Origin of the sequence: Sphingomonas sp. BK036 (assembly GCF_004216825.1) — a bacterium.
Taxonomy (GTDB): Bacteria; Pseudomonadota; Alphaproteobacteria; order Sphingomonadales; family Sphingomonadaceae; genus Sphingomonas.
Window position 1 is genome coordinate 57,672 of record NZ_SGXR01000008.1, and the last position, 57,100, is coordinate 114,771.

Here is a 57,100-nt window from a genome sequence, read left to right on the forward strand (position 1 = left end):
ATCGCCGACGACCAGCGCCTTTTGCGCATGCGCTATGGCCAGTTCATGGGCGAGGAAGTCGGCGGTGGCGCGACCAACGCGATGCCGACCAGCGACGCGGAAGAAGGCGCCGCGCCGCCGGCAGACGAGCATGCGGGCGAACCGCCCACTGCGCCGCCGCGATTCGGGCAGGAGAGCGCGATCGTCGAGACGTACGGGCATACCCACGACGAAGCCGAGGCCGCGACGTTGCTCGATCCCGGCACGCGCGCGACGTTGCGACAGGCGCTCGACAATATGCGCCAGTCCGAGACCGCACTCCGGCTGGGCGACCCCGGGCGCGCGCTGCCGTTCGCGTACAAGGCGCTGCGGTTCATCAAACAGGTCCAGCAAGCGACGCGCATCTTCCTGGCGCGGACCGGATCGCAACTGCCCCCGGTCGATCTTGCACGCAGGCTGACGGGTGACCGTTCCGACATGGCCGCGAGCACGCTCGGCGCGACCGTTGCAGACCCGGTCGATGCGACGCCTGGTGCGATCTGGGCGGCACCCGATACGCGCAGCGACGCGGGCGGGCTGGACGCACTGGCGCGCTGGCTCCGCGCGAACGAGGCGCGCGTGCCCGATCCGCTCGCGCTGTCCGCCGCGATCGATACGGTCCGCCGCGATCCGACATGCGCCGCCTGCCGTGCGAAGCTGCGCGGTACGCTCTGGAGCGCGTTGCCACGGCCGACACCCGGGCTGACCCGACGGCCGGCGGGAGACGCGGTCGGCCGCCGGTATCTGGACGCGCTGCGATGACCGTCGCGCAAAGCGTTGCCGCAATCCTGGCGCTTGCGGTCGTGCTCGGCTGGGTGCGACTATTGTTGTGGCAGCGGCGTGCCCCGGCATCGTTGCGCGCACGGGGCTGGCGCCTCACCGCGTTGCTGGCGTTGCAACCGATCGCCGGCCTGTTGCTCTACTATACGCTGTTCCCGCCCGCGAGCGCCGGAAAGGCGACGGGCACGCTCGTCATTGCGACGGCCGGGGCGCCCCGTTTCGTCACGACTGGAGTGGGCGAGCGGTTGATCTCTCTACCCGAAGCGTCGGGCGTGGTCGGCGCCGAGCACCTGCCTGATCTCGGCACGGCGGTCCGGCGCTATCCCGATGCCGGCGCGCTGCGGATCATCGGTTCGGGTCTGGAACCGCGCGATCGGCAGGCGACCGCGGGACTGGCGGTGCGCCTCGAAGCGCCACGCGCGCCACACGGCCTGATCGCGCTGCAACCGCCCGGACCGATCGCGGCAGGCGCGCGGTTCGCGGTGACGGCGGGCGCCGGGGGGCTCGCGGGCGGATCGGCGGAACTGGTCGATCCAGCGTCGCGGATCGTCGATACGCAACCGATCGGACCGACCGGCGAGTTTGCGCTTTCCGGCACCGTCCGGGCCGCGGGAACGGCGCTATTCACCTTGCGTCTGCGCGACGGATCGCGCGCTTTGGTCGAGCAGGCATCGGTACCGGTCTGGGTCCCGGCCTCGTCACCCGCTCGCGTGCTGATCCTTGCCGGGGCACCGGGGCCCGAAGTCAAATATCTGCGCCGTTGGGCGACCGATGCGGGGTTGGCGCCGCAGGTCCGCGTCGACGTGGGCGGCGGCGCGTCGCTCGCCGATACGCCGCCTGCCCTCACCATGGCCGCGCTTGCAAAGGTCGACGCGGTGATCCTCGACGATCGCGCCTGGGACGGGCTCGGCACGGGCGGGCGGCAGGCGCTCGCGGCGGCGGTACGGGGCGGCATGGGCCTCGTCGTGCGGATCACCGCGCCGGTGCCACGCGGCTGGCAGGTCCTTGGTCTCAGCGCCCGCGGCACGGCCGACGTCGCGCCGGTGACGTTGCGCGCCGACGCGCCCAGCGACGATGCGCTCGCCGCGCGGCGCGGTCCGGGCACGCGCGACGCCCCCGCGTCGATCGCCGGCGCGCGCGACACCGTGCCGGAACTCACGCGGCAGGCGGTGACCATCGCCGGGGGCATGCCTGTCCTTCGCGACATTCGCGGCACCGTCCTTGCGGCATCGCGGGGCAGCGGACGCGGCAAGGTCGCGTTGGTCAGCCTGCAGGACAGCTTCGCGCTCGTCACCAGCGGGCATGGCGACGTCCATGCCCAGCTCTGGAGCGAACTCGTGTCCGCCGTCGCGCGTCGCCAGGCGGGTCCGGTTGTGCGGATAAAGGCTCCGGCATTCGCAGGCCAGCGCATGACGATCTGCGGCGCTGGGTCCATCAGCGTTACCGATGCCGGAGGACGCGAAGGTCGCGCGCTCGTCGATCCCGCGACCGGGGCTGCCGATTGTGCCGGCTATTGGCCCGATGTTGCCGGCTGGCACCGTGTGTCAGGCCCTGCAGCCCGCCCCTTCTACGTCTATCCGGCCGACGCGCTGCCCGGCCTTCGTGCGGTGGATCGTCGCGACGGGACGCTCCGTTTGGTAGGACCCGGCGACCGTACGGGCGTGGGGACGGTCGAAGACCGTCGCGGACCATCCTGGCCGTGGTTCATCGGCTGGCTGCTGGTCGCCGGGCTGCTCTGGTGGCTCGAGCGCGCGCGGATCGGCCGGGGTGGCGTGCCGGTATTCGAGAGACAGACGGAGATTGTGAGCCGGGACCCATACTAGGCTCGCCTCGCTTCAAGACCGGGTGTCGCCGCGCGCTGGAATGACGTTGAGCGCTAGGAAGGCGATCCCCGCGCCTGCCATGACCACGCCCGCCCACAGGATCGGGCCGAAGATCCATCCGCGCGAAAGTATCGCGGGGACGACGCTCCCGACCAGCGCGAGCCACCCGCCGTTGCGCAGCAGCCTGCGCCGCGCCGCCTGCGGGCAGTGCCCGAAGCGGCGTCGATGATGCGCATCGGTGGCGAGCCCGAGCAGTCCGAACGCGGTGGTGGTCAGGAGAAGTGACAAGACGCTCATTCGGCGGGCTCCAGCATGGCGGCCGCGGCGGTGCGGGCGCTGCGTACGCGCCTAGCCGCGGGGCGATGGCGCGCGACGCGGCGGGCGAGCAGGAGGAAGGCGATGCCGAATAGCGCCATCGTCGCGTCGATGCCCGCGATCATCAGGTCTCCGATCGCCAGCATGGCGAACAGCCCGCGATCGGTCGCGGCAACGTCGTACACCGGCACTGCGACGAGCAGCACGCCGGTCGCCGCGAACAGCAAAGGCCAGACCCGCGCTGGCCGGGCGACGAATGCCATCGCTGCGGCCAGCGCCCACGCGATGAACAACATATGCACCTCCCAATCGGCGCGTGCATGCAGCGTGACCGGAAGCAGGCGGTTCGCGCAGAAGAAGCATGCGATCCCCAGCGGAAAGCCACCGATCACCGCGACGTTGAGCCGCTCGACCATGCGGAATCCGATATGCGGTCGAGTCGGATCAGGCAGGCGTTCGCGACGCTTGACGGTCCACAGCACGAGGCCGCTTGCGACCATCAGCGTGCCCGCGATCCCGCAGAGGAAATATAGCCAGCGGCCGCCGTTCCCCGCGAACCGTCCGGCGTGGAGCCCGACCATCGCACCCGCGGTCTCGGCAGCGGCGCCCGGTGGCGGTGAACGCCAGACGAGGCGGCCCGTAACGCCGTCATAGGTCAGTTGCGGCGTCCGGGACGAGAGCATCGAATTGGCGCTCTGGCTGACCGTCACGCGTGCGGCGGCGTCGCCGGGATTGCTGACCTCGATAAAGCTGGCGGGCGCGCCGAGCCGGTGTTGCGCGTCGGTCGCTATCCGTCGCAGGTTGATCAGCGGCGCGGGACGTCCGGTCCGCTCGACGGCTGCGGCGGTCGGGAAGAGCGCGGCGAACACCGTCTTCTGATCGGTGTAGTTCGCGACGACCGCCCAGGGCATCAGCAGCGTCATCAACGTGACCAGCCCCGTATAAGTGATCATCAGGTGGAACGGCAGCGCCAGCACCGCGGTCGCGTTATGGCCATCGAGCCATGATCGCTGGCCCCTGGCGCGGCGGAGCGTGAAGAAATCCTTGAAGATCTTCTTGTGCGTGACGACCCCGCTGATGATCGCGACCAGCATCATCATCGTCGCGAACCCGACCAGCCAGCGCGCCCAGATCACCGGCATGTAGTGAAGATCGAAATGGAACCGGTAGAAGAACTCCCCGCCCCGCGTCTCGCGCGCCTGCGCGACCTGCCCGTCGGCGCCGATCAGTGCCTGCGTATCGCGACGCCCTCGACGGCGTCCACGTCCGCGCTCTTCGCCAGGCTTGGGCTGCGGCACCCAGAACAGCTGCGCGCCCGGTGATCGTTCGGTCGCCACCGGGATGATCCAGCTCTTGGCGTCGGGCGCCTTCCTGGCGAGGTACGCCTGTGCGCCAGCGAGCACACGCATCGGCTGTTCGACGCGCGCGATCTCGGGCCGCATCCAGCGATTGAGCCCCTCGCGCCAGAACGCGATCGTGCCCGCGACGAAGACAAGGAACAGGATCCAGCCGAGCAGCAGTCCTGACCAGGTGTGCAGAAATGCCTGCGACTGCCGGAAGCCCTTGCTCATAACCGCCCCGTCGCGTCGATCGAGATCCATGCGATCGCAGCCGCGAGTCCGGCGGCCACGGCGAGCGTCCAGACCGCCCGCCAGCCGCTGCGCGCGGCGAAGGCCCAGATCGCCGCGATCGCGCACAGCGCAAGCGCGATCAGCGAAGCGGTGACGCTTGCCTCGGCGCGGTCGCCGGACAGCAGCCGCGCGATCGCCATCGCCCACAGGCTCGCCGTCGCATAGCCGAGCGGCACCGCAGCGACGACGCGCAGCGCTATGTCGCCGCGACGCGCCCAGCGTGCGCGGGCATGCATATCGCCCGCGGTCATTCGAAGCTGTACCGGAGCGTCGCGAACGCGGTGCGCGGGCTGCCGTAAAAGTTTCCGCGACCGGTCGCGGCGATTCGGGCATAATAGCTCTTGTCGAGCACGTTGGCGACGTTGACCGAGACATCGACCCGCTCGCTGAACCTGTACCCGGCGCGCAGGTCGAGCACCGCATAGCTCGGCTGGCGGACGATCGTTGAGCGCGTGCGCAGCGTCCCGTCGGCGTTGATCACCGCCGCGTTGCCGCCGAAGGTCGAGCTGAACCACGTCACGCTGCCGCCGAGGCTCGCGCCCGCCAGCGGTCCGTCGACCGGTGCATAGTTGGTGAATGCCTTGATCATGTGCTTCGGCACGATCGGTACCAGCGGCAACCCTTCGAACGCCGCGGTCTGGTCCTCCAGATATTTGGTCCTGGTGTAGGTGTAGCCGCCATTGATCCGCCACCCGGGGAGTATCTCGCCGCTCGCCTCCGCCTCGATCCCGCGGGAGCGGACCTTGCCGGTCTGGAGCACGACGGTCTGGATGTCGGGATCGTTGAACAGGCGGTTGGTCTGCGTGATCTGATACGCCGCCGCCGACAGCAGCAGCCGGTCATTCATCAGCGAGAGCTTGGTCCCCGTCTCATATTGCGCGCCGATCAGCGGCTCGATCTGCTGCCCATCAGGACGAGCCCGTCCGACGGGTGCCGCCTGTGGCGTGAAGCTGTCCGCGTAGCTTGCATAGAGATTCAGCCGCGACGTCACGTCCCAGACGATCCCGGCATAGGGGGTGAAACGGTTGTCGACGCCATAGCGCGTCGACGGCGGTAGAGCGCTGCTCGGCGTCAGGAGCGTGGTCGTCGTGGTATCCCACCATGTCACGCGACCGCCGCCGATCAGCGTCAGGCCTGCGACCGGGCTCAGCCGCATTTGTCCGTAAAGGCCATATTGTTCGACGTCGGTCGCAGTGCCGCCATAGATTTGCAGGACGCAATTGGCGGGGGCGGGCGTGATCGCGGTGCTGGTGGCGGGACAGGTCGCGCCACTGCCCTGTACGGGATAATAAGGCGACGCGCCGTACGGGTTCAGCGGCGGCTCGAACGGCGACACCGGATTGTAGACGTCGATCCGCGCATAGTTGGACAGCCTCGTGGCGTAGGACGTGCCCGAACTCGCCTGATAATCGGTGCCGAGGATCAGCGTCTGGTCGCGCCCGAACAGCGGGAAGCTGCCGATGCCGTTGAAATCGAACGCGCGCGTCTGCTGCTTGCTGTCGCCGCGATACGCGATGTGGTTCGTCGCGCCGTTGGTCGCGGTGACCGGCTGGTTGCCGATATAGCTGTAGATGTCGACGCGATCGACGTCGGTGAACAGCCCGGTCGCGCGCAACGTCCACCGGTCGCTCATCTTGTGTGCCAGTTCGGCAAATCCGGTCCAGGTCTCGGCGTGGAACCGGTTCCAATCGGCGCCGAGATAGGTCGACCGCATCACGTCGAGCAACCGCCCGTCGCTTCCGTCCGCGCCGCCGATAATACCCGGCAGGCCAGTCTGCACCGCCGGGCGGAAGCGATCGTAATAGCCGCCGACGGTCAGCGTGGTGCGCGCGCCGATCTCGAGCGAACCGACCGCGAACCCGCCGATGCGGTTGCGGTGGGCGGTGTCGAAAAACTGGTCTTGGTCTTGCGCCATCGCGCCGACGCGCAAACCCGCGCGCGGGCCGATCGGTGTCGAAACGTCGAGCTCGAACCGCGCATTGTCATAGCTGCCATATCCGGCGCTCGCCTGCATCCTGAACGCATCGAGCGGTCGCTTCCGCATCATGTTGATGCTGCCCGCCGGGTTGCCCGATCCGCTGAACAGCCCCGCCGGGCCGCGCAACACCTCGAGCCGGTCGTAGAAAAACAGGTCCGGGACGGCGGACGGGAAATTGAACGCGAACGTCGGTACGCCGTCGATCAGATAGTTGGTGATCGCGAACCCGCGCGAGAAGAACGACGGATCCTCGCTGCCGACGCCGTTGACGGTGATCCCGTTGGTCGCGGTCAGCGCGTCCTCGAGCGTGAACAGGTTCTGCGCCTCGATCTGCTCGCGGTCGATGACGGTGATGGTGTTCGGCGTGTCTTTGAGCGGCGTCACGGTCTTGCCGACCTCGCGACCATAGCTCTTGCCGATCACCATGATCTCGTCGGACTTCTGCGTCTCGTCCGATCCAACGGCGCCCGGTTCTTCGCCGTTCGCCGGAAGCGGCGCTCCGGCCAGCGCTACACTCGCCAGCAAAATACTCGAAAAACTCATACCGAACCCCCGTTGTCGGGTGTCCTGTATGTCACTCGCTTTTGCGAGTCACTATCAATCTAACGCTTTTGTCATCTTCGCGGACTATTGGGCGAAGCGCTTTCCGGCAGTCAGAGGGCCCTCCACCTTGTACCGTTACGGGGCTCCCGTCAGCGTGATGCGGTTGCCGAGATGCCGGAACGCGCGATCTCGACAGGTCAGCAGGATTACCTGCATCCGCGTCGCGGCATCGGTCAGGATCTCGGTCATCAGGTCGAGGCGGGTGTCGTCCGAATAGACGAGCGGGTCGTCGAGGATCAGCGATACCGGCATGCCCTGCTCGAGCAGCATGTCGGCAAAGGCGAGCCGGGTCAGGACCGCGAGCTGCTCCTGGGTGCCCTTGGAAAGGTCACCGCAATTTTCGCCGGGACCGCCGCGGGCGATCGACGTCAGCCCCAGGTCATCGCCGAAATTCGGATCGGCACCGGGCAGGAGTCGCTCGATGTAGCGGCGCGCGCGCCGCGCCACCGGCCCGACGAAGGTCCGCGAGGTCTCCACACGCGCGCCTTCCAGCGTGTCGCGCAGCAGCTTCAGCGTGTCCGCCTCCTGCGTGACGCGCGCGAGGTTGGCGGCGGCGGCGTCCGCTTCTTCGCGTGCGACGGCGGCGCGGTCCGCCAGCCCCTTGCCGCCTTCCGCCTCGATCCGCGCCTCGAGCCCGGCGATCGCCTTCTCCAGATCGATGCGCTGCGTCCGGGCGACTTCGGTACGTTTGTCCAATATTCCGATCTGCCGTTCGATCGCCGCGACATCATGTGCGGTCGCGGCCCGTTCGGCATCCTGCAAACGGACCAACGCCTCGGCTTCCCGCTGCCGTGCCGCCGACAGCGCCTCGTCCAGCCGCGCGACCTCGGGCTTGGCTTCCAGCGCCGCGAGCTGCGCTACGGCGTTGGCGGCATCGCGCTCGGCACCGGCTGCCTGCACCATCAGCGGCGCATTGCGGGCTTCCAGTTCGCGCAACTGTGCCGCCGCTGTCTCATCGGTTCCTTCCGCCCTCGCGAGCGCGGAATCCGTGTCCGCCGCCGTCACGGTCAAGGCGGCGAGGTCTGGTTCTTCCTGACCCGCCTCCCCTTCCATGCGTTCCGGCAGGCCTGCGACGAAGGATTTCAGCGCCGACGCCCCCGCGGCGATCCCGAGCGACGGCACGGCTGGCGTGACCGCGACGATCTGCGCCTCGATCGTGCGAGCGTTGGCGGCGGCATCGCGCGCCGCCTCGTTGCGCGCGCGGGCGTCCGCGACACTCGCCACGCCGTGGTCAGCCAGCGCCGCGGCAAGATCATCGCGGGCGTTGGCGAGCGCCGTCTCGGCGCTTTGGAGCCCGGCTGGCGGACGGATGATCACCTCGGCATCGCCAAGCCGGATACGCGTCTGGCGCGAGAGCGTCCGGTCGCCTGGTGTGGCCGGGATGCCGTCGATCTCGATGCCGCTGACGTCGCCCGCGAACTCGACCCGGGTCGCCCCGGCCTCGACCGCCGCGCGCGCCTTGTCGACGGCGCGTTCGCGGTCTTCCAGTGCCTTGATGACGCCGGCGGCGATCACAGTCGCACCAAGCGCGCGCGCTGCGGCGAGTTCGGCCTCGAGCGGCAGCAACTCGGCATTCCGCTGGCGTGCGTGGGCGATCTCGGCCTGCCGTGTTCGGGCGGCAACCAGCCTGGTGGCAGCATCGAGTGCGGCATGCGCCCTACGACGATCGTCGCGGGCCATCGCAAGCCGATCCCGCGCCGCGCCAGAGCGCTCCCGCGTGCCGGCCAACTCCTCTTCCAGACCCGATCGCGTGTCCCGCGCACTAGCAAGCGCTGCGGCTGTGTCGCTGACCGCCTTCCTAGCCTCCGCGAGACGCACGGTGAGATCCTGCAGCGACTTGACCTGATCGGCGAGGCGACCTTGCTCGGCCCGCCTCGTATCGCGCAATTGTGCTGCAGACCGTGCCACGTCGATCTGCCCGACCAGTGCCTTTCGCCGCTCTGCGTCCGTCGTATCGGCGAGATCGCGGTCCAGCAGCTTCAGCCGCGCGCGCGCAGTCTCCAGATCAACGAACCCCTGTTCGAGCGCGGCTAGACGCGCGGCCGCTTCGCTCGCAACCCGCTCCGCCGCCTCCTGCTCGGTCCGCGCTGCCGATTGCCGACCGCTCGGCCGACCGGTGTTGGTCCAATAGTCGGCGAACTGGCTGTCGATCCGGGGCCGGACACGCTGATAGGCGGCACCGCCCATGATCGTGCCGACCTCGGCCTCGAGCGTCGCACGGACGCTGTCGCGGACGATCTCGCCGGGCGGCGTGACGTCGAGCGCCTGCGCCTGCCCGACCCAGAGCAAGCCAAGCGCGCCGTGCGCGGCTGCGTCGCCTGCCTGGCTGGTGTCGCGACGCGCGCCGAGCAACGCCTGTAGCTGGGCTTCGGCATCTTCGCCCTGCGCACGGCCATTGGGTCCGCGGACCTCGACCGAGGCACTTTTCAGGAAGCGCTTGCTGACGTGCCAGTCCTTGCCCTGCGCCTCGAAATCGATCTCGATCTGCGGCGCGACGGCTTCGCCATGTGGGGCATAGCTGCGCGCCAGCCGGTTGGCCGTGTTGTGACGGATGAAGAACGCCGCGCGCATCGCTTCGAGCAGCGTCGACTTGCCCGTCTCGTTGGGCTCGATGATGACGTTCAGGCCGTCGGTCAGCCCGTCGAGTACGAACGGATCGCGGAACTTGCGGAAGTTGGTCAGCGCGACGCGCCGGATCTTGAGGCTCATGCTGCGTCCTGTCCGCGCTGATATTCGACGAACAGGCGTTCGAGCGCCCGCTTGGCGGTGACGGCGTCGCTGCCGCCGGCCTCGATGATCGTCATCAGCTTCGCCGCGGCGGTGCCGATCATGCCCTCCACGCGAAGATCGACCAGATCCCGCTCGCTCGGACGACCGACCAGGTCGTCCGCCATAACCGCGAGATGGCGCAGGCGATGACGCAGGTCATTCTCGAGCTTGCCGAGGATCGCGATCCGGTCGGACAGGCTGACGATCCCGGCAAGCGACAGCTGGAGCAGCGTCGCCGACGGCTCGATCGGTCCGAGCAGCCGGTCGCACGCCGCGGCAAAGCCGTCCGCATCCGGGATCGTCCAGTCGCGCATCAGCCACTGGAACCGCCCCGTCCGGATCGGTGACACGACCGGCTCGACGCCCGGCTCGAGCGTCACGAGCAGCGCATACCCCGGCTCGTCGCGCTGGAACCGATCGGTTTCGGGCGTGCCCGAATACCAGGTTCGGGCGTCGACGCGTAGCGCGCCATGCCAGTCGCCGAGCGCCAGATAGTCCAGGTGAGACCGCTGGGCGCGATCGGGCGCGATCTGGTTCTGCGCTTCGCCACGTGACGAGAAATCCCGGATCGACCCATGCGCCAAGCCGATGCGGAGCGTCGCGCCCGGCGTCTCCGTCGTGTCGAACACGGCGGTCGGGTCGTCCAGATTATGCCGGTGCGTCAACGGGGCCGGGAGGAGCCAGTGGCCGGGTTCGAGCTCGCACGGCACGGCCTCGGTAATGACGCGGATGTTCGCCGCCCCCTTGGCGCGGACGCGGTCCCACAGGCCGCTGTTGCGCGCGAAGTCGTGATTGCCGGGGAGCAGCCACCAGGTGCACGCATAACGCTGCATCCGCGACACCGCCTGCACGATGACGCGATCTTCCGGTCCCTCGGTATCGAACACGTCGCCTGCGACGAGCACATGCGCAGCGCCATGCTCGACCGCGGCCTTACCGATCGCGGCGATCGCATCGAACCGCGCCTCGCCGAGTGCTGCACGGACATCGCCGTCGAAGCGGCCATAGGGTTTGCCGAGTTGCCAGTCGGCGGTGTGGATCAGGCGGAGCATGCAGGCTTTCTAGTCATGGAGGGGCGCGGTGGGACGTATCCCCCTGCCCTACTCTGTACCGGTCCGCCAAGTTAACCCGCGATGTGGATGTCCGGCTGTAGCCGGTAGTCCGGAGCGACCGCGGGCCTAAGACCGCCCACGGTTGCCCCGGACACCGACATCAGAACCGCAGTCGCAACCCCGCGGTCAGGCTCTCCTGGTGATCGTCACGGCCGGTCTGCGAGCCGACCGAGCTGAACAGGTCGAGTCCGCTCGGCAGGCGATAGGCGATGCCCGCCGCCGCCGTGCCGACCAGCCGCGCCCGCTGCGCGCCGAGCGCTTCGAGGCCCAGGCCGCCGCCAGCATAGCCGGCGACCGCGTCGGTCCGAGTCCCCTCGATCTGGTACCGCGCGCCGAGCGACACGAACGGACGGAAGGGGTTCGTCGACACTTCGGGCCGTGCAAACGACAGGCCGGCATCGGCGAAGCCCGCGACATGGCGGTCGCGTGCGACGGTCAGCGCGAACGGACTGCCGCCCGTTTCCGCCACGCCGTCGCGCGTGGTGCGGACATAGGTAACACCCGCGCGAGGGCGAAGCGTCCAGTCCGACGCCATGTCGAGTTCGTAGCTGACCGAGACGTCGCTGACCCAGCTGTGGAGGTCATAGCGCCCGTTGGCGGACGCCGCCCCCGGCAAGGCGCGGTCGGTCCGGGCCTTGCCACCATCGTAGAGGACCGATGCGGTCACGCCGAACCCACTCGGGGTGAGATAGCGGCCATGGACGCCCGCGACGACACCGTCGAGCTTGGTCTGCGCGCCCAGTGCGTCGATCTGCTGGCGATCGTTGAGATAGCCCGCAAACCCGCCGACGCTCAGCGTGCGTTGCCGACACCGACGCCGCCCAGGAAGCCGTAGCTGCGGCTCTGCGCCATCGCGGTACCCGTGGCCGACTGGCGGTGAAAGTGGCCGGGCGGCAGCCCGGCCGGCTGATTCACATCGGTGGCGTCAGGCCGTCCTTGCCGATCGCAACCGACTTTGCCGCGCTCGCGCCCGGCGGTGTGACCGCGAACACCTTCTGGCCCTTTGCCAGGACCGTTTTCTGCGTCGGGTCGAACCGGACGATCGGCACCCCGGCCGGTACCGCGACCTTCACGCTGCCGCCCTTGTAAGACACCGAGAGCACCCGATCAGTCGTCGATGCCGCGCCGTCGGACGTAGCACCACCGGTCACCGTACCGTTGGTCATCGCGCTCTGGGGCTCGACCGTGCCGTTGGTCATCGCACTCTGCGCATCGACGGTGCCGTTGGTCATCGCGCTCGATCCCGCCGAATCGCCACCATTGGCCGCGACGACGCCGGGAACATCCCACGCATAATGCCCCTCACCCGTACCGCGCATCGATTCCGGGAAGATCACCACTTCGACGGCGCGGAGCGCGGTCTTGGGGCCGGTCGTCGCGGTGCCGATAAAGTCGCCATCCTTCAGCGACGAGAGGCTGGATGGCACCACCCAGGCATAGCCGGTCTTGGCGTCGAGCGGCACCGTGACGGTCTTGCCGTCATAGGTCTGCACCGTGAGTGCATCGGCGGTCACCGCCTGCACGGTGCCGCGCACGCGACCGGTCGAGGCGGCGGCGGTCGCAGCGGTGTCGTTGCCGGTCGCGTCGTTGCCAGTTCCCGTGCCGGAGCATCCGGCGACCAGCGTCAGTACGGCGCCCATCAGGGCCAGGCTTTTGATCCGGTGCATGCAATATCCTCGCAGTAAGCATCGCCGACAATTCGGCGCCGTCGGTGACGGGATCATGTTCGCCGCCTTCCAGCGACTTACGTGATCCGATCATCGGCGGCCGGGGAACGCTCCACGTGCGATTATGGGCGCAGGAGATGGGACCGCTCGGCACTTCACCGACGGCGGTGGCGATTGCGGCGCATATCCGCACGACCAACCTGCCAGCTGTGCAGACTATGTTATACGCCGCTTAACATCGGTCAAAACAAAACCAGACTCGGTGTCGCGTTTTACAGACATAATCGCATCATGCCGCATTGCACCCTGTGATGACCGATGCGCGCGCCGCTTCGGCCACCATGGTCGTCGGCAAATCCTGTCCACTTTTTGAGTTTGTCGAGCTGCGCCTCTTCGTCGCGATACAGGGAATTCAGACACCTAGCTGGCCCATCCCACGGTGTTACTGTCCGATATCAGCATCGTCGCGCGCCCATCCAGTACCGAAATAGATACCAGCAACAGGACTTTATGAACCACGGGGATGGCCTGACATACGCCTGAAATCAAATCGCGATCTGCAAGCCATCAAGAGCCCGGCCAAGCCATTTGCACGACGCGGTAACCGACCCAAGTAACATTGGGCAGTTGGGGAGGAAGATCATGTCCAAGTTCAGTCTGCTTCTATCGACATCGCTGCTGGCATGCTTTGCCGCCGCCGCGCCCGCCTTCGACGCAGCATTGATTCAGTAGCGGAAGCTGACGATCATCCCGAACGTCCGTGGATCGCTGAGCGCCGCGCGGTCGGTGCTCACCTGCAGCGGGCCGCCGGCGGTCATGCTTGGCGTGACCGGTCATGCTTGGCGTGACGCTGCCGATCGCCCAGCCGTCCGGCAGGAACCGGTTGTCGGTGAGATTGCGGACATAGCCGGTGATCGAGAATTGCGGGGTGATGATCAGCGTCGCGTTGAAGTCGGCGAGCGCCTGCGAATTGACATGGCCGTACGGACCGGCGCCAAGATCTGCCCATTCCTGCGTTAGCCGCGACCGGTCGTGTGCGGTGAAGAAGCGGACCACGCCGCGCAGCGCCAGCCTCGCGTCGCCGCCGAGCGGAATCCGGTGGTCATAGGCGACGTTGCCCTGGAGCGGCGGCACGCCTGATACCTTCTGCGTCGAGAAATAGGTCTTGTAGATGCCGAAATCCCCATAGCGCGCATTGGTGTAAGACGCGTTCAGGCTGAACGTGCCGTTCGCCCAGGGACGCGCCTGCACCTCGAGCTCCGCGCCATAGGATCGCAGCGGCACGGTAATCGTGCGGAATGTCGGATTGCCAGGGTTTTCGGGCGTAAGGTTGATCTGCGCGGTCTGGTAACCGGCCGAACGACGAAAAACGCCGGGACTGGAAGCTATTCCAGTCCCGGCGCTGTGTTCGCTCAGACGGGCGTCGGAAGCGCCCTCTACCTTGGCCTATTTAGCGCCGATCACCGTCGTGCGCTGGAGGATGCGCCACTCGCCGTTGCGCTTTTCGAGGACGTCCTCGTAATGGCCGGGCAGCCCGACGATCGTCGTCTTCGTCTTCAGATCGGGATAGACGCTCACGAAATAGCCATATTGCGTCGCGCGCGTCGGGCTCTGGAACTCGAAGTGATGGCTCAGCGACAGATGCCAGGGCGGGTTGCCATTGCCGATCGCGTTGGGCAGCGGCCCTCCACCCGGCGGGGCCGGCGGTGGCATGGCCGCAGCGCGATACGGCATCGTGAAGCTCTTGCCCGGTTCGGGCTGCGCGGTGATCGTGGCCTCGGGCCAGAACGCGCGATCGAACTGCGCCATGTCGTGGCGTTCGAGACCGAGCGTATAATTGTCCACGGCAGCGTTCATGCCGACCCAGTCGTCGACGGTCGGCTTGAAACCGCTTGCGCTGGCGCCTGCCGCCGCTGGCCCCGGCCCCGGCCCCGGCCCCGGTCCTTGGGCCTGCACCGCGCCGGACGCGAGTACCAGGCACGCCCCAACCATCCCCGTCAAATATCGCATGATATCTTCCCCCTAAACCGGTCGTGACGTCACTTTGGGTCTTTCGCCTGCAGCTTCTTGAGCACGTCGGCGGGATCCTGCATGATCGATTCGTTGCTCGCCGGATCGAATTCGAGCGGATCCGCGCCCGAGCCACAAACCCATTCGGCGGGTATGCCCGCATCGCCGCGGTTACGCTTGAAGATCTGCGTGTTGGCGACATAGGGCTTGGTCCAGACCGTGTCGTCGTAGATCGTGAGCGTGATCTCCATCGTGTCGGGGTCGAGCAGCTTCATCCGCTCGACCATTCGCAGATTGGGTCCGTGCGGGCCAAAGATCGACTCGATCGGCAGGACGAAGTTGCTCGTGCCCTTGCCCGGAAAGTTGGTGTACTGGAACAGGATGTCGTCGGCGAAGGCGATGCTCTCGACGACGAATTCGTTGCCCTCGAAATGGCCGATCGAGTCGCCCAGATAGCTCGGGTTCGGGCGCGCGGCGTGCTTGCCGTTGACCTTGATGAACCGGGTCATGCTGCTGTTTTCGATATAGATCGCGATCATGCCGGGCTCGAAGAAGAACTTGAGCGGCGAACCGAGACGCTGGATCGTCGGCATCCCCGGCGTCTTGCAGCCTGCGCCGGCGAACGGAATGTCGGTGATCGGCTTGAACGCATCGGCATAGGCCTTCGCCTTCGGCGTCAGCGGCGTCTGCGGCTCACGATCCAGGAACGAGGTGACGCTCTGCCAGTTGCCGGCAAAGAAATCGGGCAGCTTGGTGACGTCCGACCATTTGGATCCGAGCGCCGTCGACGCGGGCTGCATCGTGTTCGGCGAAGGAGCCTGCATCGGGATCGCGGTCGGACGCTCCAGCGAGCCCGGGGGCCCCGGCGGCGGACCGGCCTGCGCGATGCCGGCCGAGGGCTGCGCCATCATGGCCGAGCCCATGATCGCCGCCAGCACTGTCTTGCGATTTTTCATGATCATCCCCCCGATCAATTACCAGGTGCGAAGCCGGGGGGCGGTGCGCCGAACCCAGCGCCCAGCACCTTGCCGTTGGCCAGCTTGACATCGCTGATCAGGCCGACCGGCCGGCCGTTGCGGCTCGGGCTGGCGGTGACGGTCACCTTGTCGCCGGTCTTCATGTCGCTCGAATTCCAGCCGCTGCGCGCGAGCATGCCCGCACTGCCGGCCTCGAACCCCCAGATTTCCTGCGCGCCGCCGGGCTTGGTGGTGCGGATGTAGAGCCAGGAATGCGGGTTCGACCACACCCACTTTTCGACGGTACCGCTGACGGTGATCTTCCTGGTCATGTCGAACGGCGCCGCCGAATGATGCGCGGCCACGGGAATTGCTACGGCGACCAGCAACGATGCCGCCACTGCTGCCGAAATACGGGTTGAACTCAGCACTTTCACCGCAGTCACCTTTCGAAGTTCCAATAGCCGAGGCTACAGCACAGTCTCGCCGGCACCACAGAGCCAAAGCGTTGCCTCGGCTTAGACCGCAGGACTCCGCCGAGTTAGGTGCTACAATTGGCCCCGCGAGCTCGGCCGGAGGACGGATCGAAGCGTCGGCAATCTTTGCACCTAACTCGGCGCGCCGACGCACGCGACAGCGCACGATCATGAAGCTGGCAACACGCAAGGATGGTTCGCCCGACGGCAGGCTGCACGTCGTATCGCGCGACCTGACGCACACCGTCGCAGCAACTGCGATCACCCCCACGATGCAGACCGCGATCGAGCAGTGGGATCTGGTCGCGGGTGCGCTGGAGGACCTGTACGACGCGCTCAACGCCGGCAACGCGCGCGGTGCGGTGGCGCTCGACACGCGCCGGCTCGCCGCGCCGCTACCGCGAGCCTGGCAATGGCTCGACGCGTCCGCTTTTCACTCGCATGGCGACCTGCTCGAATAGGTGTTCGGGCTCGATCCGCCGCCCGAGAAGCGCACCGTGCCCTTGATGTACCAGGGCGCGGGCGACGACCTGCTCGGCGCGTGCGACGACGTTCCCCTGCCGTCGGAAGAGGACGGGATGGATTTCGAGGCCGAGCTGGTCGCGATCCTCGACCGGGTACCGATGGGCACGACCGTTGCGCAGGCCGACCGCCATATCCGCCTGCTGACGATGGCGAACGACACCAGCCTGCGATCGCTCGCGGCGAAGGATTTGAAGACCGGCTTCGGCTTTCTGCAATCGAAGGGCGCGACGACGTTCGGACCGGTGGCGGTGACGCCCGACGAGCTGGGGGACGCATGGCGCGACGGCCGGGTCCACCTGCCGCTCCACATACACTGGAACGACGCGGCGTTCGGCCGTCCGGACTGCGGCGCCATGGGCTTCTCGTTCGGCGAGCTGATCAGCCACGCCGCGCGGACGCGCAATCTGGCGGCGGGCACGCTGATCGGCACGGGCACGATTTCGAACGAGAATTTCCGCGAGGTGGGATCGGCCTGCATTGCCGAGCGTCGCGCGATCGAACTCGTCGACGAAGGCGCGCCGAGAACGCCGTATCTGAAATTCGGCGACCGCGTGCGCATCGAGATGTTAGATACCGACGGACGGTCGATCTTCGGCGCGATCGAGCAACGCTATGTGCGCGCCGACATCGGCTAGCCGGTCACTGGTGGTTGTGCCGGCCATTGTCCTCGACGCCTACCGCCGTCCCGCCGAGTATTTACACCTAACTCGCACCCGCTGCCCAACCTAATCCGACATGATGCATCTGGCAGGATTCCGCTCGATCGCGCCCCAAGGCTCGCGATCGCGCGCGACGTCCAGCCTCGTCGAGGGAAATCACGCCTATGATCACCACCGAACGCCAGGCCGGCACCTTGCAGGGCATCTTGCTGCTCCTGCCGATCACGATGGCGGTCATGGGCCTTATCGTGCTGGTGCCGATCCTGCCCGCGATGATGGCGCATTTCCGTGACGTCCCCGGCGTCGACTATCTGATCCCGCTGATGCTGACCCTGCCGGCGTTGTGCGTGGCGGTGCTCTCGCCCGTCGCCGGCGTCGTCGTCGACTTTTTCGGGCGGCGCAAGACCTGCATCGGCGCGCTGGTGATCTACTCGATCGTCGGCATCCTGCCGATCTTCCTCGAAAGCCTGACCGCGATCATCGTCAGCCGCGTGGTGCTCGGCGCGATGGAGGCGCTCGTCGTGATCTCCAGCACGACGCTGATCGGCGACTATTTCCACGGCCGTGACCGTGAGAAATGGCTCGCCAACCAGACCGCGGTCGCCTCGCTGTCGTCGATCTTCCTTGCACTGCTGGGCGGCGCACTGGGCAGCTTTGGCTGGCGCGGTGCCTTCGCCGCGTACGGCGTCAGCATCGTCTTTGCGATCGCGCTCCTCCTCTGGACCTGGGAACCGCGCAAGAGCGACGAGCCGCTCGAGGAGTTCGCCGCACCCGGCGCCCGCTTCCCGTGGAGCACCATCCTGCCGATCTCGCTGGTTGCCATCTTCGGCGGCACGATGTTCTTCACGATGCAGATCCAGGTCAGCAGCATGCTGAGCGAGTATTACGGGATCAGCTCGACGAGCGCGCTCGGCCTGTACAGCGGATTGGCCGGACTGTCGGTCGCAGGCGGTACGCTGCTCTACCGGCGTTTCACCGCGCGCTTCATCACGCCGACCCAGCTGCTGATCGCGTTCGGGCTGCTCGGCGTCTCGTACGTGCTGATGAACTATTCGCCGACGCCGCAGCTGTTCACGACGTGGCTGGTCATGAACCAGATCGGCTCGGGCATGCTGCTGCCCGCGCTGGTCGTCTCGGCGATGGGCCGACTGCCGTTCGAGGTTCGCGGTCGCGGCACGGGGATGTTCATGAGCGGATGGTGGCTCGGCCAGCCGCTGAGCAGCCAGGCGGTCGCATTCATGCGCGGCCATAATGGCGGCAACCTGCCGGCCACGTTGCAAATCCTCGGTATCCTGTGCCTCGTCGCCGCCGCGATCGCGCTCGCCAGCCGCGTCCGCGGATCGACGCCACCGGAGACATTGGCGGCCGGCTGAGCCCGAACCCGCGACTGCTCACCCTAGGGCGATCCGCCAGGATTGAAGTATCCCGGGCGGGGGCCCTTTGATCTCGGCGATCGGTTCCTGCGCATCAAGCATGTACAGCGGGCAGCTGCGGATGGTCTGGACCTCGCCGGCCTTCAGTCAAAGGCGGCCCGATCGGGCCGCGTCGCCCAGGCGGGCACCGGCACCGATGCCGCCGCACCAAGCAACAGTGCACGGCGATCACGGCCTGCGCTCACGATCGCAGCGTCATCCCTGCCCTGTCACGCTTTATCACGACTTCGGTCGGCCTTGTGTGCGCCAGTGCCTCGAGCCGCGCCAATGCCACCTGCGGCCTACGCACGATCGCGCCGACCTGAGCGCCGCGCTCGGTAAAGGCGAAGGCACTGGCCGCCTGATGCCAGCGCAGCGCGTTACTTGCCTAGTTTTTCGAACACCGGGTTGGGCGGTCCCCATTGGCCGCCAAGAAGCTGATCAAGACCCGCGATGCCGCCGCCATCGGCGGTGCGCAGCTGGTCACCGTCGGTCCAATGCTCGATCTCGTGACCCCATGGATCATTCCAGTAGTCGAAGATCTGGCTTCCCAGAATGTGCCGGCCGACGCCCCAATGCTGATGCCAGCCTGCCTGGATCAGGAAATCATGCCCCGCCATCAGATCATCGACATCGGCCACCTCGAACGCCGAGTGCATGAACTCGGGCGGGCCTTTGGGCGGCTGGAACAGGAAGATGGTGTGGTGATCGCACGGTTCATCGCCCCGATCCGCGCGCATGAAGGCACCGATCGCGACACCCGGCTCGGGCTGAATCTCGTCCGAGGTGACGAAGCCGAAGCGCTCCTTGTACCATTGCTCGGACCGCCGAAAATTGGATACGCCGAACACGCAGTGACCAAGCCGCTGGACGTGCGACGCCCCCTGACGGACGCGGCGAAAGCTGCCGATGCGGGGATGTTCGCCACCGTGATTCCACGGCATCGGATAGGGCAGCGTCCGTTCGACCTGCGGCAGCGTCTCCTGCTCGGCGACCGCCTCGATCAGGAAACCGTCCGGGTCGGTGAGCCGCACCACGAGCCCAGCGCCGGGTGCATCGAGCGGCTCGACCAAGGCGCCGTCGTGCGCCGCCAGCGCCTCGAGATCGGCGCGGTCGCGAACCCAGATCCCCAGTGCCTTGAAACCGGGTTCACCGAGCTCGGTCGCATGGACGAACGGCGCCCGGCCGGTGCCGCGCATGAACAAGCGATCGGGCGCCTGATCGGACACCGAGTCGACCATGCCGAAGTCCAGCAAGAAATTCTGCATCTTGGCGAGGTCGGGCGCGCTGAATCGCACATACGCCACATCGACTGCTTTCGCGATGCTCATCGGTATCCACTCCGCGTTGTTGCCGCACGTTTTCGCACGCGCAGGTTTCGGGGTCGGGGCGATCGCGGCGGGGGAAAACCGACCGCCACCCACCCTGCTCATTATGACCTTTATAGTCATTATTGAACTATATGGTCAATTTAAACCTGGCAATTTCAGCAGTCTTTCCGCCGCATCCGCGCACCGTGCGGATCGGTCAGGCGAGCGGGTAGGAATAGCCGATCCAGCGGCCGAGGAAGACGATCACCAGCCAGAGCGTGAGCGAGCTGAACCCCGCGATCTTCGCGGCGCGCGGTGTCGGCAGCCGGTCGTCCCAGTCGCCGATCCGGCGATACGCGGTCAGGTGGAAGATCGCCATGTTGATCCCCGCGACCAGGATCGTGAGCAGCTTGAAGCGGAACGGCATGCTTTCATAATAGCCGGTCGCGTTCGACAGAAAGAGCAACGTCCCCGAGATCAGCGCGAGCACGAACGCGACCCAAGTGAAGGGCAGCATGTCGACGATCAGCTGGCGCGCGCCGCGGCGGTGCGAGGCCACGCCGATCAGCCGCAGGTCGACGATCGCGATCGTGCCGACGACCGCCGTAATCATCAGGACGTGGACGCTCTCGATCCACGGAAACAGCGTCGCGCTCTCGCGAACGGTGGTCCCGATCGTGGAATCGTACAGCGTCTGCATGAGCGCGTTGGGCGGCACGGTGTCCGGCATCATGGCATGGTCTCCGGAAGAATGAGGGGTGTCACTGGTAGTAGGCGATCCAGCGACCGCAGAAGACGACCGCCACCCAGATCGCGAGCGACGCCCAGGCCAGCGGCCTGATCAACGCGGCGGCGCGCGCATGCTCGATCCGGTAGTCGGGATGCAGGATCGGATAGCGGAACAGCAGGGTCAGCACGAAGCCGGTGAGCACCAGCGCCATCTTCGCCCAGAACACCGGGTTCATCAGCACGCGGTAGGGCTCGCCGAGCCCGAGGACGAACCCACTCGCCAGCAGCAACGCTAGCGACGACCACATCCACGGCAGATGCCGCTTCACCACCGCGCGCGGCGCCTCGTCGGTCGCCAGCACGCCCGCCAGCCGCAGGTCCATCACCATCGCCGCGCCGACGACGCCTGCGATCGCGATGATGTGGATGCTCTGCACCCCGGGGATGATCCAGCTGGTCTCGCGGATCCCCGTGCTGAGCGGGGTGCCGTAAAGGTGGTTGGCGAACTTCGCGACTGACATGATCTGCTATCCTAAGATGTGCGCGTATCCCGGACGCCGCGAGCCTCGCATGATGGAGGCTCGTGTCGACGACGCTCCTGTCGGAGAAGCTGCTGCCGGCGCGGCGCTTTACGGGCTGGGCGGCGCGCCGGCACCCGGCGTCGGCATGATCGGCGTGCCGACATCCCAATGCTCGACCAGCTTGGCGTTCTTCACCCGGAACATGTTGAAGATATAGGCTTGTTTGAGCCGCCCCGTGGCGGGATCGGGAAGCTCGCGCGCGGTCAGCATCATGACCCGGTCGCCCTCTGCCATCACCGAGATCGTCCGGGGCGCTGGCATCGCCTTCATCGCCGGCATGGCCTGGAACATCCGGATCAGCTTGTCGCGCGGGGTCCCCGGTCCTGGCAAATTGGCCAACTGTTCGGCATGCTGGACATAGTCGGGGCTGAGATATTTCTCGGCGATCGCCTGGATCTGCGTGCTCGTGGTGCCCGATGCGTCGGCGGTATTGAGCGCCTGGTAGAAATCGAGCACGACCTGCTTGTTCGCGGCCTCCGCCGGTACGTCGTGCGCAAAGGCTGGCGATGCGGCCGCCAGCAACGCGGCATACGCAATGCCGGCCGGTTTGAGCGTGGCAATGATCTTCGGCATGATGTCTCCTGAGTTGCGCACCACGATCAGTCTCGCGGTTCGGGAACGAGGCCGGCATCGGCGCTGACGTTCGGATCGCCGAGCTGCTCCTCGCAATTATACTCGGCGAACACCGCCTGGTGCGGCGACCAGCCGAAGGTCCGCACGATCGTCCACGGCGCCGTATAATAGGTCGGGTCGACGATCGTCGTGACGACTTCGAGGAACGGCATCTGACCGCCGTCGCTCACCTTGCGCATCCGCTGGATCAACTTGCCGTCCGCCGACAACGGCGTCCCGTCGACGTCGAGCCAGATCGCCTGTTTAAAGTCGGACGTCTCGACGACGAGCGTGCCGCCGTCCCAATGCCCGATCGAGCGGCCCATATATTGCTTCTGCGTCGGCAGCTTCACGCCCTGCGGATCGAGCGAGATATACCAGCGGCCGTGATATTCCTCGAACAGGACCTCGACATGATCCTTGTTCTGGATGATCGAGAACGGGAAATTCAGATCGCGCTGCCATTGCGGCCCCGGTGGGCGGCAGACCGCCGACGCGTTGATGAACGGCTTGCCGACCTTGAGCGAATTCACGCGGCGCGCCAGAACCTTGGCGCCTGCCATCGTGTAGGGCGCGGGTGCGCCGTACATGTCGCGTTGCGACCGAAACTGGAGCGGCTGGTTGTTGACCCACGTCCCCTGCAGGTCGCGCGGATCCGCCGTGGGCATGACCGCATCGGCGGGCAATGGCGGCCGAGGCGGTATCAGGCCGGGCCCCGGTGGTGGCAGATCGGCGACGATCTTCTGCGCATCGGTCAGCACCCGTTCGGTAAGCGCACCCGGCGGAGGACCACCCGAGGCGCCCGGCGGCAACTGTATCTGGCCACCCGCGGGCGGCGGTCCCGGCGGGCCCTGCTGAGCCTGGACCGATGCGGGGGTCACGGCCAGCATGAGCGCGGCGATCGGCGTGACGGAAAACGGGAAGCGGGTCGTCATGCGGAGAGGCTCCAGATCAGGGTGCGGCCGCGTCATTTGGAAAACGCAGGCTGCTTCGCGGCAAGCCGATCGAGGCAGACGTCCTCGGCGAAGACTGCGTCGGGTTGCCGTTTGTAGGTCACGACCGCGCTCCACGGCTGGGTGAAGAACGCCGGATCCTCGATCGTGATACGATCTTCGAGCGTGTCGGCGTCGACGAGGCGGTAGCGTTCGGTGACTTTCAGGTCATAGCCGTGCGGCACCAGGTCATCGATCAGCGTACGATCCGATCCGCCCTGCATGACCGAGACCAAAGTATCGCCTTCCCAATGCCCTTTGGACTTGCCGGTCATCGTCGGCACGAGCCCCTGCCCCATCAGATCCGGCTGGGGCGGAACCCCGACATTGATCTGGCGGAGCGCGCGGTTCCATTCGTAATCGAAGGTCACGACACCCTGCCGGTTCCAGATCTTGAACCGCATCGGCGTCAGGGCGAGCCGCGGCACGCCTGGGTTCGAGCAGCGCGAGAGCGTGATGTCGTAGTCGTCGAACTTGCGTTGCGCCCTGAGCGTCTTGTTCGCCTCATAGGCCTTGCGCCCCTCCGCGGTGAACGGCACCGCGCCGGCAATCGGCTTGAGCACCGTCGTCGGCGTCGCGATCTTCCACACGCCCTCCAGGTTCGCGCCCATCGGCGGCGCCGACTGAGCGCAGGCCATGCCAGCGACACCTAGCACCGTGCCCGCCAGCGCAATGCGCACAATCCGTCGGGTCATTTTGTGACTAATCGCCATGTCGCACCCTTTAATTGCCGCCGGCACGGGCCGCTTCGGTGTCCGAAAAGCTCTTGCCGCTCGCCAGTTTCACGCTCGCCATCGCGCCGCCCGGCTGGCCGCTGATATTGGGGTGAAACGTGACCTTTACCTTGTCGCCGCGCTTGAAATCGCGCGGCGTCAGTCCCTGCTTGGAGAACATCAGCGGACTGCCGCTGATGATCGACATCTGCTTTTCCTTGCCCTTCTCCAGGTAGATCACGACCATCGAGGAGTGCGGCGCACCCCAACGAAATTCCTTGAGCGTCCCTTCCGCCGACACGGTCTGGTTCATGTCATAGGCTGCGAAGGAATGATGTGCGATCGCGGGCCCAGCCACGAAGCCGACGCTCGCAGCCAGCACGGGCCAGCAAAACCGGGATGCCTTCAACGCATTCATGATGATACTCCAGGCGTGCAGGGTCGGCGCCGGGGCGTTGGCACGCGCCGCGAAGGCCGGACCCGCACCCGGTGCAGGATCGCGGCGTCACGGCCTGCATCGACACGGATCAGCGCATTCACGGTCAGTCGCCCCTCTCCAATCCCCGCCAGTTATCGTACGGGTTCGGATCACAACGCTATGGGACCGCGCCTTTGCAAGTTAGCTGCATCATCTCCGTCGCGACGGCTACGCGACCTTTCGATAGCTGTCGGCGGGGTGCTGCATGACCTCCATCTTGAGACGCGCGAGCGCGGTGACCGCGCCGACGTCGCCGAGCTCGATCGCCTGGAGGATGCGACGGTTGATCGCGGTGACGTCGCGCAGCTCCATCGGCGGCAACGGATCGGCCGACGCGAAGATGCTCGCGACGCCGAGCGACCGGACCACGATCGCGAGCAGCGGATTGCCGCTGAGTTCGAGCAGGTGGTTTTCCAGCGCCAGTGCCTCGAACGGATCGGGCATCGGCGACGACGGAAAGCAGGTGATCGGTACCGCGCCCCCAGCCTGGACGCGTCGCGCGGCCAGGACGGACGCCTCGCCGACCAGAAACGCGATCGCCTCCTTCTCGTCCGACGCCGACATCGCACTCGCCATCAGGAATGGCGCCAGCAGGCGGATGACGCCGGTGGGTGCCGCGGGCGGTGCCAGTTCGGCCCCCTTGCGGCCTTGCCGGCAGCGGACGATCCCGAAATCCTGCAGGATACGCCTGGCCTGGCGCACGACGGCATCGGTGTAGCCCAGACGCTCCGCCGTCTCCCACTCGGCTTCTTGTGCCCCCGCGCGGGCGGTCAATTCACGGGTCATCCGCGCGGCCAGCGCCATGGCCGACTTGCGCCCGGACAGCGAGAAAGCGCGCTCTGCGACCTCGAGCGTGACGACGGGCGCATCGCGGCGCACCGGGCCGGCGAGTGCGTCGAGCCGCGCGAAGGCGTTGGTCAGATCACCCTGCCGGATCATGGCGTCGAGCGCGTCATCGCGCGCGGGGGCGGAGTCTCGTTGCGACGTCCGCACGAGCATCTCGGCCAATTTCGCCAGCAGCGCCATCGTCGTATTGCCGGTCTGTTCGGCGAGGTCGGCGGCGAAGCCCCAGCCCCCGGGCGTCGTGACGGGTTGCGGCAATGTCGGGTGCCGCTGAACCGCGGCGTCCACGATCATCCGCCAGACGAGCAGCCGAAACTCCTCGATCAGCGCGAACGTTTCGCCGGTGAGCGCAAGGTACATCAGCACAGCACCGACGACGTCCTCAAGCGCGGGGGCCGCGACGAACAGGCCGCCGCCGGGCCCGCGACGGACGTCGAGCAACCCGCGCGCCTCCAGGATGGTGATCGCCTCACGGAATGCCGGCCGCCCCAGCCCGAGACTCGTGCGGACGTCGGGCAACGCACCGAGCGAGCGGCCAACCGGCCAGCCCTGCCCCAACAGGCACATCTCCATTCCATGGACGGCTTCATGCGCCAGACTTGCGGGCATCTGCGCGCCGAGCATGCAGGCGCTGATCCGCTGCAGTTCATCCGTGCCCGCGCCAAAGACGCGTTCGGCCGTCATCGCCGCCAGATGCGATCCACGATCGGGGCGATATTGTGCGATGTTGGTCATTGCTTCAGGAATTCCGCATTGAGGATGACGGTAACCGTGCCGACCATTCGCGCCATCGGCTGCTGCGTGAACTGCCTTGTGTCGATGACCATCTTGTCTGTGAAGCCGATCACCGCCAGCGTGATCGCCGATGGCTTTGCGGGGTTCCAGAGCAGCGTGCCGTCGCGCACACCGAACCGCAGCACGTTGTACGAGATACCGCGATGACGCACCCGCGCGACCGCCGACGCATGTTCGAGGTCGACGTGATACGTTCCCGCGGGCGCGGCCGACGGGTCCTTGCTGGCGGGCGCCATGGGTCCGGGTTGCGGCCGACCGGCGGGTGGCCGGTCCTGCGCCTGGGCGAACCCGGCAAGGCACAGCGGCACCGCAGCGACGCCGATCCACGATCTCATAGCTCTTCGCATCATCACTCTCCATCATCCGTCCACGCGCGGGTCCGGTCTAACGCTGGCCCTGCGCTCGCCAGGGTGGCGAACGAGGGCGGTGGCAGCTAGCCGGACCTATCCGTTTGGACGGGACCTTCGGACGAGGCCCAAGGTATGGGACTCACTCCTCTCGTGTGAACCATTCAGTCATATTTGCACACTTCGGTCAAGTGGCGGCAGATGCGTATCGGCCTTTCCGGCGCCATAACTGCACGCGGCGCGCGTGGACGCAATCCCGCGATCGACGGGTCCGATTTTGGCACAGCAAACGGCCGCGATAGGGCCGTGCAGGGGTCGTTGATTGGACCCGGCGGAAGGATCGCCGCATGGCGCGGCCGACCTAAATAGAAACGGCCGCCGGTTCTTCGCCGACGACCGTTGGTTCCTGCCTGACGGGGTGCCGCCTGCGACGCACGATCGCGTCGCCGGGTTCGTCAGGCCGGTTCGATCACCCGGTGGCTGTTCATCGCGACGCCAACACCCGGCCCCGTGAAGTGCACCATCTCGGCGTCGGTATATTCGAGGATATCTAGGTCGGCGATGCCGTTGACGATGTGGAACGACAGCGGCAGCTGTTCGAACGTCGCGCGGTGCCAGTTGAGCGAGCCCTTGCCCGTCCAGCGGCGGAACGCGAACTCGTCGAAGTTGATGTTGGCGACCGCGCCGCCGCTTCCCGCCAGCGCCGCCGAGGTCGTGACATACGCGACGTCCGCGCCCTCACGCCCGCCGGGGCTCGTGCGCGGCATGTACTTGTAATACATCTGCGCGCCGCCATTCGAGCCGGGCAGCTGCTTCGTCGGATTCTGCTCCTCGACCAGATCAGTCAGCGCGATGTCGAAGAATGTGTGATCGTACCAGCCGGCGTCGCAGGTCGCGCGGCCGGCGGATTCATCGAAGGCGATCTCGCTGAAATTTGCGAACATCTTGGGGAAGCCGAGCTCCTCGCGCCCGGTCATGATCGCGTCCGGCTGGCCCTCCCAGATGATCGGGCAGAGCGCGCCATCGAGCCGCTCGGTCTTGCCCTGATAGGTGACCGGGAAATCGATCGACAGGATGCCGTAGCCGCGTCCCGCCAGCCAATAGAGATTCTTGAACCAAGCGCAGCTCACCGAGACGATCGGATCGCCGCGCAGGCTGAATCCGGCCGGGAGCAGCTTCTCGAGCTTAGCCGGATCGGTCCGGTAGCCGATCTTCATCCAGTGCGCGGTCATGTCGCCCGCCTCCTCGGCGGTCCACATCCGCCCTTCGGCATGTTGCCGGGGGCCTGGCGCCGGGCCGAACATGATCGGCATGCGGTAGCGGGAGGCGGCATTGGGAATGAATGTCATGGGACAGGTTCCATTGCGGTTGAAGAGGCGGAAGGTGAATGTTGAGAGGCGCTGCGCTCAGGGTGCGCTCAGGCGGCGATGTTGCGGTGCGCCAGCTCGGTCCAGGCGCCGAGCAATGCCGCGGCCTTGCCGGTACCGAAGACGTGGCGGTCGGGCCGGATCAGCACCGCGTCCGCGCCCACCTTTGTCAGCCAGGCGTCGATCGGTTCGGCAAACTTGCGAAGTTCCGGCGAATCCAGGCTGAACATGCGTACACCCGCACCGGCCGGATCGATGGCCGACCGCGCGATGAGCACGGCATCGAGACCGAAGAGCGAGTCGAGCCGCTCACCGTCCTCGCTCACCGGTTGCGGGAACAGCGCGCCAGCAAAGGCGGTTTCGGTCAGATGACCGCCTGTCAGATCGGGATACAGGACCGACACGTCCTGCGCGCCGGACGATTTCCGCGCGAGCATGTCGCGGTTGCGCTCCGCGGCCGCCGTCTCGTCGAGCAGGCAGACGATCTGGCCCATCGCGATCGCCGTGCCGATGATCGCGCGGACGTGCGGCTCGCGTTCCTGCTGATAGCTGTCGAGCACGGCGTCGTCCGCGTCGCCGCAGACGATGGCGGCGATCTTCCAGGCGAGATTGGCGGAGTCGCGGATCCCCGAGCACATGCCCTGACCGGCAAAGGGCGGCATCTGGTGCGCGGCATCGCCGGCGAGCAAGACCCGCCCGTCGCGCCACCGCTTGGCGACCAGCGCGTGAAACCGATAGACGGCCTTGCGCTCGATCTCGATGCGATCGGCGCAACCCCATGGCGCCAGCAGTTCGCGGATGCGCGACTCGTCGAGCATGTCCTCCGCGGTTTCGCCGGGCTTGATCATGAACTCCCAGCGGAAGCGCTTGCCGCTCATCGCCATGTGCGTCACCGGACGCTTTGGATCGCAGATCTGCTGGCAGACGATCGGCAGGTCGCCCGGTTCGTCGATGATCGTGTCGAGCACCAGCCACGGCTCGTCGAAATTATAATCGTCCAGCGTGATACCGAGCGCCTCGCGCACCGGGCTCCACGATCCGTCGCATCCGACGAGGTAGCGCGCACGGATCTCGCGCGACGTCCCGTTGTCGGTGACGCTGACGGTCACGCCGTCCGGGTCCTGCACCAGCCGCTCGAACGCGACGCCGGTCTGAACGCGGACGCCGAGCTCGTACAGCCGGTTGCGCAACACCGCTTCGACCGCCGGCTGGTGAAGCGCATAGGTTTCGGCCCAGCCGAACGGCCCGACCTTGGCATTCTCGAAGTCGAGCAAGACCTGCCCGCACGCCGTATGGAACTGATACCGCTCGGGTGCACGGCATAGCGGGGCGATCCGTTCGGCGACGCCGATCATCTGAAAGATTCGCATAATTTCGTGATCGAATACGGCCGCGCGCGGGAGCGGGAATGGAGTCGGCGAGCGTTCGACGACGACCACCGACACACCCTGGCTCTGCGCGAGCGCCGCGAGGACCGCGCCGACCGGGCCCAGGCCGACGACAAGAAGATCACAATCGAAATCACTGGTCATGACGATCGACGTTTCCCTGACAAGGGCGGCACGGGGACCTCCGCTGCCGCCGGCACGTCCGAAAGGCACATGATCGCTACCGGTCGGCGGCCCCGACTGACGGGCGCCACGAACCTGGCACAGCTTTCAGAATCCCTCTCCGGACTTTGTTGAACCATACAGTCATATTTGGACGACATGGTCAACTGGAAACGCATGATTCGAGACGCGGGCGGCGGCTACTCCAGCGTAGTCCGCGCCGCGGCCTTGGTCGCAGCGGCGGCGCTCTCGCTGTCGACGCCGAGCGCCTTGAGCACGCCGCCCATCAGCGGGATGATCCGCGCGATGAGGCGCTTGACCGATTTCTGGCGGTCGATCGAATCCTGCAACATCACGAGCATCGCCCCGACCATCAGCAGCGTCGCGGAGTCGGCCGGGATGCCCTTGAAGTGGCCCGACTCCAGCCCCTCGCTGATGATCTCGCGCGCCTTCACGTTGAGCGGCGCATTATTCTCGAGCAACGCCGTCGACAGCTTGAGCAGCGCCGCCACGCTTTCGGGATGATCGATCGCGAACCGCAGGATGACGAACGCGCCGCGCGCCAGCCGCTCGGGCGGCGGGGTCTGGTCGTCGACCGAAGTGTCGAGCAATTCGGCGACATGGCCGCGGACCATCTTGAACAGTTCGTCGGCCAACGCCTCCTTGCTGTCGAAATGATTGTACAGGCTGCCCTTGGCGACCTCCGCCGCCTTGGCGATGTCGTCGATGCTGACGCTGTCGATCGACCGGGTCGCGAACAGACGCTGTGCCGCCTCGAGCAGCGCGACGCGGGTGCGGTTTACCCGGCGCCCCGCGGTTTCGCCCGGTTTGCGGGCTGTATCGAGCTGGCCCAACAACGACGGCGCCTGCTTCGTACCGTCCGTGAGTCGAGGGCGAGCGGCCATGGCGAGTTCCTATCGATATGGTACAGCACGGTCGCGCCGGTACGGTTGCAAATACGCGGTCAGAATTGACCAAGGCGTCCAATTACAGACCTTGTCCGGACTCGTCAAAATGTGACGCGCACGCCACCGCGCAGCGTCCGCGGTTCGACCACGCGACTGAGCCGCCCCTCGACCGGCGCGGCGTCGAAGCTCGGGATGTAGGATTGGTACAGATAGGCGATGTCCTTGTCGTGGCTGTCGAGAATGTTCAGGACCTCGGCATAGACCTGGAACTTGCCGAACGTGCGCGCGGCGCGGACGTTGACGACGTTGCTGCCCTTGTCACGCTGCGAATTGTCCTCGATCAGGGGATACGGGCCGAGATGTCGCAGGCGGACGCTCGCCTCCCACGGCCCCCGGATGAACGAAACGCCCGCTGCGGCCGCATTCTCGAACGCGTTCGGAATATAGTCGCCAGTGTCGTAGCGCGCGTGGCTGGCCGTGTAGTTGCTGTCGATCGCGAGCCACGGGAAGGGTCGCCAGAACGCGACGATCTCATAGCCGTGGCGCTTGCTCGCCGCGCTCGGCTCGACCGCGTTCGAATCGCCGACGAACCGCAACTCGCTTCCGAGATCCAGCCACCAATAGGTCGTCGTCAGCGTGACCTTGCTGAACTGGAACCGAGCGCCGAGTTCCTTGCCGGTGCCCGAGACCAGCACCGGGACGGGCGTGGTCGTCACCGCACCGCGCACGTCGTTCGAATGGAAGCCCCTGCCCCAGGCCGCATAGAGTTCGACATGATCGCCGATCCGGTACGCCGCCTGCGCCTTGGGCGACAGGATCGCGTCCGATCCCGACCCCTGCCCCAGCGCCGCCGCTTCGGCGTCGAGCGCACGCACCGAATAATGATAATAATCGCCGCGCAGGCCGCCGATCAGCCGCAGCCCCTCGACCGGTCGCCAGGTCGCCGAGCCATAAACCGCAGCCGAGGCTTCATCGACGGTGTAGAGGCCGAGCGAGTTCACGAACTGGCGCGCGATCGTGTGCTGCACGCCGACCCGGTCGATCGTGTCGTAGCGGTTTTCGGTGCCGATCGTGACGTCGATCGCAGGCGAGATCGTCCAGTCCTTCTCGCCGGTCAGCCCGTAGACCCTGCGCTTGTCGACCTGATGGATCTGCGCGCTCGTGCCCGTCGCGTCGAAATATTCGGGGTTCGAATACATGTCCCAGGCATAATATTGGCCGTAGGCGTTGATGCGCCAGCCGGGGCCCGAAAGCTTGGCGTTGGCGACATAGCGCGTGGTCTCGCCGGTGGCGGTCGGATCGGGCGAGCAGAATTCGTTCGCACAGCTCGCCAATCCGATAATGCGTTCGGGGATCTGCTCGGTCGGCTTCCACGTGCCGCGATAGCCGTGGAACGTGAGTTCGAGCTCGGCAGATCCCAGCGGTTTCGCATATTTCAGGAAGCCCGCATAATGGCGCAGATGCTCGGGTTGCTGCCATGGCCCGTCATAGACGCGGATCTCGCCGACCGCGGTCAGATCGCCGCCCGCGACGTTCCTGATCGTTCCCCCCGCGGCGATCCGACGATGGCCGTACGACCCCGCCTCGACCGATGCCCAGGGCCGGGCATAGCGATCGATCGTCGTCATGTAGGCAGCGCCCGCCATCGCGAAGTCGCCGCCATCCGCGCGATACGGGCCTTTGCGGAAATCCTCGCGCGCGATGATCTCGGGGATCAGCCCGTTGAGATCGAGATAGCCCTGCCCGTGGCCGTGCGTGCGGAAGTTCATCTGCACGCCGTCGATATAGGTCGTGAAGTCCGACCCGTGATCGAGGTTGAACCCGCGCAGGAAATACTGGTTGGCCTTGCCGCTGCCCGAATGCTGCGCGGCGACCATGCCGGGCACCGCCTCGAGCAGTTCGGCGACGCGCAGCAACGGCCGCACGAGCAGGTCCGACCCGCTGATCGTGCCCTCGCTGGCCGATTGCGCGGTCCCGATCTTGAGCTCGCCGCGACCGAAGACCACGATGTCGCCAGCCTTGGCCTCGTCCGCCGACGGGGTCGCAGGACTGCTTTGCGCGAGCGCGGGCGGCGCCGCGATCTGGAGCAGGACACAAGGGGCGACGGTCGCAAGCGCGCGGCGGATCGATGGTTTCAAGAAAAATACCTCAAAGGACGGGAGCGGACCCCTGACGCCGTCGTTCGGACGGCAGTGGATAGGCTCGCTGTGGACGCGTGCTTTCTGAGGTCATTCCGAGACGGAACGCTCGCGCGTTACGGTTCGAACCGATGTTCTGTAACGCCGTTTAGCCCCGTTCTGCAGGCGACGAGCGCGACGCCCGAAACGCGAGATGCGCAACCGGCGGGGGCCGGCTGCGCATCGGGTCTGTTCGGTACAGGTCGGGATCGGTCAGGCGAGCGGGTAGGAATAGCCGATCCAGCGACCGAGGAAGACGATGACCAGCCAAAGCGTGAGCGAGCTGAACCCGGCGATCTTCGCGGCGCGCGGCGTCGGCAGCCGATCATCCCAGTCGCCGATCCTACGGTACGCGGTCATGTGGAAGATCGCCATGTTGATCCCCGCGATCAGGATCGTCAGCAGCTTGAAGCGGAACGGCATGCTTTCATAATAGCCGGTCGCGTTGGACAGGAAGAGCAACATCCCCGAGATCAGCGCCATCACGAACGCGACCCAGGTAAAGGGCAGCATGTCGACGATCAGCTGGCGCGCGCCGCGGCGGTGCGAGGCCACGCCGATCAGTCGCAGGTCGACGATCGCGATCGTGCCGACGACCGCCGCGATCATCAGGACGTGGACGCTCTCGATCCACGGAAACAGCGTCGCGCTTTCACGGATCGTGGTCCCGATCGTGGAATCGTACAGCGTCTGCATGAGCGCGTTGGGCGGCACGGTGTCCGGCATCATGGCATGGTCTCCGGAAGAATGGGGGGTGTCACTGGTAGTAGGCGATCCAGCGACCGCAGAAGACGACCGCCACCCAGATCGCAAGCGACGCCCAGGCCAGCGGCTTTACCAATGCGGCGGCGCGCGCATGCTCGATGCGGTAATCGGGGTGCAGGATCGGATAGCGGAACAGCAGGGTCAGCACGAAGCCGCTGAGCACCAGCGCCATCTTCGCCCAGAACACCGGGTTCATCAGCACGCGGTAGGGCTCGCCGAGCCCAAGGACGAACCCACTCGCCAGCAGCAGCGCGAGCGACGACCGCATCCAGGGCAGATGCCGCTTCACCACGACGCGCGGCGCCTCGTCGGTCGCCAGCACGCCGGCCAGCCGCAGGTCCATCACGATCGCCGCGCCGACGACGCCTGCGATCGCGATGATGTGGATGCTCTGGACCCCGGGGATGATCCAGCTGGTCTCGCGGATCGCCGTGCTGACCGGGGTGCCGTAGAGGTGGTTGGCGAACTTCGCGACTGACATGATCTGGTGTCCTAAGTCTGGCCGGCCTGAGTCTGGCAGGCCCGAGTCTGGCAAGGTGGTCCGCTCGGGTGTCTGTGAATGTGGCAGGACGAGCCCTGCCCCTTGGCCAATGACCCGCGTTTGTGCGGAGCGCGCGTAGAGAACCGTTCCTCTACGATCGCGCTACCGTTACACAGGCCGTTGCAGGGGGTCAGATCGGGTAATGGCCCGGCTGCGTCTCGATCGTGATCCAGCGCAGTTCGGTGAACGAGTCGATCCCGGCCTTGCCACCGAACCGGCCATAGCCCGAGGCCTTGGTGCCGCCGAACGGCATCTGCGCCTCGTCGTGCACGGTCGGGCCGTTGATGTGGCAGATGCCCGACTGGATCTGCCTGGCGACGCGCAGACCGCGCGCGGTGTCGCGCGTGAACACCGCGGACGACAGGCCGTACGCCGTATCGTTCGCCAGTTCGATCGCATGCGCCTCGTCACGCGCGCGGATGATCCCGACGACGGGGCCGAAGCTCTCGTCCCTGAACAGCTTCATGTCGGGCGTCACCTTGTCGATCACATGCGCGGGCATCAGGACGCCGGTCGCAGCGCCGCCGACCAGCGTTTCGGCGCCTTGGGCCAGCGCGTCGTCGATCAACGCCGTCACCGTATCGACGGTCTTCTGGTCGACGACCGCGCCCAGCGGAGTCTTGCCATCGCGCGGATCGCCGCAGGGCATCGCGGCGACCTTGTCGCGGAACTTGGCGGCAAATGCGTCCGCCACCGCCTCGACGACGATGATCCGCTCGGTCGACATGCAGATCTGGCCCGAATTCATGAACGCGCCGAACGCCGCCGCCTTCACCGCTTCGTCGAGATCGGCGTCGTCGAGCACGATCAGCGGCGCCTTGCCGCCCAGTTCGAGCAGCACCGGCTTCAGATGCTCCGCCGCGCGCTTCGCGATGATCTTGCCGACATGAGTCGAGCCGGTGAAGTTGATCCGCCGCACCGCGGGATGATCGACCAGCGCGCCGACGATCTCTGCCGCATCCTCGGGCGCGTTGGTGACGATCTGGACCGCGCCGTCGGGGAGGCCCGCCGCCTGGAACGCCTCGACGATCAGCGCGTGCGTGCGCGGGCATTGCTCGCTCGCCTTGAGCACCGCGGTATTGCCGCACGCGAGCGGCATTGCGATCGCGCGGACGCCGAGGATAATGGGCGCATTCCATGGCGCGATCCCGAGCATCACGCCGACCGGCTCGCGCATCGCCATCGCGATGCAGCCGGGCTTGTCCGATGGGATGACCTCGCCGGTGATCTGCGTCGTCATCGCGGCGGCCTCGCGCACGATCCCGGCGGCCAGCGCCAGATTGAACCCGGCCCAGCCCTGCGTCGCGCCGATCTCGCCCATCATCGCCGCGGCGAACTGCGGCGCGCGCGCTTCCAGTTCAGCCGCCGCTTTCATCAGCACGGCACGGCGCGCATTAGGGCCCAGGCCCGACCAGATTGGGAACGCCGCGTGCGCCGCATCGCAGGCCGCATTGGCATCGGCGACGGTCGCCGCATGGACCGTCGTCGCGACCTCGCCCGTGACCGGATTACGTCGCTCGAAGGTGCGCGTGCTCTGCTGCTCGGTGCTCAAACCCGACATCTCGCTCTCCAGAAATTACTATCGTTGTAACGGGCCAGCGCGCGCCGCCGATGTTCCGGCTGGCGCGCGCCCTATCTCAACGTTCGTTGACGAACCGGTTCTCGATCGCGCCGAGCCCGTCGACCGAAACGCGCACGACGTCGCCGTCCTTCATGAAGCGGTTGCCCGCGATACCGACGCCGGCCGGCGTACCGGTCGCGATCAGGTCTCCGGGCTCCAGCGTCATGACCTGGCTGAGATACGCGATCTGGTCATAGATGTCGTAGATCATCTCGCTGGTCGACGCATGCTGGCGTTGCTCGCCATTGAGTTCCAGCACGATCGTCAGCGCGTGCGGATCGGCGATCTCGTCGTCGGTGGTGATCCACGGGCCGATCGGGCCATGCGTGTCGAACGACTTGCCGAGCGTGAAGGTCGGCGAGCGGAACTGCCAGTCGCGCGCGGTCACGTCGTTGCACACGACATAGCCCGCGATCATCGACCGCGCCTCCTCGCGCGATACATGGCGGCAGCGCTTGCCGATGACGACGCCCATCTCGGCCTCGTAATCGACCATGTCGGGGCCCACCTTCGGCACGTCGACATCGGCGAACGGGCCGTTGATGCACGTGACCTGCTTGTTGAACCAGATCTGCGTCTTGGGCGCGGTCACGCCCGCGGCCTCGGCCTCGTCGACATGCGACTGGTAGTTCATGCCGATCGCGAGATATTTGCGCGGATCGGCGATCGGCGCTTCGAGCACGACATCGGCCAGCGCGAAGGACGGCGCATCGAGCGCCCCGATCGCCGGGCGCAGCGATTCGAGCTGTTCGAGCAGCAGCCGCATCGAGTGGCCGGCGTCGGGCGCCGCCGTGCTGATGTCGATGATCCGGTCATCGACCACCTTGCCCAGACGGGTGCGGCCTTCAACGGTAAACCTGGTAAGCTTCATCGGATCGATCCTCTCAGACTAATGTCGCGGCAGAGCGCGCAGCGGGTGTCGGCGGCCGTTCGAGCGCCCCCAAGACGACATCGGCTCGGCCACCCCACCTTGCTTTTTTTCTTGACTAAGTCGTCCAACGATGACTGTCTAGTTCAAATAGAGCATTGCTGTCGCGCGCCAGGTCCTACGCCCGAGCGGCGGTCGGATTGGCCCGGTGCAGCGATACCGAACCAACAGGATGGAGGAGAGGATATGGCAACCGGATCGGTCGAGGCGGGGTGGCTGCCGGGCAGGCCCAGTACCGAAAGTGCGCGCTACACGCGCGTCGCGATGTGGCTGCACTGGGCGATCGCGGTCCTGATCCTCTGGAACCTGGTCAGCGGGCTGCTGGTCTGGGATCTCGCCGCCGGTTTCTTCAAGACGCACAGGGCGTTTTACGGTTTCGGCCTGACCTCGCATCTGTCGGCCGGGCTGACCGTGCTCGCGCTGACGGTCGTGCGGATCGGCTGGCGCCTGCTCCACGAGCCCCCGCCCTACCCCGACACCATGACGCCGTGGGAGCGGCACGCCGCGCATGTCGCGCATTTTCTGCTCTACGCGGGCATGATGCTGATGCCGCTGACCGGCTGGTCGATCCTGTCGGCGCATCCCCCCGCCGGGTCCGCCGGTGTGAAAGTCGCCCGGCCACCCATGGCTGCGTCGCCGATGGCCGGACCCGCCAATGGCGCGCCGGGTGCGCCTCCTGCCGGCGCCCCCAAGGGGCCCCCGGGAATCTGGTGGGTGATCCCGCTGCCGGCGATCACGCCGATCGCGAACATCGGCATCGAGCCCGGCGGCGTCGAACCGCAACACGTGCTGCACGACGAGTTTGCCGAGTGGCACAAGATCGGGGGCTATCTGATGATCCTGCTGCTGATCCTCCACATCGGCGGCGCGCTGAAGCACCAGTTCCTCGACAAGGAGCCCGAATTGCAGCGCATGGGCTTCCGGGATCGCAGGCATCGTCCGGAGTGACCGACTGAGAAAGGGCTGCCGGACCATGTTCGGCAGCCCTTTTTCTCCAGATTAGTTGAGGAGGATGGCCCGCGCGACCGGGCGGATCCTGCCGTTAGTCAGACGGGCGCGCGATCGGGACGGTTCGACCGCACGTGTTTCGGTCGCCGAAGGCGCCTCCAACCGAGCCAGATGCCGCTCACCGACGTCACCAGCCCCAGCAGGGACAGCGCCCACAGCGCGATGTCCCAGACCGGGCGATGCAGCGTCAGTATCGTCAGATCCCATTTGTGCAGCAGGTCGAACAGCCAGCGATAGGCGCGTCCGCGCGCGTCGATCGCGCCGAGCACGCGGCCGCTCGAAGGATCAAGATGCACCCAGGTCCGCGCCGCATCGTCGAACCGGATGCGCACCACGGGCAGTTGGGGCAGACCGTCGAGCGCATACCAATAGGCATCGGGCGCGGTCAGCCTCTCGGCGGCGAGGATACGCGCCCCCGGCACCAAGGCTGCCGGCGCGATTACGGGCGTGAACGGGGCGAGCGTTCGGGCGTCGACGATCCGCGTCCCGGCGGGCCAGCGGATCTCGAGCATCGGCCGCCCGCGCACCCAGGCGAGCTCGACCTGTTTGGCGCCACGGGCAATCCGCGCGAGACGCGCCATGTCCGGCGGCTTCGCCCAGCGCGCACCCTCATACCGCGCCTCGGCCTGTACCGAGACGCCACCGCCGCCGAACAGCCGGAACGGATCGACCGACAGCCAGCCGCTGAAGATCCAGGTGAGCAGGAACAGGCCACCGATCAGCCCGGCCCAGTGATGCCACAGCATCCACCCGCGATAGGGCGTCATCCGCCCGTCGCGGTAGCGTCTGCGGCCGAAGCGCGTGCGCAGGATGCCGATCCAGAACCCGGTCAGCCCCGCGACGATGCACGGCCCCGACACCCACATCACCACCTGCCGCCAGACCGCATTGTCCTGCCGCACGACCGTGAAATACAGCCAGTGCGGGACCGATCCGAGCCAGTTCCAGAAGCGTTCGGTACGAACGGTATCGAGGACCACCGCGCCGGTGCTGCCGGAGATATACAGGACGCGCGCATCGGGCCCCGCCAGCGTCGCCTTCCATAGCGGGCGGTGGCGGTCGAACGCGCCCGATACGGTCCACTGGTCGCGCTCGATCCGCTGCACGCCCGTCACCGCATCGCGGCCGAACCGCCCGGCGATCGCGCGCGCCTGGCCCTCGGTCGGCGGCGTCTGCACGGTGCCGTCGAGCGCCGAGATGCTGCGGTCCCGGCCATCGTCGCCGGTCACCCGCCAGACGGGAAGCGCATCGCGCATCTCGAGCAGCAGGACGCGCGGTGGCGCATCGACCCCGGCGGTGCGCAACAACTTGCCGGGGACCGTGCGGACCAGCGCCCAGTCGATCGTCGGCAGGCCCGCGAGCCGCTCACGCGCGGTGAGCGCCGGAAACGGGACATAGATCATCACCAGCCCCGACAGGAACCACATCGCGAACAGGACGCAGCTGCCGATGCCGAGCCAGCGATGGCCGATATAGAGCCAACGCTTCAGCCAATGGCCGATCGCCGGGCGCCGGGCGCTAGAAGCGGGCGCGGAGCGAGACATCGATCGAGCGCGGCCGGCCGAGGATCCATTGCTGGTCGTTATAGGTCGTCAGCGCGTAATCCTTGTCGAACAGGTTGTAGACGTGGAGATCGAGCGCAAGCTCGGGCCTGAGCGCATAGCTGAGGCTGCCATCGACGACCGCATAGGCCGGCACGCGGAACAGGTTGGCATCATCCGAGTAGCGCGCGCCGACATAGCGCAGCCCCGCCCGCGCGCCGATCTTCTGGCCGGTCCAGTTGAGCCAGAGGTTCGCCGCCGTCTGTGGCACGTCGGTGGGCACGTTGCCGGTGTACGTGTTCGCGCCGCTGACGAAATCGTCGTAGCGCGCCTTCAGGACGGTGCCGTTGGCATCGATCAGGAACCCGGCGGGCAGCGCGACGCGGACGGTCGCCTCGATGCCCTTGGACGAGCGTTGGCCGATCTGCTCGACCGGGCTGGTCGGCGTTCGCTGCGCGACCAGATTATGCTTCACAATCCGGTAGGCGGACAATGTCGCCGACACGCGGCCCTCCAGAAAGCTGCCCTTGATGCCGCCCTCGATCTGCTCGCCGGTCGCGTTGGTGAAGTAATATTGGCTGGCCGCGGTCGAATAGGTGGTGAGCGTCCCCAGCGGATCGACGCCGGTTACATATTGCGCATAGAGCGAGGTGTTGGGGGTCGGCTGATACACCGTGCCGACGCGCCAGGTCGTGTTGTCCAGTTTGCGTGACGCGTTCGCCCCGCCGTTGAGCGCCGGCACCTCGCCGGTGATCGCGTCGCCGGTATAGACGAAGGTGTAGCGCGAGACCGTATCGCTCTCCGCCCGGACGCCGCCGACGATCGACAGCTTCTCGCCGATCTTCAGCCGGTCCTCGGCGAACAGGCTCCACTCGACCGTCCGCGTGCGATAGCGCGGCGCGATGCCCTGCGTGTCGTAGAAGGTGCCGGGATCGAACCGGTAGGGATCGACGAAGTCCTCCTGCAGCGCCGATCCGAAATCATGCGAATAGGTCAGCTTGACGAGGTTCACGTCGAACCCGACGACGAGATCGTTCGCCACCCCGCCGCCCAATGGCGTGGCGAGCTTGATCGTCCCCTGATCGCCCCACTGCCTCTGGTCGTGGACGATGCCCGTATTGTCGGTGCGATAGATCGTGCCGGGCGTGCCCGACGTGCTGTTATACCCGCTGGGGCAATTGCCGCTCGCGTCGATCCAGCAATAGTTTTCGAGGTTCCGCCAGCGCCGCTTGCTCGTCATGGTATAGCCGACGTTGCTGACCGTGACCGTGTCGCTCGGCGACCAGTCGAGCGTGAGCGACAGGCGATTGTCCTTCGACCACATCTCCGCGTCGGCCACGTTGTAGTTGCGTTCGCGGATCGCCGTGTCGAGCTTGCCGTCGATCAGCGGCGTGCCGAAATATTTAGACGGGTGGACGCCGCCATAATCGTCGCGGAGCGTCAGCGAGAAAGTATCGCTCGGCGCGAACCGCAGCGCGCCCGACAGCGCGAGGCTGTGCGATCCGCCGCGGTCGACATAGCCGTCCGACCGTCGGTAACTCGCATCCACCCGGTAGGAGAGGACCGGGTCGATCGGTCCGCCGATCCCCGCCGCGATATGCGCGCTGTTCTGCGAGCCATAGCCGAGCTCGGCGTCGATCCGCGTCCGATCGCCGCTCGGCCGCTTCGAGATCACGTTGACTGCGCCGCCGAGCGAGCCCTGCCCGTACAGGACCGAAGCGGGGCCGTTGAGCACTTCGATCCGGTCTATCGTCCAGGGATCGGTCGGGAAGGTGATCGTACCGGCGGCCGGAAACAGGCGGATCCCGTCGACGAGCTGGAGCACCGAGCCCTGTCCCGAGAAGCCGCGTGCGGCGAGCGCGGTGCCGCCATTGCCGGGGCTGGCCACGCTGGTGATCCCGGGCGCACGGGTGACGGCGTCGACGACGCTCATGTCGCCGCGTGCGCGCACATCGTCGCCGTCGAGCACCGCGACGCTGGCGGGCGTCTCCAACACGGTCAGGCCGAGCCGGCTGCCGGTCGCCGTCTTGGTCTCCAGCGACACGGTCCGACCGACCACGAGAATGTCCTCGCGGTTGGTATCGGCCGGGGCGTCGCCCCCCTGGTCCGGGGCGGACGAAGCCGGTGCGATCGCGACCTGCTGCGGTGGCGTATCGACGTGGGCGTGCGCCGCGCTAGCCAGTCCCGCTACGATCGCGAGGCTCGAGCCGGCATATCGCAAGATCCGTATCGATCGCGTCAAGTCGATCCCCCTTCATGGTCCGTGGCGGGGGTCCTGAGACGAAATCGGCCGCCGGCGCCAGTACCGTACGGTCACCTTGCCGGATCGAACGTGCGGTCGAATACCGTTGCGCGTTTGAATACAACGACATGGCTAGTTGGCCGGATGCGACGAATTGCGGGCGCCGGACGAGCGTTCGGGTTGCCAGATGCTCTCGGCGCGGATCGGCCGCGCCAGCACGAGCGAGCTGCCGAGGTTGAGATTGCCCAGCGTCCGCACCTCGAACAGCGCCTCGAACGCGCCGCCGCCGCTGTTCGCGTCGATCGCTTCGAGCTGCTGCTGGTCCGCGGCGATCTCCGCCATCTGGACGACGGCCGCATCGCGCGTGCCGGCGATGATCAGGATGCGGTTGCCGCTCGGCCCCACCATGCTCGCGATATAGCCATAGTCGCGTTGCGGCACCTTGCCGTCCGCCACCACGCCCCAGTCCGATTTGAACCGCCGGCCGGTCGCCTTGTCGATCAGCTCGTCGAAATTGTCGCCGATCTTGAAGCCCGATGCGCGGAACAGCGGATCCTGCAACGCGCCGAGCCCGCTCAGGAAACCGAGATAGACGATATTGGCGGCCTTGAAGATCTCGGGCTTCACCTCCGACATGGTCTCGACGCCGGGACGTTCGCCGCTGCCCTTGTTGGCGGCGTTCAATATCGGCAGCAGGCTGCGCAGGCCATGCCCGACGCTGACCGGCAGATAATGCAGGTTCACGTCGACATAGCTGCCGACCTTGTCCGGGTTGAGCATCAGATAGCGGTCGAGCTCCTCGCGCGAGTTGATCGCGAAGTCGCGCATCAGCCGCGACACGACGATCCCGTCGGCCGCATCGCCGAAGATGTAATAATCGCCCAGCACGAGCAGCGTCGGCCGCTTGTTGTCGGCGATCGGCCGCCACAGGTTGCTCTTCACCGCGCCGTCATCGCCCGACGATCGATTGACATAGACGATCCAGGCGAGCGCATTGACCAGCGCGAGCGCGAGGAGGGCAAGCCAGATGCGGTTGACCCGCCGTTTCGGCGGCGCGACGGGGGGCTCGGGTGGCATCGCGATCTCGTCGGCCGCGGGCGGCGATGCGAGCACGACCCGGTATTCGCCGAGCGGGATCGAGATCCAGTCGGGATCGCCGGGGACTCGCGCATAATGTTCGGCGAGCTTGCGACGAAGGCGGTGGATATAGACGCGCACCGAGGCGTCGAGCATCCCGTCAAAATCATGCGTCTTGTCGAAGACGTCCTGTGCGATCTCGATCTCGCGCGGGATGCGCCCGTCCAGCGAGCGTTCGACGAGGAAATCGAAGAGACGGATCAAGGGCTCGGACCGGCCGAGATCACCGCTATCGCGAACGCGCTTGGCTTCTGCGGCCAGGCGCTCCCGATAGTCTGTGTCCGTCGCCGTCATTCCGCGTGGCTATCAGCCTTTGTCGGCCGGGCAAGCGCAAACATTCCCGTCGCGGCGCGCCCGACGGTTTCGTAACCTGTACGTTACCGTTCGGTGCTGGACGCAGGGCGCGCGCTGGATAGACGACCGGCGGCATGACGCCCCCCCGGACCTTCGCCCGCGCCGTAACCCGGCGGCGGCTGCTGTGGATGATACCGCTGTTCGTGCTCGTCGCGGCCGTCGTGACGCACGGCCTGCGCGATCGGGCGATCGCGGCGCAGGTGCTGCGGGCGGACCCCGAGGCGATCCTCGGCGACCCGACGTTGCGCGATGCCGCGATCGCTGCGGGACAGCCGGTCTACGCTCAGCATTGCGCATCGTGCCACGGCGCGGCCGGCAAGGGCGACAGGACGCTGGGCGTTCCCGACCTGACCGACGACGAGCATCTGTACCGCGAAGGTACCGTCGCGCAGATCGAGGATATCGCGCGCTACGGCATCCGTGCGGGCAACAAGCATGGCTGGAACCTCGCGGTGATGCCCGCTTATGCCAGCAAGACCCCCGATGCGGCCGAGCCGCTGCCACCGCAGACCCCGGCGCAGATCGAGACGCTGACACGGTTCATCCATGCGTTCACCGCTGGCGTCACCGATCCCGCCGCACAGAAGCGCGGGCGCGACGCGTATAACAAGGCCGGATGCTGGGATTGCCACGGTCGCGATCTGGGCGGTGACGGCGCGATCGGCGCGCCCGCGCTCACCGACGACATCTGGCTCTATGGCGGCTCGATCGCTGACATCCGCCGGTCGATCAGTCGCGGCCGCGCGGGCATGAGCCCGGCCTTCGCCCACAAGCTGACCCCCGCCGAATTGCGCAACGTCGCGGTCTACGTCGCCTCGCTGGCGCCAACCCAATCGGACAGGAAATGACCCAGGATACCGCTTCCCCGACCCCGGCCCAGCCTCCTGCTGGCGCGCTGTGGGACGTCCATAAACCGGTCGGCCGGCGCTCGATGCTGCTGGCTGCGATCGGCGCTCTTCTAGGGCTCGGAATCGCCGGCTATGGCCTCTTTACGGCGCAGGGCACGCGAACCGCATCGATCCCGGCGGAGGACGCCGCGCTGGTCAACGCCATTCCCGTGCTGCGCGCCGACCTGATCGCGCAGGTGACCGCGCTGTACAGCGTGCCCTATGCGCAGACGACGCGGCCGCAGCGACAGAAGGTCCTCGACGACGTGGTCCGCGAGGAGCTCTATGTGCAGCGCGGCGTCGAGATGGGTCTGGCGAACGACGACATCGACGTGCGCCAGGCGCTCGTCCAGTCCACCGAAGGCCAGATCGCGCAGGACGCCGCCACCGCCAAGCCGGCCGAGGACGAACTGCGCGGCTGGTACACCGCACACCAGGGAAAATACGCGAGCGAAGGCCTGATGACGTTGCACGAATGGCGGGTGCCGGCGGGTGCCGATCCGCAACGCGTGGTGGCGGCGCTGCGGAGCGGAACCGCGCCCGACGCGCTGGGGTTGAAGACCACCGGCCGGGTCGATGACGGCGAGGAATTCTACTTCGCGGCGCAGGAGCATCTCGGCACGCGCGTCTTCGCGGTCGCGCGCGGTCTGGCCAACGGCGCGGTCTCGGACCCGATCCCGACCCCCGACGGGGTCCATATCGTCCAGATGATCCGCAACACGCGGCCGGTCGCGACGCCCTATCCCGAGGCACGCGATCAGGTGCTGCGTGATTTTCTCGCGGACAAGATCGCGCGGCTTCAGGAGGGCAACAAACGCTTCCTGAGAAAGCGCGCCGACATCAAGATCGCCGCGGACCTGCAATGACGATGCGCATCATCGTCCGGTGGCTGCTCGCGTTGAGCGCGACGTTTATCTGGCAGCTCGCGCCGGCCAGCGCACACACGCGGTCCGAATCGCATTCGACCTGGCTGGTCGACGGCAGTTCGGTCCATCTGACCTTCTCGGTGTCCGATCTCGAAGCGCGCCGGCTGACGACCGATGGCCGCCCCCCCAACACCCCGCAGCTGATCGCGTATCTGAAGCCCAAACTTGGCGCCTCCGCGCAGGGCAAGGCCTGCGCGCTGACCGGCAAGCCGCGCCCGGTCGCCGCCGTCACCGGCTATCGCCGCGTCGAGTTCTTCTACGATTGCCCATCCGCCGAGGGCGTGATGCTCCACGACGGCGCCTTCTTCGAACTGGTGCCGACGCATGTGAACCTGGCGCAGATCCAGACCGCCAAGGGCGATTTCGTCGAGGACGTCCTCACCGCCGACTCCCAGACCATCGACCTCGGCAAGGCGCAGGGCGGCGAGATCGAAGGCGCCGGGTTTGTGACCTTCGTGAAGATGGGGCTGATGCACATCTTCACCGGCGTCGATCATATGAGCTTCCTGCTCGGGCTCGTGCTGATCTCGCGGCGGTTCAAGGATCTGATCTTCGTCATCACCGGCTTCACGCTGGGGCATAGCCTGACGCTGGCGCTTGCCGTCACGGGAATCATCCGCCCGCACGCCGAGTTCATCGACGCGCTCGTCGCGCTGACGATCGCGCTGATCGGGGTCGAAAATCTTGCGGTGCAGATCCAGCGGCCGGGGCTGTTTGCGCTGTGGACCGGCGGCGCACTGCTGGCAATGGCAGGCCTCAGGCTGCTCGGTATCGGCCTGCTCCCGTTCACGTTGCTGCTGGGCGCAGGGCTGTTCGCCGCCAATTACCTGATGGTAGCGGGTCATGTCCGCGATGCCGGTCGACTGCGGCTCGTCGTCACGCTGATCTTCGGCCTGATCCACGGCTTCGGCTTCGCCGCCGATCTGCTCAACGAATCGATCCCGCCCGCCAAGCTCGCCGAACTGCTGGTTGGGTTCAACCTTGGCGTCGAGATAGGTCAGCTCACGGTCGTCACGACGCTGGTGGGGGTCGCGGCGCTGCTCCGGCGGGTCAGGCTGACATTGCCGAGGCCGATCGTCGTCGATGTGTGCGCGTCGTTCCTGGTGCTGGAGGGCGTGTATTGGTTCGTCAGCCGAAGCTTCAGCTTTGCCTGATCCCGCACGTCTATCGTCCGAGCGCGGTGTGCGAAAGATGCCGTTAATTCATGCACCTATCTTGGGGCCGGGTGGCTGCTAGTTTCGGAAGGTAACGTTTTGTGTCCGGATCATTTTTTTCGGACGGCATGGCGATCATGACGATCCCGATGTGTTCGCGCTCGACGAGCTGTACGTCGACTTCGACGCCGTGACTGCGCATCGCGCCACGCCGCATTTCCAGCGCTAGCTCGCGGCGATCAACGAGCTTGCCGAGCGCAGCGCGGTCGTACTTGATCCCGTCGCGGTCGCCTGATCCAACCGACAATGTACCAAACGCGCGCGCCGCGCGGCCGTTACAAACGCTTACCTTTGCTTACCCGGCGAGCATGTTTGGCGGAAGGCGCAGGGCCTAGCTCGGGAGGACCATAGAAAGGTCCTTCCCATGATCGCACTCGAACTGGCCGCCGCCCTGCTGGGCATGGCCGCTGCGCCGCAATATATCCAACCCGACCGCTATTCGGCGACCGTCCGCCCCGCCCCTCGCGCCAAGACGGACCAGCGCCAGACCCGCAAGCGCGCGCCAATCGCGGGCTGCGGCAAGACCGACAAGGGCTACGACGCTCGCACCGGCACGTATCGCGACGCCCGCGGCAAGCGCCAGCACTGCCCACGCTGAGCCGGCCGTGACCATGATCCCATCGACCGCGCGTGTGACCGCCACGCTCCTGCTGACCGTGGCGCTTACCGGCTGTGGCACGTCCAAGGACACCATGCCCAAAATGCCTCCGTCCGAGGTCGGCGTGGTCACGCTGGCGACGCAGCCGGTCACGACCACGACCGAGCTGACCGGCCGTACGACGGCCACCGTGACATCGGAAGTCCGTCCGCAGGTCGACGGGATCATCAAGGCGCGGTTGTTTACCGAGGGCACGCTGGTCCGGGCTGGCCAGCCCTTGTACCAGATCGACCCCCGCCTGTACCGGGCGACCCGTGACGAGGTCGCCGCGCAGCTGACGAGCGCGCAGGCGTCGGCCGCCACCGCCCAGGCCAAGGTGAAGCGATATGGTCGGCTGCAGAGTGCCGACGCGGTCGCGCGGCAGGACGTCGACGATGCCGTGGCGACATCGCGTCAGGCCAGCGCCAGCATCGCACAATATCGCGCCTCCTTGCGCACCGCGAACGTCAATCTCGGCTTCACGCGCGTCTATGCGCCGATTTCGGGGCGGATCGGCCGATCGACCTACACGCAGGGCGCGCTCGTCACCGCGGCGCAGACCACGGCACTGGCGACGATCTCGCAGCTCGATCCGATCTTCGTCGACATCCAGCAATCGAGCAGCGCGCTGTACGATCTGCGGCAGAGCCTGGCGACGGGCGAAGCGCTGCCGGCCAGCACCACCGTGCGCCTGTCGCTTGAAAATGGTCGCAGCTATCCGCAGACCGGCACGATCCAGTTCGGCGAGGCGGTCGTCGATACCACCACGGGCACCGTGACGCTGCGCGCGCGGTTCGCAAACCCGAAGGGGCTGTTGCTGCCGGGCATGTTCGTGCGCCTGACCGTGCCGCAGACCATGATCCGCAACGCGATCCTTGCGCCGCAGCAAGGCATCACGCGCGATGCCAAGGGCAACGCCACCGCGCTGGTCGTCGGTACCGACAACAAGGTCGCGCTCCGCCAGGTCACCACCGCACAGGCGGTGCGCGACACATGGATCGTCACCGCCGGACTGAAGGCCGGCGACCGGCTGATCGTCCAGGGCGTCGACAAGGCACAGCCCGGCGCGACCGTAAAGCCGGTCACCGTCAAGCTCGGGACCACCAACTGACATGGGTATCAGCCGCTTCTTCGTAGAACGCCCGATCTTCGCCTGGGTGATCGCGATCGTGATCATGCTCGGCGGGGTCGCGGGCTTGCGCTCGCTGCCGATCGCGCAATATCCCGACGTCGCACCGCCGACGATCTCGATCAGCGCCACCTATCCGGGCGCATCGGCCGAAACGCTCGAGACCAGCGTGACGCAGGTGATCGAGCAGCAACTGACAGGGATCGACGGGCTGCAATATTTCCAGTCCAGTTCGGATTCCTCGGGCTCGGCATCGATCACCGTCACCTTCGTCAAGGGGACCGATGCAGATACCGCGCAGGTCCAGGTGCAGAACAAGGTCCAGCAGGCGGAGGCCCGGCTGCCGAGCGCGGTGACGTCGCAGGGCGTCACCGTATCGAAGTCCAACAGCGACTTCCTGATGATCGTCGCGCTGTACGACAAGACCGACAAGGCCACCGCCAACGACATCGCCGACTATCTGGTCAGCAATTTCCAGGACGATCTCGCGCGGGTCGACGGCGTCGGGCAGACCCAGGTGTTCGGCGCGCAATATGCGATGCGCGTATGGCTCGATCCCACCAAGCTGGCCGCGGTGCAGCTGATGCCCTCCGACGTGCAGAGCGCGATCCAGGCGCAGAATGTCGACGTCTCGGCCGGACAGGTCGGCGCGTTGCCCGCGGTGAAGGGGCAGATGCTCAACGCGACCGTCCGCGCCAAGTCGCGGCTGACGACCCCGGACCAGTTCCGCGCGATCGTGCTGAAGACCAAGACCGACGGCTCGATCGTCCGGTTGGGCGACGTCGCGCGGGTCGAGCTGGGTCAGGACAGCTATACCTCATCGGCCCAGCTCGACGGCCATCCGGCGTCGGGCATGGCGATCCAGCTGGCGACCGGCGCCGATGCGCTGGAGACCGCGACCGCGGTGAAGGCGCGGATGGCCGAGCTGTCGGCGAACCTGCCCGCCGGCTACGCCATCGCCTACCCGCGCGACACCACCACGTTCGTCAAGCTGTCGGTCGAGGAGGTCGTCGAGACGCTGGTGATCGCGATCATCCTGGTGATCGTCGTGATGTTCGTCTTCCTGCAGAACTGGCGCGCGACGCTGATCCCGGCGATCGCGGTGCCGGTCGTGCTGCTCGGCACGTTCGGCGTGCTGGCGGTGTGCGGCTATTCGATCAACACGCTCACGCTGTTCGCAATGGTCCTCGCGATCGGCCTGCTGGTCGACGACGCGATCGTCGTGGTCGAGAATGTCGAGCGCGTGATGGCCGAAGAGGGGCTCAGCCCACGCGAGGCGACGATCCGGTCGATGAGCGAGATCGGCTCGGCGCTGGTCGGCATCGCGCTCGTCCTGTCGGCGGTGTTTTTGCCGATGGCGTTCTTCGGCGGATCGACGGGGGTCATATACCGCCAGTTCTCGGTCACGATCGTGTCCGCGATGCTGTTGTCGGTGCTGGTCGCGCTGGTCCTGAGCCCGGCACTGACCGCGACTTTGCTCAAGCCGACGCATGGCGACCCGCTCGAGCGGAAAGGCGTGTTCGGCCGGTTCAACCGGTGGTTCGATCGCTCGACGCACCGCTATGTCGGCGCGACGCGCGCGGTGATCGGCCGGCGCGGCCTGCACATGGCGGTGGTGGGCGTCATCACGGTCGTGCTCGCGATGCTGTTCCTGCGGCTGCCGACCAGCTTCCTGCCGACCGAGGACCAGGGCCAGGTCATGGTCATGTACACCCTGCCCGCCGGCGCCACCAACGAACGGACCGAGGCGGTGCGCGACCGGGTCCAGAGCTATTTCTCCAACCATGAGAAGGCGACGGTCGCCAACGCGTTCAGCATCACCGGGTTCGGGTTCAGCGGATCGGGACAGAATGCGGGCATGGCGTTTGCCAGCCTGACGCCGTTCGACGAACGCAAGGATGCGAGCCAGGGCGCCTCGGCGATCAACGCACGCGCGATGCGGAGCTTCAGCCAGATCCGCGATGCCACCGTCATCCCGCTGACTCCGCCCGCGATCTCCGGGCTCGGCCAGTCCAACGGCTTCACGTTCGAGCTGACGAACACCAGCGGGCTGAGCCGGGATGCGTTCGTCGCCCTGCGCGACAAGCTGATCGCGGCGGCCAACAAGGATCCCAAGCTCGCGCAGGTCCGTGCCTCCACCCTGCCCGACACGCCGCAGCTTCGCGTGACGCTCGACGATGCCAAGCTCGCCGTATTCGGCCTGACCGAGAACGACGTCACAAACGTGCTGTCGAGCGCGTGGGGCGGAGTCTACGTCAATGATTTCGTCGATCGCGGCCGCGTGAAGCGCGTCTACATGCAGGCCGACGCGCCGTTCCGCATGCTGCCGAACGACCTCGACGGCTGGTTCGTGCGAACTTCGAGCGGGACGATGGTGCCCTTCTCGGCGATCGCGACCCTGTCGTGGGAAAAGGGCCCCAACAGCGTCGCCCGCTTCAACGGCCGCTCGTCCTACGAGATCCAGGGCGAGCCCGCGTCGGGCGGCAGTTCGGGCGCGGCGATGCAGGAAATGGTCAAGCTGCAGAAGCAACTCGCACCCGGCACCGGCTATGCCTGGGCAGGCCTGTCGTTCCAGGAGAACCAGGCGAGCGGACAGGCGCCGATGCTGTACGGATTGTCCGTCCTGATCGTCTTCCTGTGCCTTGCCGCGCTGTATGAAAGCTGGTCCGTGCCGATCGCGGTGCTGCTGGTGCTGCCGCTCGGGATCATCGGCGCGGTCATCGCGGTGACGCTGCGGGGCCTCGACAACGACATCTACTTCCAGGTCGGGCTGATCACCACGATCGGTCTTGCCGCCAAGAACGCGATCCTGATCGTCGAATTCGCCGAAGAGGCGCGACGCGGCGGCAAGGACGTCGTCGAGGCCGCACTGGAAGCCGCGCGGACCCGGCTCCGGCCGATCCTGATGACCAGCCTCGCCTTCATCTTCGGCGTCTTCCCGCTCGCGGTCGCGACCGGCGCCGGCGCCAACAGCCGCATCGCGATCGGCACCGCGGTGGTCGGCGGGATGCTGACCGCCACCGTCCTCGCGATCTTCTACGTGCCGATGTTCTTCGTGATCATCGCTCGACTATTCCACGGTACCAAGGAGACGGCGGCATGATCCGGCTGCGTATCGCGGCGGCGCTGATCGCCGCCACTGCCCTTGCCGGGTGCAACCTCGCCCCGCATTACGTCCGCTCGGTCGCCGATTTCGTGCCGACCGGGTGGCCGGCGGGTGCCGCCTATGCGCCCAATGCCGCAGGGCGGGCCGGGATGCCGTGGCGCAGTCTGGTGGTCGACGCCAAGCTGCGCACGGTGATCGAACGGGCGCTCGCCAACAACCAGGACCTGGCCCAGGCGGTCGCCAACGTCGCCTCGGCGCGCGCCTTGTACCGCGTCCAGAAGTCGAGCCAGCTGCCGACGCTGTCGGCCGATGCCGGCGCGACGATCGACCGCGCGGTGACCGGCGGCGGCAGCACCAGCGGCGGCACCGCTACTGGCGGATCCAGCACGCTGTTCTCCGGCAGCGTCGGCATCAGCGGGTTCGAGCTCGACCTGTTCGGGCGTCAGAAGAACCTGTCTCGCGCGGCGTTCGAGACCTATCTCGGCACGCAGAGCGGGGCGCGCAACACGCGCTTCACGGTCGTCGCGGAAACCGCGACCGCGTATCTCACGCTCGTTTCGGACCGCGACCTGCTGGCGGTGTCGTACGCGCAGGTCGCCAGCAGCGAACGCACCGTCAAGCTCAACGACGAGCTCCACAATGTCGGGCTGGTGAGCGGCGCCGATCCGGCCGACGCGCGGACGTTGCTCGCGCAGGCGCGGGCGGACGTCGCGCAATACACCACGCAGGTGGCACAGGATCGCAACGCGCTGGAGCTGCTGGTCGGTGCCCCGGTCGAGGATGCGCTGCTGTCCGCCAGCCTGGCCGCGCTCGATACGGGTATCGCCACCGTGCCCGCCGGGCTGTCCTCGACCGTGCTGCTCGACCGCCCCGACGTGGTCGAGGCGGAGCACCAGCTGAAATCGGCCAACGCCAATGTCGGCGCGGCGCGCGCGGCGTTCTTCCCGACGATCTCGCTGACCAGCGCGCTGGGCGTCGCCAGCTCCGCGCTGACCAGCCTGTTCTCGGGCTCCACCTGGTCCGCCTCGCCGTCCGCCAGCGTGCCGATCCTGGGCGGGACGAATCGCGGCAACCTCGATTACGCAAAGGCGCAGGTCGACTATTACCTCGCCGCGTATCGAAAGGCGGCGCAGACCGCGTACCGCGACGTCGCCGACGGGCTTGCCCGCCGCGGGACGATCGCCCGGCAGCGCGCGGCGCAGGCAGATCTCGTTGCGGCTGCGCAGAAGAGCTACACGGTCAGCGAGGCGCGGTACCGCGAAGGTACCGACAGTTTCCTGACCGCACTGGTTGCGCAACGCACGCTCTATTCCGCACGGCAGAGCGCCATCACGACGGATCTGACCGATCTCCAGAACCGCGTGACGCTGTATCAGGCGATCGGATCGGACGACACGCTGTGACACAGCTACCGCTGGGCATGCGAGGCACGCTCGTTTATGCCGGCATCACGGCCGCGACCTGATGCCGCCCGATCGGAGCGATGACGACATAATGCCCGGCGCAACGGCGGATCGCCCTCACCTCCTGATCGCCGACGACGACGCGGACATTCGCGATCTGGTGACCGCGCAACTGGCCCGCGAAGGCTATGCGCTGACCCCGGCAGGCGATGTAGCCGGCATCCGCGCGGCGCTGGCGGCGGGCCCCGTCGACCTGATCGTCCTCGATCTCGGCCTGCCCGACGGTGACGGCCTAACGCTGTGCCGGGAACTGCGCGGCGAAGGCTATCCGGGCGCGATCATCATGGTTACCGCACGCGACAGCGCGATCGACCGCGTGCTCGGCCTCGAACTCGGCGCGGACGATTATCTCACCAAGCCGTTCGAGCCGCGCGAGCTGACCGCGCGCGTGCGCAACCTGCTCCGCCGGGGCGCGCGCGATGTCGGCGCGGCAACGCCCGCGCGGGTCGCGATCTTCGGGCGGTGGCGGCTCGATCTCGTCAAGCGGCGCCTGCTCGCGCCCGGCAACAGCGTCGTGATGCTGTCGACCGCCGAGTTCGACATGCTCTCGCGCCTCGTCGACGCCGCCGGCCGGCCGCTCTCGCGCGAGGCGCTGGTGCCAGCGCGCGCTGCCACCGCCTCGCACGACCGGACGATCGACAACCAGATCAGCCGGCTGCGCCAGAAGCTCAAGCCCGACGGCGAAGAGCTGATCCTCACGGTCCGCGGCCAGGGCTATATGCTCGCTGCGACCACCCGTTTCGAATGAGGCGGTTGATCGCCCGGCTGGTGCGGTTCCTGGGTTCGCTGACCGGCCGGATCGCGTTGATCCTCGCGGTCGGCATTCTGATCGCGTCGGTCGGCGCGCTGCTGATCGCGGAACAGGGCCGGCGCGGCGAGTTCATGCGGATCCGTGACGAGCGCGTGATCGCCAGCGCGCTCGACGTGCTCGACCGGCTCCACCGCAACCCGGCCGCCACGATCGCCAATTTGCGCGACGGCCGGCTGGTCGGGGCGCATTTCGTCGAACGGCAGGACGCGGTTCCCGTCGTCGAGGACGCGCTGCTCACGAGCATGCTGGCCAGCCGTACCGACATGCCGGCGCGACCGAGCATCGCGCGCGCACCGACGACGATCTGCCAGGCGAGCGATCCCATCCGCGAACGCCCGCGCGCCGCGGGAATCGAACCGATGATGCTGCCCGACTGCTGGCTGATGACCGCGCGGGTCGACGGCCGGTCGCTCGCGGTCGCGATCGATCTCCCGCAACTGCCCGCACCGCCGAGCTGGACCACCGACCGGCTGTTCCTGTTCCTCGTGCTGGCGGCGGCGCTGGCGCTCTCGCTGATCGTCGCGCGGCTCGCGACGGCACCGCTGCGTCGCCTGTCCGCAGCCGCGGACGCGTTCGCCCGGTCGATCGATGCCGAACCGGTGCTGGAAACGGGTCCCACCGACGTCCGCGCGGCGCTCGCGACCTTCAACCTCATGCAGGAACGCGTTCGTGCCGGGTTGATCGAGCGCACGCGGATCCTTGCCGCCATCAGCCACGACCTCCAGACCCCGCTGACCCGGTTGCGGCTGCGTCTCGAACAGGTCGAGGACGAGGCGTTGCGCGACCGGCTCGTCGCGGATCTGTCGGCGACGCTTGCGATGATGAAGCGCGGCCTTGATCTCGCGCGCAGCGGCGACAGCGCGGAGGACTGGTCGACGGTCGATCTCGATTCGGTGCTGTCGAGCCTGGCCGACAATGCCGCCGAATTCGGGCATGCCGTCCGCTTCACGCAGGGCTGCGGCGCGCTCGTCCGCGTGCGGCCGGATGCGCTTACCCGGTGCCTGTCCAACCTGATCGACAACGCGATCAAGCATGGCGGCGATGCCGATATCGTATCGCGCCGCGTTCGCGGCACGGTGATCATCACGGTGCGCGATCATGGTCCCGGTATTCCCGCCGCGATGCTCGCGCAGGCGTTCGACCCGTTCGTGCGCGCGGATACGTCGCGATCGAGTGGTGACGGGACGGGTATCGGGCTGACCATCGCGCGCGCGCAGGCCACCGCAATCGGCGGACATATCAGCCTCGCCAATCATCCCGATGGCGGGTTGGAAGCAACGCTGACGCTCGGCAAGGCCTGACCCCCGATCAGGTGTCGGCCAGCGCCGTATCGGCGTGCGCGGCGCGATACGACCGCGGTGAACATCCTGCACAGCGCCGGAAATAGCGCGAGAAATAATGCGCATCGTCGAACCCCAGCGTGTTCGCGATCTCGGCCACCGACAGGTTCGAATAGAGCAGCACGCGCTGTGCCTCGACGAATGCGCGCTGGTCGAGGATCTGCGTCGGGGTCTGGCCCGCGGCGGCCTGGCATGCCGCGCGTAACCGGCTTTCGGTGGTGCCGAGCGCGGCGGCGTATACGCCGACCGGTTCGCGCGCGCGAAAATGCGTCTCGACCCGCTCGCGGTAGCGCGCGACGAGCGCCGCCTGCCGCCCGGGCGGCGTGAACAGGTCCGCCTCGCGTCCGTGCGTCGCGCGCATCGTCCGGACGATCAACCCGAGCAGCCCGGCCTCGGCCGCGGCGCGGTGGCCCGGCGCGTTCCAGGACAATTCCTCCAGCAACGCCTCGCACGCGGTGGCAAACCCCGACGATCCAGCCGGATCGAGACGCGCAACCTGCGCCAGTGCGAAGACGCCGCGAAGCTCTTCGTTCCGTTGGCGGAGCAGATCGACATAGGCGCTGGAGACGGTCAGCACGCTGCCGTTCGACTCGCTCTGCCAGCTGAACCCGTGGACGACGCCCGCCGGCACGACGATCAGACACGGCGCCTCGAACGCCAGGATCGCCGCCTCCGCGCGCATCGCCCCGCCGCCGCCGCGGATGTGGAAGATATGGTGGAGATCGGCATGCGCGTGCGGCCGGATCGTCCATTCGCTTGGGCGCGATCGGTCGTCGAGCGCCTCGAGATGCACGAAGCGGCGATCCGCCACGCGGTGCGGTTCGCCGTAGAGATAGAAGCGCGGGACCGGGGTATCCATCGAACGGCACCCTACTCGGTGGGGACTCGTGTAGCGTTCGAATAGTCCACCTATTCGCCCGCTGCGTCCATAGCGTATTTGCCCGCTTGAGGTAGCTTCTGGCGCATGACGGCCAAGATCGTCAGACCTAGTTGAAGAGGATCGTGATCGTGCGGACAAAAGTCGCCATCATCGGAGCCGGCCCTGCCGGCATGTTCTTGGGACATATGCTGGCCGCCGCCGGAATCGACGCGCGCGTGATCGAACGCCGCGACCGCGACTATGTCGAGGGGCGGGTCCGCGCCGGCGTGCTCGAGCAGGTCACGGTCGACCTGATGCACCGTCTCGGGATCGCCGACCGGCTCGTCGCGGAGGGGCTGATCCACGGCGGCACCAACCTGTCGCTCGACGGCGAGCTGTTCCATATCGACATGGCGGCGCTGACGGGCGGATCGACCGTGACGGTCTATGGCCAGCAAGAAGTCATGAAGGACCTGTTCGACGCCGCCGGCCCCCGCGGTGTCGACATCGTCTGGAACGCGCAGGATGTCGCGTTGCACGACGTCGACAGCGACTCGCCGTCGGTCACGTGGACGACGCAGGACGGCGAACCGATGCGGCTCGACTGCGACTTCATCGCCGGGTGCGACGGCTATCACGGCGTCAGCCGGGCGAGCATCCCCCACGATGTGCTCAAGACATTCGAACGCGTCTATCCGTTCGGCTGGCTCGGTATCCTGGCCGACGTCCCGCCCGCCGAGCACGAGCTGATCTACGCCAATCACGAACGCGGCTTTGCACTCGCCTCGATGCGATCGGCATCGCGCAGCCGCTATTATATCCAGTGCGCGCTCGACGAGAAGATCGAGGACTGGCCCGACGACCGCTTCTGGGACGAGCTGTGCCTGCGTCTTGGGCCGGCAACCGCCGCCAAGGTCGTGCGCGGGCCCTCGTTCGAAAAGTCCATCGCACCGCTCCGGTCGTTCGTGTCGGAGCCGATGCGCTGGGGCCGCCTGTTCCTGACCGGCGACGCCGCGCATATCGTGCCGCCGACCGGCGCGAAGGGCATGAACCTCGCGGTATCGGACGTGACGATGTTGGGCGAGGCGCTGGCCGAGTATTACGGGTCGGGCTCGACCGCGGGGATCGACGGCTATTCCGCGCGCGCGCTGGCCCGCGTCTGGAAGGCGGAGCGGTTCTCGTGGTGGTTCACCTCGATCACGCACCGGTTTCCCGAAATGGACGGCTTCGCGCGTCGGCTGCAGATGGCCGAGCTCGAGTATATCAAGGGCTCGCCCGCCGCGCAGAAGACGCTGGCGGAGAACTATGTCGGACTTCCCCTGGAGGCAGCATGAAAAGCAAGATATTCCCCTCGCCCAAGTTGGCGCTGGAGGGCGTGGTGTTCGACGGCATGACGATCATGTCGGGCGGTTTCGGGCTGTCGGGTAATCCCGAAAGCCTGATCCCGGAAATCCGCGCGGCGGGGGTGACCGGGCTGACCGTGATTTCGAACAACGCGGGCGCCGACGGATTCGGCCTGTGGATGCTGCTGGAAAGCCGGCAGATCGCCAAGATGATCTCGAGCTATGTCGGGGAGAACAAGCTGTTCGAGCAGCAATATCTGAGCGGCGAGCTCGAGCTGGAGCTGACCCCGCAGGGTACGCTCGCCGAACGCATCCGCGCCGGTGGCGCGGGCATCCCGGCCTTCTACACCAAGACCGGCGTCGGCACCGTCGTCGCCGAGGGCAAGCCGGTCGAGACGTTCGACGGCGAGGACTATGTCCGCGAGACCTGGCTGAAGGCGGATCTGTCGATCATCAAGGCCTGGCGCGCCGATCCGGCGGGCAACCTGATGTTCCGCAAGACCGCGCGCAACTTCAACCCTAACATGGCGACCGCGGGCAAGGTGACCGTCGTCGAGGTCGAGGAGATCGTCGAGGCGGGAACGTTCGACGCGGACTGCATCCACGTCCCCGGCATTTATGTCGACCGGATCGTGCGGTCGACGATCAACGAAAAGCGTATCGAAAAGCTGACCGAGCGTCGGCGGGAGGCGGCATGATGGCCATGGTCGAAACGGGCATGACTTCGAAGGGCTGGACGCGCGAGCAGATGGCGGCGCGCGCCGCGCGCGAACTGCAGGACGGCTATTACGTCAATCTGGGCATCGGCATCCCGACTCTCGTCGCCAACTACATCCCCGACGGCGTCGACGTCACGTTGCAGTCCGAGAACGGGATGCTCGGCATGGGCCCCTTCCCGTTCGAGGGCGAGGCGGATCCCGACCTGATCAACGCGGGCAAGCAGACGATCACCGCGCTGCCCACCTCGAGCTTCTTCTCGAGCGCGGACAGCTTCGCGATGATCCGCGGCGGCCATATCGACATGGCGGTGCTGGGCGCGATGGAGGTGGCTGCCAATGGCGATATCGCCAACTGGACGATCCCCGGCAAGATGGTGAAGGGGATGGGCGGCG

Annotated in this window: 53 protein-coding genes (2 of these 53 only partly in view); 18 read left to right on the top strand and 35 right to left on the bottom strand. The window is 67.0% G+C overall.

Features of this window, described 5'->3' with window-relative positions:
• Together EV283_RS17185 and EV283_RS17190 are read left to right on the top strand one after the other, a co-directional pair.
• Positions 1–780, top strand: the 3' portion of a protein-coding gene (locus tag EV283_RS17185) for a DUF4175 family protein (RefSeq protein WP_130327495.1). 1,320 nt of this gene lie to the left of the window's left edge; only the last 780 of its 2,100 coding nucleotides appear in the window; its start codon lies off the left edge, out of view; the stop codon is at positions 778–780.
• On the top strand, positions 777–2,621 hold the full coding sequence (locus EV283_RS17190; RefSeq protein ID WP_130327497.1) for a carboxypeptidase regulatory-like domain-containing protein: 1,845 nt from the start codon (positions 777–779) through the stop codon (positions 2,619–2,621). The genes EV283_RS17185 and EV283_RS17190 overlap by 4 nt, the downstream gene beginning before the upstream one ends.
• Positions 2,622–2,633: 12 nt before the next feature.
• Here the strand turns inward: EV283_RS17190 and EV283_RS17195 are convergent, their stop codons facing one another.
• The 13 genes from EV283_RS17195 to EV283_RS17250 all read right to left on the bottom strand — a co-directional run bounded on the left by EV283_RS17195 (position 2,634) and on the right by EV283_RS17250 (position 16,108).
• Complete coding sequence (locus tag EV283_RS17195) at positions 2,634–2,918, bottom strand: DUF3325 domain-containing protein (RefSeq protein ID WP_130327499.1); 285 nt, start codon at positions 2,916–2,918, stop codon at positions 2,634–2,636.
• On the bottom strand, positions 2,915–4,507 hold the full coding sequence (locus tag EV283_RS17200; protein ID WP_130327501.1) for a PepSY-associated TM helix domain-containing protein: 1,593 nt from the start codon (positions 4,505–4,507) through the stop codon (positions 2,915–2,917). The genes EV283_RS17195 and EV283_RS17200 overlap by 4 nt, the downstream gene beginning before the upstream one ends.
• Complete coding sequence (locus EV283_RS17205; RefSeq protein ID WP_130327503.1) at positions 4,504–4,803, bottom strand: hypothetical protein; 300 nt, start codon at positions 4,801–4,803, stop codon at positions 4,504–4,506. Before EV283_RS17205 ends, EV283_RS17200 begins: the two co-directional genes overlap by 4 nt.
• Positions 4,804–4,814: 11 nt before the next feature.
• Complete coding sequence (locus EV283_RS17210; protein WP_130327505.1) at positions 4,815–7,088, bottom strand: TonB-dependent siderophore receptor; 2,274 nt, start codon at positions 7,086–7,088, stop codon at positions 4,815–4,817.
• 135 nt (positions 7,089–7,223) lie between these two features.
• Entirely contained in the window at positions 7,224–9,857 is a 2,634-nt protein-coding gene (locus tag EV283_RS17215; RefSeq protein WP_130327507.1) for an AAA family ATPase, read from the bottom strand.
• A complete protein-coding gene (locus EV283_RS17220) occupies positions 9,854–10,969 on the bottom strand; it encodes a DNA repair exonuclease (RefSeq protein WP_130327509.1) in 1,116 nt (371 codons plus the stop codon). Before EV283_RS17220 ends, EV283_RS17215 begins: the two co-directional genes overlap by 4 nt.
• Before the next feature lie 160 nt (positions 10,970–11,129).
• Positions 11,130–11,825 carry an autotransporter outer membrane beta-barrel domain-containing protein gene (locus EV283_RS17225; RefSeq protein WP_207223194.1) on the bottom strand — a complete coding sequence of 232 codons (696 nt, stop codon included), beginning with the start codon at positions 11,823–11,825 and terminating at the stop codon, positions 11,130–11,132.
• The gene (locus EV283_RS19590; protein WP_278044240.1) at positions 11,822–11,944 is read right to left on the bottom strand and encodes a hypothetical protein; all 123 of its coding nucleotides are present in this window, start codon (positions 11,942–11,944) and stop codon (positions 11,822–11,824) included. Before EV283_RS19590 ends, EV283_RS17225 begins: the two co-directional genes overlap by 4 nt.
• Complete coding sequence (locus tag EV283_RS17230) at positions 11,941–12,696, bottom strand: hypothetical protein (protein ID WP_207223177.1); 756 nt, start codon at positions 12,694–12,696, stop codon at positions 11,941–11,943. Before EV283_RS17230 ends, EV283_RS19590 begins: the two co-directional genes overlap by 4 nt.
• A gap of 663 nt (positions 12,697–13,359) precedes the next feature.
• On the bottom strand, positions 13,360–13,980 hold the full coding sequence (locus EV283_RS17235; protein ID WP_130327511.1) for a TonB-dependent receptor: 621 nt from the start codon (positions 13,978–13,980) through the stop codon (positions 13,360–13,362).
• 162 nt (positions 13,981–14,142) lie between these two features.
• Positions 14,143–14,706, bottom strand: a complete 564-nt coding sequence (locus tag EV283_RS17240) for a nuclear transport factor 2 family protein (protein ID WP_130327513.1) — start codon at positions 14,704–14,706, stop codon at positions 14,143–14,145.
• Positions 14,707–14,735: 29 nt separating this feature from the next.
• A complete protein-coding gene (locus EV283_RS17245; RefSeq protein WP_130327515.1) occupies positions 14,736–15,662 on the bottom strand; it encodes a hypothetical protein in 927 nt (308 codons plus the stop codon).
• 14 nt (positions 15,663–15,676) lie between these two features.
• The gene (locus EV283_RS17250) at positions 15,677–16,108 is read right to left on the bottom strand and encodes a DUF6152 family protein (protein WP_242616046.1); all 432 of its coding nucleotides are present in this window, start codon (positions 16,106–16,108) and stop codon (positions 15,677–15,679) included.
• Between the two features lie 200 nt (positions 16,109–16,308).
• On the opposite strand from EV283_RS17250, the gene EV283_RS19620 reads away from it, so the two are divergent.
• The 3 genes from EV283_RS19620 (at position 16,309) to EV283_RS17260 (ending at position 18,695) form a co-directional block, all read left to right on the top strand.
• Positions 16,309–16,599 (top strand): hypothetical protein, encoded by a 291-nt coding sequence (locus tag EV283_RS19620; RefSeq protein WP_347400228.1) that lies wholly within the window; start codon positions 16,309–16,311, stop codon positions 16,597–16,599.
• Positions 16,600–17,298 (top strand): fumarylacetoacetate hydrolase family protein, encoded by a 699-nt coding sequence (locus EV283_RS17255; RefSeq protein WP_347400229.1) that lies wholly within the window; start codon positions 16,600–16,602, stop codon positions 17,296–17,298.
• 188 nt (positions 17,299–17,486) lie between these two features.
• Positions 17,487–18,695 (top strand): MFS transporter, encoded by a 1,209-nt coding sequence (locus EV283_RS17260; RefSeq protein WP_130327517.1) that lies wholly within the window; start codon positions 17,487–17,489, stop codon positions 18,693–18,695.
• 419 nt (positions 18,696–19,114) lie between these two features.
• Here EV283_RS17260 and EV283_RS17265 read toward each other — a convergent pair whose 3' ends face one another.
• The 17 genes from EV283_RS17265 to EV283_RS17345 all read right to left on the bottom strand — a co-directional run bounded on the left by EV283_RS17265 (position 19,115) and on the right by EV283_RS17345 (position 35,934).
• The gene (locus tag EV283_RS17265; RefSeq protein ID WP_130327519.1) at positions 19,115–20,065 is read right to left on the bottom strand and encodes a VOC family protein; all 951 of its coding nucleotides are present in this window, start codon (positions 20,063–20,065) and stop codon (positions 19,115–19,117) included.
• A gap of 196 nt (positions 20,066–20,261) precedes the next feature.
• Positions 20,262–20,777: a DUF6644 family protein gene (locus EV283_RS17270; protein ID WP_242616047.1), complete on the bottom strand. Its 516-nt coding sequence runs from the start codon at positions 20,775–20,777 to the stop codon at positions 20,262–20,264.
• Positions 20,778–20,805: 28 nt separating this feature from the next.
• Positions 20,806–21,294, bottom strand: a complete 489-nt coding sequence (locus EV283_RS17275) for a DUF6644 family protein (protein WP_130327521.1) — start codon at positions 21,292–21,294, stop codon at positions 20,806–20,808.
• A 108-nt stretch (positions 21,295–21,402) separates the two neighbouring features.
• The gene (locus EV283_RS17280) at positions 21,403–21,927 is read right to left on the bottom strand and encodes an ester cyclase (protein ID WP_130327523.1); all 525 of its coding nucleotides are present in this window, start codon (positions 21,925–21,927) and stop codon (positions 21,403–21,405) included.
• Positions 21,928–21,953: 26 nt separating this feature from the next.
• Positions 21,954–22,901 (bottom strand): hypothetical protein, encoded by a 948-nt coding sequence (locus tag EV283_RS17285; RefSeq protein WP_130327525.1) that lies wholly within the window; start codon positions 22,899–22,901, stop codon positions 21,954–21,956.
• Between the two features lie 32 nt (positions 22,902–22,933).
• Positions 22,934–23,653, bottom strand: coding sequence for a hypothetical protein (locus tag EV283_RS17290; RefSeq protein ID WP_242616048.1), 720 nt, complete (start codon positions 23,651–23,653; stop codon positions 22,934–22,936).
• 28 nt (positions 23,654–23,681) lie between these two features.
• Complete coding sequence (locus tag EV283_RS17295) at positions 23,682–24,089, bottom strand: DUF6152 family protein (protein ID WP_130327529.1); 408 nt, start codon at positions 24,087–24,089, stop codon at positions 23,682–23,684.
• A 228-nt stretch (positions 24,090–24,317) separates the two neighbouring features.
• Complete coding sequence (locus EV283_RS17300) at positions 24,318–25,727, bottom strand: hypothetical protein (RefSeq protein WP_130327531.1); 1,410 nt, start codon at positions 25,725–25,727, stop codon at positions 24,318–24,320.
• Complete coding sequence (locus EV283_RS17305; protein WP_130327533.1) at positions 25,724–26,122, bottom strand: hypothetical protein; 399 nt, start codon at positions 26,120–26,122, stop codon at positions 25,724–25,726. Before EV283_RS17305 ends, EV283_RS17300 begins: the two co-directional genes overlap by 4 nt.
• A 467-nt stretch (positions 26,123–26,589) precedes the next feature.
• Positions 26,590–27,483: an acetoacetate decarboxylase family protein gene (locus tag EV283_RS17310; protein WP_130327535.1), complete on the bottom strand. Its 894-nt coding sequence runs from the start codon at positions 27,481–27,483 to the stop codon at positions 26,590–26,592.
• Between the two features lie 68 nt (positions 27,484–27,551).
• Positions 27,552–29,033, bottom strand: a complete 1,482-nt coding sequence (locus EV283_RS17315; RefSeq protein WP_130327537.1) for a bifunctional 3-(3-hydroxy-phenyl)propionate/3-hydroxycinnamic acid hydroxylase — start codon at positions 29,031–29,033, stop codon at positions 27,552–27,554.
• A 218-nt stretch (positions 29,034–29,251) separates the two neighbouring features.
• Positions 29,252–29,956 (bottom strand): TetR/AcrR family transcriptional regulator, encoded by a 705-nt coding sequence (locus tag EV283_RS17320; protein WP_130327539.1) that lies wholly within the window; start codon positions 29,954–29,956, stop codon positions 29,252–29,254.
• A gap of 104 nt (positions 29,957–30,060) precedes the next feature.
• Complete coding sequence (locus tag EV283_RS17325) at positions 30,061–32,097, bottom strand: TonB-dependent receptor (RefSeq protein ID WP_242616049.1); 2,037 nt, start codon at positions 32,095–32,097, stop codon at positions 30,061–30,063.
• Between the two features lie 252 nt (positions 32,098–32,349).
• Positions 32,350–32,865, bottom strand: a complete 516-nt coding sequence (locus tag EV283_RS17330; protein WP_242616050.1) for a DUF6644 family protein — start codon at positions 32,863–32,865, stop codon at positions 32,350–32,352.
• A 28-nt stretch (positions 32,866–32,893) separates the two neighbouring features.
• Positions 32,894–33,382, bottom strand: a complete 489-nt coding sequence (locus tag EV283_RS17335; RefSeq protein ID WP_130327541.1) for a DUF6644 family protein — start codon at positions 33,380–33,382, stop codon at positions 32,894–32,896.
• Between the two features lie 190 nt (positions 33,383–33,572).
• Positions 33,573–35,003 carry an aldehyde dehydrogenase gene (locus EV283_RS17340; protein ID WP_130327543.1) on the bottom strand — a complete coding sequence of 477 codons (1,431 nt, stop codon included), beginning with the start codon at positions 35,001–35,003 and terminating at the stop codon, positions 33,573–33,575.
• A gap of 76 nt (positions 35,004–35,079) precedes the next feature.
• Positions 35,080–35,934: a fumarylacetoacetate hydrolase family protein gene (locus EV283_RS17345; RefSeq protein WP_130327545.1), complete on the bottom strand. Its 855-nt coding sequence runs from the start codon at positions 35,932–35,934 to the stop codon at positions 35,080–35,082.
• 243 nt (positions 35,935–36,177) lie between these two features.
• On the opposite strand from EV283_RS17345, the gene EV283_RS17350 reads away from it, so the two are divergent.
• Positions 36,178–36,939, top strand: coding sequence for a cytochrome b/b6 domain-containing protein (locus EV283_RS17350; RefSeq protein ID WP_130327547.1), 762 nt, complete (start codon positions 36,178–36,180; stop codon positions 36,937–36,939).
• Between the two features lie 98 nt (positions 36,940–37,037).
• Here EV283_RS17350 and EV283_RS17355 read toward each other — a convergent pair whose 3' ends face one another.
• The 3 genes from EV283_RS17355 to EV283_RS17365 all read right to left on the bottom strand — a co-directional run bounded on the left by EV283_RS17355 (position 37,038) and on the right by EV283_RS17365 (position 42,213).
• On the bottom strand, positions 37,038–38,543 hold the full coding sequence (locus tag EV283_RS17355) for a PepSY domain-containing protein (RefSeq protein ID WP_130327549.1): 1,506 nt from the start codon (positions 38,541–38,543) through the stop codon (positions 37,038–37,040).
• The gene (locus tag EV283_RS17360) at positions 38,518–40,782 is read right to left on the bottom strand and encodes a TonB-dependent receptor (RefSeq protein ID WP_242616051.1); all 2,265 of its coding nucleotides are present in this window, start codon (positions 40,780–40,782) and stop codon (positions 38,518–38,520) included. The genes EV283_RS17355 and EV283_RS17360 overlap by 26 nt, the downstream gene beginning before the upstream one ends.
• A 132-nt stretch (positions 40,783–40,914) precedes the next feature.
• Positions 40,915–42,213 (bottom strand): helix-turn-helix domain-containing protein, encoded by a 1,299-nt coding sequence (locus tag EV283_RS17365; protein ID WP_130327551.1) that lies wholly within the window; start codon positions 42,211–42,213, stop codon positions 40,915–40,917.
• Positions 42,214–42,347: 134 nt separating this feature from the next.
• Between EV283_RS17365 and EV283_RS17370 the strand changes: the two genes are divergently transcribed.
• The 3 genes from EV283_RS17370 to EV283_RS17380 are packed head-to-tail and all read left to right on the top strand — an operon-like array spanning position 42,348 to position 45,240.
• A complete protein-coding gene (locus EV283_RS17370) occupies positions 42,348–43,121 on the top strand; it encodes a c-type cytochrome (protein ID WP_242616052.1) in 774 nt (257 codons plus the stop codon).
• The gene (locus EV283_RS17375) at positions 43,118–44,026 is read left to right on the top strand and encodes a peptidyl-prolyl cis-trans isomerase (RefSeq protein ID WP_130327553.1); all 909 of its coding nucleotides are present in this window, start codon (positions 43,118–43,120) and stop codon (positions 44,024–44,026) included. The genes EV283_RS17370 and EV283_RS17375 overlap by 4 nt, the downstream gene beginning before the upstream one ends.
• Entirely contained in the window at positions 44,023–45,240 is a 1,218-nt protein-coding gene (locus tag EV283_RS17380) for a HupE/UreJ family protein (RefSeq protein WP_130327555.1), read from the top strand. Before EV283_RS17375 ends, EV283_RS17380 begins: the two co-directional genes overlap by 4 nt.
• A gap of 43 nt (positions 45,241–45,283) precedes the next feature.
• Here EV283_RS17380 and EV283_RS19265 read toward each other — a convergent pair whose 3' ends face one another.
• Positions 45,284–45,547, bottom strand: a complete 264-nt coding sequence (locus EV283_RS19265; protein ID WP_165391830.1) for a hypothetical protein — start codon at positions 45,545–45,547, stop codon at positions 45,284–45,286.
• A gap of 117 nt (positions 45,548–45,664) precedes the next feature.
• Here EV283_RS19265 and EV283_RS17390 point away from each other — a divergent pair, with 117 nt between their 5' ends.
• From EV283_RS17390 to EV283_RS17415, 6 genes are all read left to right on the top strand, one after another.
• Entirely contained in the window at positions 45,665–45,898 is a 234-nt protein-coding gene (locus tag EV283_RS17390) for a hypothetical protein (RefSeq protein WP_130327557.1), read from the top strand.
• A gap of 13 nt (positions 45,899–45,911) precedes the next feature.
• Entirely contained in the window at positions 45,912–47,048 is a 1,137-nt protein-coding gene (locus EV283_RS17395; RefSeq protein ID WP_165391835.1) for an efflux RND transporter periplasmic adaptor subunit, read from the top strand.
• A gap of 1 nt (position 47,049) precedes the next feature.
• Positions 47,050–50,169 carry an efflux RND transporter permease subunit gene (locus tag EV283_RS17400; RefSeq protein ID WP_130327559.1) on the top strand — a complete coding sequence of 1,040 codons (3,120 nt, stop codon included), beginning with the start codon at positions 47,050–47,052 and terminating at the stop codon, positions 50,167–50,169.
• Complete coding sequence (locus EV283_RS17405; RefSeq protein ID WP_130327561.1) at positions 50,166–51,575, top strand: efflux transporter outer membrane subunit; 1,410 nt, start codon at positions 50,166–50,168, stop codon at positions 51,573–51,575. The genes EV283_RS17400 and EV283_RS17405 overlap by 4 nt, the downstream gene beginning before the upstream one ends.
• A 91-nt stretch (positions 51,576–51,666) precedes the next feature.
• Positions 51,667–52,383 (top strand): response regulator transcription factor, encoded by a 717-nt coding sequence (locus EV283_RS17410; RefSeq protein ID WP_130327563.1) that lies wholly within the window; start codon positions 51,667–51,669, stop codon positions 52,381–52,383.
• Positions 52,380–53,747, top strand: a complete 1,368-nt coding sequence (locus EV283_RS17415; protein ID WP_130327565.1) for an ATP-binding protein — start codon at positions 52,380–52,382, stop codon at positions 53,745–53,747. Before EV283_RS17410 ends, EV283_RS17415 begins: the two co-directional genes overlap by 4 nt.
• 7 nt (positions 53,748–53,754) lie before the next feature.
• On the opposite strand, the gene EV283_RS17420 is transcribed toward EV283_RS17415, so the two are convergent.
• The gene (locus tag EV283_RS17420) at positions 53,755–54,645 is read right to left on the bottom strand and encodes a helix-turn-helix domain-containing protein (protein WP_130327567.1); all 891 of its coding nucleotides are present in this window, start codon (positions 54,643–54,645) and stop codon (positions 53,755–53,757) included.
• Positions 54,646–54,794: 149 nt separating this feature from the next.
• On the opposite strand from EV283_RS17420, the gene pobA reads away from it, so the two are divergent.
• The 3 genes in view from pobA to EV283_RS17435 are tightly spaced (each overlapping or abutting the next) and all read left to right on the top strand, a layout consistent with a single transcriptional unit that may run on beyond the window.
• On the top strand, positions 54,795–55,979 hold the full coding sequence (gene pobA, locus EV283_RS17425; protein WP_130327569.1) for a 4-hydroxybenzoate 3-monooxygenase: 1,185 nt from the start codon (positions 54,795–54,797) through the stop codon (positions 55,977–55,979).
• Complete coding sequence (locus EV283_RS17430) at positions 55,976–56,686, top strand: CoA transferase subunit A (RefSeq protein WP_130327571.1); 711 nt, start codon at positions 55,976–55,978, stop codon at positions 56,684–56,686. Before pobA ends, EV283_RS17430 begins: the two co-directional genes overlap by 4 nt.
• A protein-coding gene (locus tag EV283_RS17435; RefSeq protein WP_278044241.1) for a 3-oxoacid CoA-transferase subunit B crosses the window boundary here: on the top strand, positions 56,683–57,100 show its 5' portion. The gene runs 278 nt beyond the window's last position; 418 of the gene's 696 nt are visible here — the first part of the coding sequence; the start codon lies at positions 56,683–56,685; the stop codon falls past the right edge of the window. Before EV283_RS17430 ends, EV283_RS17435 begins: the two co-directional genes overlap by 4 nt.

What these genes read in the sequence shown, in the direction of transcription:
- EV283_RS17285 (WP_130327525.1), bottom strand. Translation starts at nt 22,901, where the DNA reads ATGACGACCCGCTTCCCGTTTTCCGTCACGCCGATCGCCGCGCTCATG.
- EV283_RS17230 (WP_207223177.1), bottom strand. Translation starts at nt 12,696, where the DNA reads ATGCACCGGATCAAAAGCCTGGCCCTGATGGGCGCCGTACTGACGCTG.
- EV283_RS17275 (WP_130327521.1), bottom strand. Translation starts at nt 21,294, where the DNA reads ATGTCAGTCGCGAAGTTCGCCAACCACCTTTACGGCACCCCGCTCAGC.
- EV283_RS17215 (WP_130327507.1), bottom strand. Translation starts at nt 9,857, where the DNA reads ATGAGCCTCAAGATCCGGCGCGTCGCGCTGACCAACTTCCGCAAGTTC.
- EV283_RS17405 (WP_130327561.1), top strand. Translation starts at nt 50,166, where the DNA reads ATGATCCGGCTGCGTATCGCGGCGGCGCTGATCGCCGCCACTGCCCTT.
- EV283_RS17265 (WP_130327519.1), bottom strand. Translation starts at nt 20,065, where the DNA reads ATGAGCATCGCGAAAGCAGTCGATGTGGCGTATGTGCGATTCAGCGCG.
- EV283_RS17260 (WP_130327517.1), top strand. Translation starts at nt 17,487, where the DNA reads ATGATCACCACCGAACGCCAGGCCGGCACCTTGCAGGGCATCTTGCTG.
- EV283_RS17365 (WP_130327551.1), bottom strand. Translation starts at nt 42,213, where the DNA reads ATGACGGCGACGGACACAGACTATCGGGAGCGCCTGGCCGCAGAAGCC.
- EV283_RS17220 (WP_130327509.1), bottom strand. Translation starts at nt 10,969, where the DNA reads ATGCTCCGCCTGATCCACACCGCCGACTGGCAACTCGGCAAACCCTAT.
- EV283_RS17390 (WP_130327557.1), top strand. Translation starts at nt 45,665, where the DNA reads ATGATCGCACTCGAACTGGCCGCCGCCCTGCTGGGCATGGCCGCTGCG.
- EV283_RS17340 (WP_130327543.1), bottom strand. Translation starts at nt 35,003, where the DNA reads ATGTCGGGTTTGAGCACCGAGCAGCAGAGCACGCGCACCTTCGAGCGA.
- EV283_RS17410 (WP_130327563.1), top strand. Translation starts at nt 51,667, where the DNA reads ATGCCCGGCGCAACGGCGGATCGCCCTCACCTCCTGATCGCCGACGAC.
- EV283_RS17245 (WP_130327515.1), bottom strand. Translation starts at nt 15,662, where the DNA reads ATGAAAAATCGCAAGACAGTGCTGGCGGCGATCATGGGCTCGGCCATG.
- EV283_RS17355 (WP_130327549.1), bottom strand. Translation starts at nt 38,543, where the DNA reads ATGTCTCGCTCCGCGCCCGCTTCTAGCGCCCGGCGCCCGGCGATCGGC.
- EV283_RS17200 (WP_130327501.1), bottom strand. Translation starts at nt 4,507, where the DNA reads ATGAGCAAGGGCTTCCGGCAGTCGCAGGCATTTCTGCACACCTGGTCA.
- EV283_RS17430 (WP_130327571.1), top strand. Translation starts at nt 55,976, where the DNA reads ATGAAAAGCAAGATATTCCCCTCGCCCAAGTTGGCGCTGGAGGGCGTG.
- EV283_RS17400 (WP_130327559.1), top strand. Translation starts at nt 47,050, where the DNA reads ATGGGTATCAGCCGCTTCTTCGTAGAACGCCCGATCTTCGCCTGGGTG.
- EV283_RS17370 (WP_242616052.1), top strand. Translation starts at nt 42,348, where the DNA reads ATGACGCCCCCCCGGACCTTCGCCCGCGCCGTAACCCGGCGGCGGCTG.
- EV283_RS17205 (WP_130327503.1), bottom strand. Translation starts at nt 4,803, where the DNA reads ATGCATGCCCGCGCACGCTGGGCGCGTCGCGGCGACATAGCGCTGCGC.
- EV283_RS17295 (WP_130327529.1), bottom strand. Translation starts at nt 24,089, where the DNA reads ATGAATGCGTTGAAGGCATCCCGGTTTTGCTGGCCCGTGCTGGCTGCG.
- EV283_RS17190 (WP_130327497.1), top strand. Translation starts at nt 777, where the DNA reads ATGACCGTCGCGCAAAGCGTTGCCGCAATCCTGGCGCTTGCGGTCGTG.
- EV283_RS17330 (WP_242616050.1), bottom strand. Translation starts at nt 32,865, where the DNA reads ATGATGCCGGACACCGTGCCGCCCAACGCGCTCATGCAGACGCTGTAC.
- EV283_RS17300 (WP_130327531.1), bottom strand. Translation starts at nt 25,727, where the DNA reads ATGACCAACATCGCACAATATCGCCCCGATCGTGGATCGCATCTGGCG.
- EV283_RS17335 (WP_130327541.1), bottom strand. Translation starts at nt 33,382, where the DNA reads ATGTCAGTCGCGAAGTTCGCCAACCACCTCTACGGCACCCCGGTCAGC.
- EV283_RS17395 (WP_165391835.1), top strand. Translation starts at nt 45,912, where the DNA reads ATGATCCCATCGACCGCGCGTGTGACCGCCACGCTCCTGCTGACCGTG.
- EV283_RS17415 (WP_130327565.1), top strand. Translation starts at nt 52,380, where the DNA reads ATGAGGCGGTTGATCGCCCGGCTGGTGCGGTTCCTGGGTTCGCTGACC.
- EV283_RS17195 (WP_130327499.1), bottom strand. Translation starts at nt 2,918, where the DNA reads ATGAGCGTCTTGTCACTTCTCCTGACCACCACCGCGTTCGGACTGCTC.
- EV283_RS17315 (WP_130327537.1), bottom strand. Translation starts at nt 29,033, where the DNA reads ATGACCAGTGATTTCGATTGTGATCTTCTTGTCGTCGGCCTGGGCCCG.
- EV283_RS17240 (WP_130327513.1), bottom strand. Translation starts at nt 14,706, where the DNA reads ATGCGATATTTGACGGGGATGGTTGGGGCGTGCCTGGTACTCGCGTCC.
- EV283_RS17420 (WP_130327567.1), bottom strand. Translation starts at nt 54,645, where the DNA reads ATGGATACCCCGGTCCCGCGCTTCTATCTCTACGGCGAACCGCACCGC.
- EV283_RS17210 (WP_130327505.1), bottom strand. Translation starts at nt 7,088, where the DNA reads ATGAGTTTTTCGAGTATTTTGCTGGCGAGTGTAGCGCTGGCCGGAGCG.
- EV283_RS19620 (WP_347400228.1), top strand. Translation starts at nt 16,309, where the DNA reads ATGAAGCTGGCAACACGCAAGGATGGTTCGCCCGACGGCAGGCTGCAC.
- EV283_RS17375 (WP_130327553.1), top strand. Translation starts at nt 43,118, where the DNA reads ATGACCCAGGATACCGCTTCCCCGACCCCGGCCCAGCCTCCTGCTGGC.
- EV283_RS17380 (WP_130327555.1), top strand. Translation starts at nt 44,023, where the DNA reads ATGACGATGCGCATCATCGTCCGGTGGCTGCTCGCGTTGAGCGCGACG.
- EV283_RS17320 (WP_130327539.1), bottom strand. Translation starts at nt 29,956, where the DNA reads ATGGCCGCTCGCCCTCGACTCACGGACGGTACGAAGCAGGCGCCGTCG.
- EV283_RS17290 (WP_242616048.1), bottom strand. Translation starts at nt 23,653, where the DNA reads ATGACCCGACGGATTGTGCGCATTGCGCTGGCGGGCACGGTGCTAGGT.
- EV283_RS17280 (WP_130327523.1), bottom strand. Translation starts at nt 21,927, where the DNA reads ATGCCGAAGATCATTGCCACGCTCAAACCGGCCGGCATTGCGTATGCC.
- EV283_RS17345 (WP_130327545.1), bottom strand. Translation starts at nt 35,934, where the DNA reads ATGAAGCTTACCAGGTTTACCGTTGAAGGCCGCACCCGTCTGGGCAAG.
- EV283_RS17305 (WP_130327533.1), bottom strand. Translation starts at nt 26,122, where the DNA reads ATGAGATCGTGGATCGGCGTCGCTGCGGTGCCGCTGTGCCTTGCCGGG.
- EV283_RS17350 (WP_130327547.1), top strand. Translation starts at nt 36,178, where the DNA reads ATGGCAACCGGATCGGTCGAGGCGGGGTGGCTGCCGGGCAGGCCCAGT.
- EV283_RS17270 (WP_242616047.1), bottom strand. Translation starts at nt 20,777, where the DNA reads ATGATGCCGGACACCGTGCCGCCCAACGCGCTCATGCAGACGCTGTAC.
- EV283_RS17310 (WP_130327535.1), bottom strand. Translation starts at nt 27,483, where the DNA reads ATGACATTCATTCCCAATGCCGCCTCCCGCTACCGCATGCCGATCATG.